Origin of the sequence: Micromonospora sp. NPDC050980 (genome assembly GCF_040653835.1) — a bacterium.
GTDB lineage: Bacteria > Actinomycetota > Actinomycetes > Mycobacteriales > Micromonosporaceae > Micromonospora.
Window position 1 is genome coordinate 259,305 of sequence record NZ_JBFAGS010000004.1, and the last position, 52,524, is coordinate 311,828.

Below are 52,524 nucleotides of genomic sequence, written 5' to 3' on the forward strand. Positions count from 1 at the left end.
TTCATGGTGGCCAGTGCCGCGTCCGCGTCCCGCCGCCGCACCCCGCCCGGGGTGCCGAGGAAGTTCGGCACCGGGCCGTCGCCCGCCCGCAGCCACGACCACACCGGGTCGGTGAACCCGACGTAGTTCATGGTGCCGTGCCAGCCGTCGCGGTCCAGGTCGCCGGTGTGGTCGTGGCCGTGCTCGGCAAGCAGCAGCCCGTCCGGCCGGGTCTCGGCGACCACCCGGCGCAACAGCCGCGCCACCTCATGGGTGTAGGCGTCGGCGCCCCGCCGGCCGGTCATGTTCGCCACGTCCACCCGCCAGCCGTCCAGCCCGTACGGCGGGCGCAGCCAGCGCCGCAGCAGCGAGTCCTCGGCGGTGGCGAAGCGGCGACGAAGCTCCGCGCTGCCCCAGTTGAGCTTCGGTAGCGACTTCACCCCGTTCCACGACTCGTAGTCGCCACCGGCCAGGTCGAAGTAGTACAGCTCGCGCTCCGGCGCGTGGACGTCGGAGACCGCGTCGGTGAACCACCGGTGCGCGTCGCCGGTGTGGTTGCTGGTGATGTCGCCGAGCAGCCGCCAGCCCCGGGCGTGCACCGCGTCGGCGAGCCGGACCAGCGCCGCGTCGCCGCCGAGCAGCGGATCGACGGTGTCGAAGCTGGCCGCGTCGAAGCGGTGGTTCGAGCGCGCCGGGAAGATCGGGGTGAGGTAGACCGTGTTGACGCCGAGCCGCTCCAGGTGGTCCAGGCGTTCGGTGATCCCGTCCAGGTCGCCGCCGTAGAACTGGCGGGGAGTCTCCGGGCCACGGCCGATCACCGGGGTGTCCCAGTCGCACGGGATCGCCCAGTCCGGGGCGGTGCGCCCGTCCGCGGCGGCGGAGCGGGCGAACCGGTCCGGGAAGATCTGGTAGATCACCGCGTCCCGGGCCCAGGCCGGCGGCGGGGCGTAGCTGACCAGCTTGAAGTCGCCGTCATCCGGCACGTCGTGGGCGGCCGTGCCGGCCGCGTTCAGCCAGCGGGCGCCGGCGTCGCCGTCGAGCAGGAAACGGTAGTTGCTGACCGGGTTGCGGACCTCGACGTCGGCCCGCCACCACACCGCACCGCCGGCGGTGCGGTCGACGACCGCCTCGGCGAAGTGCGGCTCGCCGTCGCCGGTGGTGCGCACGTGCACCCGGTCGACGCCGGCGCCGGCCGGCACCCGGACGAAGACCTCGACGGTCTGCCCGAGCGCGGGCTCCTGCTCCGGCACATAGGTGGCGGATCCGTCGTGGTGGGGTTGCAGGGACATGATGCGGCCCTTCGCGTCGTACCGACAGGAAGTGGGGCGACCGCCGCGATCGGTCACCCGACCGCGGCGGTCGCCCTCCAAACCGCTCCGGTGTACGCCGACACGACGCCCTTGCCGCAGCGTGAGCCGAGGAGGCTCAGCCCTTTACCGCTCCGGAGGTGAGACCGGAGACGATGTAGCGCTGGAGCAGTTGGAACACCAGCACCGTGGGGATCGCGGTGAGCAGCGTGCCCGCCGCGAAGATCCCGAAGTTGTTGTTGCGCTCGCCCGCCACCAGGCCGTACATGCCGACCGCGAGGGTCTTCGAGTCGGTGTCGGTGAGGAACACGTTGGCGATGATGAACTCGTTGATCGACCCGATGAAGGCGAGCAGGCCGGTCACCGCCAGGATCGGCGCCACCAGCGGCAGCATGATCCGGAAGAACACCTGCACGTGCGAGGCGCCGTCCATGGTCGCCGACTCGTCCAACTCCTTCGGCAGTGTGTCGAAGAAGCCCTTCATCAGCCAGGTGTTGGCCCCCAGCGCGCCACCCATGTAGAGCAGGAACAGGCCCCACGGGGTGTTGAAGCCGATCCCGGGGTAGAGGTCGGTGATCGTGGTGAAGATCAGGAAGATCGCCACGATCGCCAGGAACTGCGGGAACATCTGGATCAGCAGGAGCGCGAGCAGGCCGACCCGGCGGCCGGCGAACCGCATCCGGGAGAACGCGTACGCGGCCAGCGCCGACAGGAAGATCGACGCGAAGCTGGCCACGCCCGCGAGCAGCAGCGAGTTGAGGAACCAGTGGGCGAACGCGGTGCGCTCGAACAGGTTGGTGAAGTTCTCCAGCGACGCCCCGGTGGGCAGCAGTTGCGTCGAGGAGAGCGTGCCGAGCGGGTTGAGCGCCGCCGAGATCACGAACAGGATCGGGAAGAGGCTGAACACCACTGCCAGCACCCCGACCAGGTGCCGCCAACCCACCTGCGCGAACCACCGGCCGCGGGACCGGTGGGCCACCGGCGTCTGCGCGATGCTGGTCACGAGTACACCTCCTCCTGCTTGCGGGTGCGCCGGAAGCTGATCGCCGACACGGTCGCCACGATCGCGAAGATGAAGATCGACACCGTGGCGGCGAGGCCGAACTCGGCGCCCTGGGCGCCGAACGCCAGCCGGTAGGTGTAGGTGATCAGCAGGTCGGTGGCGCCGTTGCGCGGGTTGTCCGGCGCGAACGGCCCGCCCTCGGTGGTGAACAGGATCGCGTTGACGTTGTTGAAGTTGTACGCGAACGACGCGATCAGCAGCGGCGAGAGCGCCACCAGCAGCAGCGGCAGGGTGACCGACCGGAACGACTGCCAGGGCGACGCCCCGTCGACCGAGGTGGCCTCGGTCAGCTCCCGCGGGATGGCCTGGAGCGCGCCGGTGGCGACCAGGAACATGTACGGGTAGCCGAGCCAGAGCTGCACCAGCAGCACCGCGATCCGGGCCGACCAGTTGCCGCCGAACCAGTCGACGTTCAGCCCGAACAGGTTGTTGAGCAGGCCGAAGTCGGTGTTGAACATGTCCCGCCAGACCAGCAGCATCGCGAACGACGGCATGGCGTACGGCAGGATCAGCAGCACCCGGTAGAAGTTGGTGCCCCGCATCCGGGGCGAGTGCAGCGCGAGCGCGATGGCCATGCCGAGCAGGAAGGTGAACCCGGTGGAGCCGATCGCGAACGCGAAGTTCCAGGCCAGCGTGCCGAAGAACGGCTTGGCGATGTTCGGGTCGGTGAGCACCGCGCCGAAGTTCTTCAGCCCGACGTTCACCTTCCAGCCCTGGGTGAGTCGTTCCCCGTCGGCGGCGACGAAGGAGCCGATCTTCTCGTCGGCGGTCCAGGTCTTGCCGGTCTCGCTGTCGGAGATGCAGTCGCAGCCGGCGTCGTACGCCCGGGCCGCCTTGCCCTCGTAGGCCCGGGTGAGGCCGTTGGAGCGGATGGCGCCGTCGTCCGTGGGCACGATCAGCGCGGTGACGTCGTCGCTGCGGGTGCTGGCCTGCCCGATGTTCAGCACGGTGTAGCCGTCGGCGGCGGTGACCTTGCCGCTGAGACTGCTGACGGTGACGTCGGCGGCGTCGAGCCGGCGCAGCCCGCCCGCGTCGCCCGCGAAGACCTCCTTGGTCTTCGGATCACTGAGCAGGAAGACCAGCGCGCCGGTCGTGGGGTCGCCCTTGGTCGCGATGGTGAGCGCGTACTCGGTGGAGCCGGGGACCTGTTTCACCGAGGAGGTCTGGATGGCGACGACCGCGTCGTCCTTGCTGCCGCGGTGCCCGTCGCCGAAGTTCGTGAACGCGGTGCTCGCGGTGTAGAGCACCGGGAAGATCTGGAAGGCGATCAGGAAGAGCGTGCCGGGGACCAGGTATTTGGCCGGGATGTGCCGGCGGCTCAGGTAGAGGTAGAACAGGCCGGCGGTGGTGACCGCGAGGACGCCCAGCCCGAGCCAGTGTCCGGCCTCGATGAGCGGGAACGCCGCCCAGATCGCGATCCCGGCCACCAGGCCGAGCAGGACCACCTTGACGACGAGGCCGGTCGCGGTGATCGGCGCGTGGTTGCGCGCGGTGCGGGGCGAGCGCGGGAGCCCGGATCGGGCGGGCTCCCGGCCCGGGGTCCGCGTGGCGGACCCCGGGCCGGACAGCGGCGCGCTCATTACTTGATCTGGCCCTGGATGGTCTTGCCGGCGGCCGTGATCGTCTTGGCCGGGTCGGCGCCACCGATGACGGCGGCCTCCGCCTTGCCGAACGGGTCCCAGATCGCGGCCATGGCCGGGATCGCCGGGAGCACCTGGCCGTTCTTGCCGGCCTCGGAGAACTTGGCCAGGTCCGGGTCCTCGCCCTTCACCTGGTCGAAGGCGGCGGTCAGCGCCGGCGGGCGCGGCTCGGCCTGGTACAGCGCGACGGCCAGCTCGGGCTTGGTCACGTAGTTGGTGACGAACTCCTGGGCCAGTGCCTTGTTCTTGCCCTTGGCGGCGACGTAGAACGCCTGGACGCCCACGAACGGCTGGGCTTCCTTGCCACCGGCGAAGCCGGGGACCGGGGAGATGTCGTAGGAGATGCCGGCCTTCTTGGCGTCCGCGATGGCCCACGGGCCGGAGACCAGGTAGGCGCACTTCTTGCCGGTGAAGGTGGCGATCGAGTTCTCGCCGGTGATGGAGCGCTTCAGCGCGCCGTCGCCCTTCTCACCGAGCTTCGCGATCTTCTGGAAGGCCGCGATCGAGCCCGGCTTGCCCACGCCCAGGTCGGTCGGGTCGTAGTCGCCGTTGGCAGTGGTGCCGAACAGGTAGCCGCCACCCGAGGTGTAGAGCGGGTAGATGTGGTAGGCGTCGCCGTTCTGGCCGGACTGGAGGCAGAGGATCTCGCTGGCCTTCTTGTCGGCCTTGAGCTTCTTGCCGGTGGCGACCAGTTCCTCGATGGTCTTCGGCGCCTCGGGGGCCAGCTCGGTGTTGCGGATCAGCGCGATGTTCTCGGTGGCGTAGGGCACGCCGTAGAGCTGGCCGTTGAACGTGACCGCCTTGATGGCGGTCTCGTTGAAGCCGCTCTTCTGCTCGGCGGTGAGCTGCACCGGGTCGATGGCGCCGTTCTGGACCAGATTGCCGATCCAGTCGTGCGCACCGACCACGACGTCCGGGCCGCTGCCCTGCTGGGAGGCGGTGACGAAGTTGGTCTGCAGGTCCTTGGAGACGGCCTGGACCTCGACGGTCACGCCGTTCTCCTTGCCGAACTCGTCGGCGAAGGGCTTGAGGGCGGCGGTGCGCTTGTCGTCGGCCCAGATGACCAGCTTGCCGCCGGTCGCCTTGCTGGCGGACTGCTCGGCGGCCGGCTTGTCGCTGCCGCTGTCACCACAGCCGGACGCGGCGAGCGCCAGGCCGAGGACGGCGACCACACCCGCGGTACGGATGCGCATCGGTACTCCTGTCGTCATGGCGGTCCGCCGGGGGAAGGGCGACCGCCAGTGGAAACCTCTGAAAGTTCTTGCTGACCGGCGCGGGGGTGCTGCGCCGCTGCTCTCGCATGTTGCGGGGACGTTAGCAAGAGGTTGCAGAGAATGGAAGGGCTTGCAGAAGTGTACGCAAGACTTTGCCGTTGAGCTAAAGTGCCGCCATGCGCGCTCGACTGTCCGACATCGCCCAACAGGCCGAAGTCAGCGAGGCCACGGTGTCGCGGGTGCTCAACGACCGCCCCGGAGTGGCCCCGGAGACCCGGCAGGCCGTCCTCACCGCCCTCGACGTGCTCGGCTACGAGCGTCCGGCCCGGCTGCGCAAGCGCAGCGCCGGGCTGGTCGGCCTGGTCGTGCCCGAGCTGGAGAACCCGATCTTCCCGGCGTTCGCCCAGGTCATCGAGTCGACCCTGGCGCAGAGCGGGTTCACGCCGGTGCTGTGCACCCAGACCCCGGGCGGGGTCACCGAGGACGAGTACGTGGAGATGCTGCTGGACCGTCAGGTCTCCGGCATCGTCTTCGTCTCCGGCCTGCACGCCGACACCGCGGCCGACCACGACCGGTACCGTGCGCTGATCGGCCGGCCGCTGCCGATCGTCATGATCAACGGATTCGCTCCCAACATCGCCGCGCCGTTCGTCTCCTGCGACGACCGGGAGGCGACCGAGCTGGCCGTCGCCCATCTGGTCGCGCTCGGTCACCGCCGGATCGGCCTGATCACCGGCCCGGACCGGTTCGTGCCGGTGCAGCGCCGGGTGGCCGGCTTCCGGGCCGCGATGTCCCGGCTCGCCGGGTTGACCGAGCACGAGTTGGACGAGCTGGCCGAGCTGTCCCTGTTCGGCGTGGAGGGTGGCGAGGCTGCCGCCGGCCGGCTCATCGAGCGCGACGTGACCGGCATCGTCTGCGGTTCGGACCTGATGGCGCTGGGCGCGATCCGGGCCGCCCGGCAGCGCGGCCGGTCCGTGCCCGGCGAGCTGTCCGTGGTCGGCTACGACGACTCGCCGCTGATGGCCTTCACCGACCCGCCGCTGACCACCATGCGCCAGCCGGTGGCCGCGATGGCGGTCGCCGCGGTGCGGGCTCTGGTCGACGAGATCAACGGGCACGCGGCGCCGCACTCGGAATACCTGTTCCGCCCCGAGCTGGTGGTGCGCGGCTCCACCGCAGTCGCGCGCCCCGGCTCCGCCGTCAAGCGCCAGCGCTCCCTCGCCGTCCCCGCCTGAATCCCAGACCGCGTCTCGGGATCCGGGACGCGCGGGCGGGCGTGATCGGGCCGGCGACGGCGTGACTACCGTCATTTCTTGCGCAAGGAATGCTTGACTCTTGCAGAGTCGGCGCGGCATCCTGCTCAGACACCCTGCGCCGCCACAGAACGGGAATCGACACCGATGACCTCCGCCCGCACCCCCGCGCCGCTGACCACCGACGACGACTGGTGGCGGTCCGCGGTCGTCTACCAGGTCTACGTCCGCAGCTTCGCCGATGCGAACTCCGACGGGGTCGGCGACCTCCAGGGCATCCGGGGGCGCCTGCCCTACCTGCGCGACCTCGGCGTGGACGCGCTCTGGCTGACCCCCTTCTACACCTCCCCGCAGGTCGACGCCGGCTACGACGTGGCCGACTACCGCGACGTCGACCCGCTCTTCGGCAACCTGGCCGACTTCGACGAAATGATCACCGACGCGCACGCCCTGGGCCTGCGGATCATCATCGACCTGGTGCCCAACCACACCTCCAGCGCGCACCCGTGGTTCACCGCCGCGCTCGCCGCCGGCCCCGGCTCACCCGAACGCGAGCGCTACCTGTTCGCCGACGGCAAGGGCGAGCAGGGCGAACTGCCCCCCAACGACTGGGAGAGCATCTTCGGCGGCCCCGCCTGGACCCGGGTCGTCGACGGCCAGTGGTACCTGCACCTGTTCGACCCCGCCCAGCCCGACCTGAACTGGCGTCACCGGGAGGTGCGCGCCGAGTTCGAGGACATCCTGCGGTTCTGGCTCGACCGCGGGGTGGACGGCTTCCGGATCGACGTGGCACACGGGATGATCAAGGCCGAGGGCCTGCCCGACGTGGGCTTCAACTCGATGACCACCGGCCAGCGCCAGTCGGAACTGCTGGGCAAGGGCCGGCTGCCCTACTTCGACCAGGACGAGGTGCACGACATCTACCGCGCCTGGCGGCCGATCCTGGACAGCTACCCCGGCGGCCGGATGGCGGTCGCCGAGGCGTGGGCCGAGACGCCGCAGCGGCTGGCCCGCTACATCGGCCCGGACGAGCTGCACCAGGCGTTCAGCTTCGACTTCCTCGACGCCACCTGGTCGGCCGACTCGTTCCGCAAGGTGATCGACACGGCGCTGGCCGAGTCGACGATCGTCGGCGCGCCGACCACCTGGGTGCTCTCCAACCACGACCGGCAACGCCACGTCACCCGCTACGGCGACGGCGAGGTCGGCCTGCGTCGCGCCCGGGCCGCCGCGCTGCTGATGTTCGCGCTGCCCGGCTGCGCGTACGTCTACCAGGGTGAGGAACTGGGGCTGCCGGAGGTGCTGGACCTCCCCGACGAGCTGCGCCAGGACCCGGCGTTCCGGCGCACCGGCGAGAGCCGGGACGGCTGCCGGGTGCCGATCCCGTGGAGCGGCGAACTGGCCCCGTACGGTTTCGGGCCGGACGGCAGCGAGCTGAGCTGGCTGCCCGCGCCGGCCACCTGGCAGGCCCTCTCGGTGGCCGCCCAGACCCACACGCCGGGCTCGACGCTGGAGCTGTACCGGGCCGCGCTGCGGATCCGGGGCGAGCATCCCGCGCTGGCCGACCTCGGCGGCATCACCTGGCTGGAGACCGAGCCCGGCGTGCTGGCGTTCCGCCGCGCCGCCGCGGACGCCGAGCTGACCTGCGTGGTAAACCTCAGTGGCGCCGACGTGACGGTCACCGGTCACGGCCGGCCGCTCGTCGCCAGCGCCGACCTCACCGAGCGGGGCGACGGACACCTCCTGCCGGTGGACGCCGCCGCATGGTTCGAACCGCGCTGAGCCGGGTAACCGGCCAACGACCTGGCCGTCCGTCGTGCCCCGCGCCGACGGGCGGCTGGGCTGCCGACCCCTTGTGGTGGGGGGTGAGGTGGCCCCGGCCCCTCGGGAGTCCGCTCCCGAGGGGCCGGCGTCCATCGACGACCGCGCCGGCGCTCAACCGCCCTTGGCGGTGAGCAGCGCGGCGATCCGGGCGAACCCGGCCCGGACCTCGTCGGAGTCCGGCGGACTCGCCGGCTGCGGTTCCGGCCGGCGCTCGGCGGCCAACTCCAGCTCGTCGTCGATGACGTCCTCGAAGTCGCCGTAGAGATCCGCCTGATCGGTCTCGTCCGCGGCGGCGATCTGCGCGGCGGCGATCTCACCGCGGATCTCCTCCGGGGTGAGCGCCGGCAACAGCGGCTCCACCACCGCCATCAGCTGTTCCTCCGCCACCACCGCCTCGGCCAGCGCCAACGCGTGCGGTCGCTCGTACGGGCCGCAGACCACCGGCTCCCACTCGTCCTCCGCGGCCAGCGGGCCGAACGTGATGATCCAGGGCAGGCCCAGCATCGGCGAGTCGTCCGGCAGGTCCAGTGTCACGAGTGCGCCCACCGGCTCATCATTGTCGCTGCGCGCCCGCGCGGGGACGGCAATCGGCCGACTCGCCCCGCTCAGGCGACCGCCCTCAGCCACCCGTACCGGCGTCCAGCGCCGCACGGACCAGGGCGACCGCCCGCTCCGGCGGCACGCCCAGGCGGCGCGCCTCGGCCGCGTACCCGACGGCGGCCCGGTGCAGCCGGTCGACGGCGTCGTCACGGCCCGGGGCCACCACGGTGCCGTGCCGGCCGCGGGTCTGCACCAGACCGGCGGACTCCAGCTCCCGGTATGCCCGGGCCACCGTGTTCGCCGCCAGCCCCAGGTCGGCGGCGAGCTGCCGGACCGCGGGCAGCCGGGTGCCCACCGCCAGCCGCCCGTCGGAGATCGCGCCGGCGAGCTGCGCGCGCACCTGCTCGTACGGGGGCACTGCCGACCCGGCGTCGACCCGGACGCGGGGACTCACCCACCACCCCCCGGCGTGCCCGGGTCGGTCTCCTCGTCGAGCACGTCCGCCTCCACGTCCACCTCCCGCGCCCCCGCCCCGCCCTCGGCCAGGTCGACCACCCGGCCGTAGCGGCTGGTGGCGGCGAGCGCGGCGCCGAAGAGCACCATCTGGTTGAGCAGGTAGAGATAGAGCAGCAGACCCACGGCGGTCGCCACCACCGTGTACGCCGGGTTCCGCTCGGTGCGCACCACGTAGTAGCGCCCCACGGTGTTGAGCAGGGTGATCCCGATCGCGACGCTCAGCACCGCCGGCCGTAGCCGGCGGCGGCTCATCCGCAGCCGGGGCACGGCCAGCAGCAGCGCGGCGGCCAGCACGGCGTTGACCAGCACGCTGAGCACCGCGCTGACCGTGGTCAGACCGACCGAGCCGGTGCTGCGCAGCAGGAACCGCAGCAGCGACTCCAGCGCGTCGACGGCGGCGATCGAGACGAAGAGCAGCACGAAGACCGCGACCAGCACGCCGAGGTCGACCAGGCGGCGCATCACCAGGTTGCCGGGCTGCTGGTTGAACCCGTACATCAGCCGCTGGGAGGAGCGGATCGCCTCCACCCACCCGATCCCGGTGAAGACCAGGATGACCAGGCCGACCACGCCGACGGTGCTGCTGCTCTCGGCGATCTGCGCGGGGTCGAGGAAGGGCAGGTTCTCCCGGAGGAACTCGGCCGCCGCCCGGCTGACGTCCTCGTTGTCCCGCAGCACCGCGCCGAAGATCCAGTATGCGACCAGGGCCAGCGCGAACACGGCGAAGAAGCCGTAGTAGGCGATGGCGGCGGCGAGCCGACCGGCCAGCAGGTCGGCGTAGAGCGCTCCGGCCTGCCAGAGATGGTCGAAGACCGGCGAGCGACCACGGGCCGCGTCGATCCGGCGTCCCGCCGCCGCCTCGATCCGGCCGAAGACGTTCACCCCGCCATCCTCGCCGATCGCCGCCCCCGGCGGGGTGGTCCGGCCGGCCGGGCGTTCAGCGCCGGCCGCCGAGCCGGAAGTCGCGACGGGGCTGCCAGCGGGCCGCACCGCTGTGCGAGAAGAGGGTGAACGCCTCCACCTCGAACAGTGCGGAGAAGTCGGCCAGGTCCTCGTATGCCTTGTCGAGCACCTCGGGCGGCACGTCCTGGGCCACCGTCACGTGCGGGTGGTAGGGGAAGCGCGCCTCGCGACGCAGTTCGGGGGCCGCGTTGATGGCGGAGGCGAGCAGCTCGCACTCGCTGATCCCGGCCGCGACCGTCACGAAGACCACCTGGGTGACCGGGCGGAACGTGCCGGTGCCGCGCAGGTGCAGGGTGAACGGCAGGTGCGCGGCGGCCACCCGGGTCAGGTGCGCCTCGACGGCGGGCAGCGCGCGGACCGGGATCTCGGTGGGCCCGAGCAGGGTGACGTGGGCCGGCACGGCCTGCGGGTCGCCGGCGGAGACCCGACGGCGGGTGAGCATCCCGCCCCAGGGCTCCGGGATGTCCACCGCGATCCCGATCTGGATCGTGTCCCCGCCGTCCGTCACGTTGTCCGCCATCTCCGCGCCGGCCGTTACTCGGCTCGCACCGGGGGGAAGAAGCCGACCCGTTCGTACGCGGCGCGCAGGGTGCCGGCCGCCACCGCCCGGGCCTTCTCCGCCCCCTGCGCGAGCAGCTTGTCGAGTTGGGCCGGGTCGTCGAGGTAGCCGTTGGTGCGCTCCTGGACCGGGGTGACGAACTCCCGCACCACCTCGGCGAGGTCCTTCTTGAGGTCGCCGTAGCCCCGGCCGTCGTACGCGGCGACCAGGTCGTCGATGCCGCGACCGGAGAGCGCGGAGTAGATGGTGAGCAGGTTGGAGATGCCCGGCTTCCCCGCCGCGTCGAAGACGATCTCGCGGCCGGTGTCGGTGACCGCCGAGCGGATCTTCTTGGCCGAGCGGGCCGGGTCCTCCAGCAGGTCGATGATGCCGGCCGGCGAGGACGACGACTTCGACATCTTGGCCGTCGGGTCCTGAAGGTCGGTGATCTTGGCAGTGTCCTTCACGATGTGCGGCGCCGGCACCGTGAAGGTCGGGCCGAACAACGAGTTGAACCGCTGGGCCAGGTCACGGGAGAGTTCCAGGTGCTGCCGCTGGTCCTCGCCGACCGGGACCGCGTGCGCCTGGTAGAGCAGAATGTCGGCCGCCTGCAGGATCGGGTAGGTGAACAGGCCGACGCTGGCCCGCTCGCTGCCCCGCTTCTGCGACTTGTCCTTGAACTGGGTCATCCGGCCGGCCTCGCCGAAGCCGGTGATGCAGCCGAGCACCCAGGCCAGTTGCGGGTGCTCGGGCACCTGCGACTGGACGAAGAGGGTGCTGCGCTCCGGGTCGATGCCCAGCGCGAAGAGCTGCGCGGCGGCCACCCGGCTGCGCCGCTTGAGCACCTGAGGGTCGTGCCCCGCCGTGATCGCGTGCAGGTCCACCACGCAGTAGAACGCGTCGTGGCTGTCCTGCAGCGCCACCCAGTGCCGCAACGCGCCCAGATAGTTGCCGAGATGGAACGAGTCGGCGGTCGGCTGGATGCCGGAGAAGACGCGCGGGCGGACGGGTACGTCGGACATGGCGGTGATTCTGTCAGCAAGCACCGGGATCCGTCATGACGGGCCGGCGGGTCGGGCCGGTACGGGTGGCGGCGGGCCGCTGACCTCGCGCCGGGGCTCGGGCAGGCGCCGGGTGGAGACCGCCAGGCGGGACACCCGCCGGCCGTCGAGCGACAGCACCCGCAGCAGCCAGCCCTCCGGATCGGCGCCGTCCGACCCGTCGATCGCCTCGACCGCCACCGGCACCTCGTCGCCGGCCACCGGCAGGCGGCCCAGCGCGGCCATCACGTACCCACCGACCGTCTCGTAGGGGCCGGCGGGCAGCGGCACGCCGGTGCGCTCGGCGAAGTCGGCCAGGTTGAGCCGGCCGTCGACCACTGCGGGCAGGCCGGCGGGGGCGGCGTCGACGGCGTCGTCACCCTCGTCGTGGATCTCCCCGACCAGCTCCTCGACCAGGTCCTCGCAGGTGACGATGCCGGCGGTGCCGCCGTACTCGTCGACCACCACGGCCAGGTGGTGCCCCTCCCGGCGCATCTCGGTGAGCGCCGCCAGCACGCGCTTGCTGCCCGGCAGCCGCTTCACCTCGCGGGTCAGCTCGCCGACGGCGGCCGGGCCGGCCCGCTCCGGGCGCAGCAGCACGTCCCGCAGGTGCACCAGGCCGATCACGTCGTCGTGCGTGCCGTCCACCACCGGGTAGCGGGTGTGCGGGTCGGCCCGGACCAGCCGCTGCGCCTCCGCCACCGGCAGGCTGGCGGAGAGGAAGACCACCTCGGTGCGGGGCACCATCACCTCGCGGACCAGCCGCGCGCCGGCCACCAGCACCTCGTCGATGATCCGCCGCTCGTCCGCGTCGAGCAGCGTGTTCGCGGCCACCAGGTCGCGCAGCTCGGCCTCGCTGATCCGTTCCCGCCCGGCGGTGGGGCTGGCCCCGAGCAGGCCGGTGACGAGGCGGGTGGCGCCGTCGGCGGCCCGCACCACGACCCGGGCCACGGTCCGCGCCAGCGGGCCGGATTCGCGCCGGGGCCGCCCCGACGGTCGTCGCCGGGGCCCGGGACCACCCGCTTCCCGCATGACAAGCATGGTAGACAGCGGCCGCACGGTGCCCGAGCAGATGTGCGTATCTGTTCAATCCTGATGGATCGTGGTGGAATGGAGTGCCGCTCACTCGACAGCGGCGGCACCGCCGGCGGCCGTAGGGTGATCACGAACGGCCGCGAGGCACGGCCAGGCAGGAGGACCCGACGTGAAACTGCTCGTCACCGGCGGCGCCGGCTACATCGGCAGCGTGGTGACCCGGATGCTGCTCGACCACGGCCACCGGGTGACCGTGCTGGACGACCTGCGCACCGGCCACCGCGAGGCGCTCGCCCCCGACGCCACCCACGTCGACCTGCCGGTGCACGAGGCGGCCCGGGTGCTCACCCCCGACGCCGGGTTCGACGGCGTGTTGCACTTCGCCGCCCTGATCGCCGCCGGCGAGTCGATGGTCCGCCCCGAGCTCTACTGGCACACCAACACCGTCGGCTCACTCGCCCTGATCGACGCGGTTCGCGCCGCCCGGGTCCCGCGCATGGTGTTCTCCTCCACCGCCGCCGTCTACGGCAACCCCACCGAGCTGCCCATCCCGGAAACCGCAGTCAAGGCCCCCACCAGCACCTACGGGGCGACCAAGCTGGCCGTCGACATGGCGCTCACCTCCGAGGCGATCGCGCACGAACTGGGTGCCGTCTCGCTGCGCTACTTCAACGTCGCCGGGGCCTACCGGCACGACGGCGCGACCATCGGCGAGCGGCACGACCCGGAGACGCACCTCATCCCGATCGCCCTCGACGTGGCCGCCGGCCGGCGCGAGAAGCTCCAACTCTTCGGCGACGACTACCCCACCGTCGACGGCACCTGCGTCCGCGACTACATCCACGTCGAGGATCTGGCCCGCGCCCACCTGCTCGCCCTCGACGCGGCCACGCCGGGCCGGCACCGGATCTACAACCTGGGCAACGGCAACGGCTTCACCAACCGCCAGGTGGTCGACGTGGTCCGCGAGGTCACCGGCCACCCGGTCCCGGTCGAGGTGGCGCCCCGCCGCGAGGGCGACCCCGCCGAGCTGGTCGCGTCGTCCGCGCTGGCCCGCGACGAGTTGGGCTGGGCGCCGGCCAAGCCGACCCTGCACGACATGGTCGGCGACGCCTGGGCGTTCTACCGCGAACACCTCCGGCGTGGTCGCTCATGAGCGGCGACGTCGCCGACCGGGCCGGCGCCGGCTTCCGCCGGTGGTACGACGCCGAGCCGGCCGTCCGCTGGGCGGCTCCCGGGCGGGTCAACCTGATCGGCGAGCACACCGACTACAACGACGGCTTCGTGCTGCCCTTCGCGCTCCCCCTGCGTACCGTGGTCGCCGCGGCGCCCGGCCCGGACGGACGCTGGACGGTCTGCTCGGAGCTGGCCGACGAGCCTGTCGAGTTCGACGCCGCGGCGGCCGACGAACCCGGCCGGGTCGACGGCTGGGCCGCCTACGTGGCCGGTGTGGTGTGGGCGCTGCGCGCCGCCGGCCACCACGTGCCCGGCGCGCGGCTCGCCGTCGCCTCCGACGTCCCGGTCGGCTCCGGGCTCTCCTCGTCGGCCGCCATCGAGTCGGCGGTGCTGGCCGCGCTCGTCGACCTCGGCGGGCTGGACCTGCCCACCGACCGGTGGCCCCGGCTGGCCCAGCGCGCCGAGAACGACTACGTCGGTGCGCCGACCGGGATCATGGACCAGTCCGTGGTGGTCCGCGGCCGGGAGGGGCACGCGCTCTTCCTCGACTGCCGCAGCGAGGAGGTCGAGCAGATCCCGTTCGACCTGGACGCCGCCGGGTTGGCCGTGCTGGTCGTCGACTCGCGCGCGCCGCACCGGCACGCCGACGGCGAGTACGCCGCCCGGCGCGCCAGCTGCGAACGGGCCGCCGCGACGCTCGGCGTGACCGCCCTGCGCGACGTGCCCGCCGCCGACCTCGACGCGGCGCTGGCCCGCCTCGACGACGACGAGACCCGCCGCCGGGTCCGGCACGTGGTCACCGAGAACCAGCGGGTGCTCGACACGGTCGCGTTGCTGCGCGCCGGCCGGGTCCGCGACGCCGGCCCGCTGCTGACCGCCTCGCACGCCTCGATGCGCGACGACTTCGAGATCACCGTGCCGGAGGTCGACACCGCGGTCGAGGCGGCGCTGGCCGCCGGGGCGTACGGCGCCCGGATGACCGGCGGCGGCTTCGGCGGCTGCGTGCTCGCCCTGGTCGACGCGGACGCCACCGACCCGGTCGCCGAGGCGGTGACGGCCGCCTACGCCGAACGCGCCTTCGCCCGCCCCCACACCCGCACCGTTCTCCCCGCCCCCGGCGCCCACCGCCTCCCCTAGCCCTTACGCCCTGATTCACGGAAAGAGTGGCCATCCGGGCTCGGACAGCCACTCTTTCCGTGAATCTGCGCGACGAGGGCCGAGGGCTAGGCGCCTTCGACGATCATGCCGGCGCCCACCGTGCGGTTGGTGGCCTCGTCGATGATGACGAAACCCCCGGTGGTGCGGTTGCGGCGGTATTCGTCGGCGAGCAGCGGGACGGTGGTCCGCAGCCGGATCCGGCCGATCTCGTTCAGCTTCAACTCGCCGGCCGCCTCGTCCCGGTGCAGCGAGTTGATGTCCAGCCGATAGTGCAGCTCGCGCACGATCGCCCGTGCCGAACGGGTGGTGTGCTTGATCGCGTACCGGCCGCCGACCTGGAGCGGCCGGCTCTCGTCCATCCAGCAGACCATCGCCTCGATGTCCTGCGCGACCATCGGCGCGTTGTTCGGCCGGCAGATCAGGTCGCCGCGCGAGATGTCGATCTCGTCGGTCAGCCGGACCGTCACCGACATCGGCGGGAACGCCTCGTCCACCGGGCCGTCGGCCGTCTCCACCGAGGCGATCCGGCTGGTGAAGCCCGACGGCAGCACCATCACCTCGTCACCCGGCTTCAGCACGCCCGAGGCGACCTGGCCCGCGTAGCCCCGGTAGTCGGTGACGGTGGTGGACTGCGGCCGGATCACGTACTGCACCGGGAAGCGGACGTCGACCAGGTTGCGGTCGGAGGCGATGTGCACCCGTTCCAGGTGGTGCAGCAGCGACGGGCCCTCGTACCACGGCATGTTGTCCGAGCGGGAGACGATGTTGTCGCCCCGCAGCGCGGAGACCGGCACCACGGTCAGGTCCGGCACGTCGAGCTTCGCGGCGAACGCGGTGAACTCGTCGGCGATCCGCTCGAAGACCTCCTGCGACCAGTCGACCAGGTCCATCTTGTTGACGCACAGGACCAGGTGCGGCACCCGCAGCAGCGAACAGAGGAACGCGTGCCGGCGGGACTGCTCCACCAGGCCCTTGCGCGCGTCCACCAGGATCAGCGCCAGGTCGGCCGTGGACGCGCCGGTGACCATGTTCCGGGTGTACTGGATGTGCCCCGGGGTGTCGGCGATGATGAACTTGCGCCGCGGCGTGGCGAAGTAGCGGTAGGCGACGTCGATGGTGATGCCCTGCTCCCGCTCGGCCCGCAGGCCGTCGGTGAGCAACGCCAGGTTGGTGTATTCGTCGCCCCGCGCCGCGCTGACCGCCTCGACCGCGGCGAGCTGATCGCTGAAGAGCGACTTCGTGTCGTAGAGCAGCCGGCCGATGAGCGTCGACTTGCCGTCGTCGACGCTGCCGGCGGTGGCGAACCGCAGCAGGTCCATCGGCCGTGCGGTGGTCTCGCCGTCGGCCGGGGCCAAGGTGTCGACACTCATCAGAAGTAGCCCTCCCGCTTGCGGTCCTCCATGGCGGCCTCGCTGACCCGGTCGTCGCCGCGGGTCGCGCCGCGTTCGGTGATCCGGGTGGCGGCCACCTCGTCGATCACCTTCTCCACCGTGTCGGCGTCCGAGCGGACCGCCGCGGTGCAGGAGGCGTCGCCCACGGTCCGGTACCGCACCTGGGCCTTGAACGGCTGCTCACCGGCGCGGGCCCGGAAGAACTCGTTCACCGCGTAGAACATGCCGTCGCGCTCGATCACCTCGCGCTCGTGCGCGAAGTAGATCGACGGCAGCGGGATCCGCTCCCGGGCGATGTAGTGCCAGACGTCCAGCTCGGTCCAGTTGGACAGCGGGAACACCCGGATCGACTCACCGGGGTGGTGCCGGCCGTTGTAGAGCGACCACAGCTCCGGACGCTGGTTCTTCGGATCCCACTGGCCGAACTCGTCGCGGAAGCTGAACACCCGCTCCTTGGCCCGGGCCTTCTCCTCGTCCCGCCGGGCGCCGCCGAAGAGCGCGTCGAAGCGGTGCTTCTCCACCGCGTCGAGCAGCACCGGCGTCTGGATCCGGTTACGCATGCCGTCCGCCGACTCGCGGACCATGCCCTTGGTCAGCGCCTCGGGCACGCTCGCCACGATCAGTTGCAGGCCCAGCTCGGCCACCCGCTGGTCGCGGTAGTCGAGCACCTCGGGGAAGTTGTGCCCGGTGTCCACGTGCATCACCGGGAACGGGATGTTGGCCGGTGCGAACGCCTTCTGCGCCAGCCGGAGCATCACGATCGAGTCCTTGCCGCCGGAGAAGAGCAGCACCGGGCGCTCCATCTCGGCGACGACCTCGCGCATCACGAAGATGCTCTCCGCCTCGAGCGCGTCGAGGTGCGACACCTGGTACGCGGCGGGGGACGTCATGACACGAACTCGATTTGCTCGGATCCGTACATCGGATTCCAGACCTTTCCGGTCGGACTCGTGAAGAAGAACGCTCAGGTTACCCGGACTGCCGCTGCAACGCTGCAAGCAACCGACTCGCGAGATCCTTGCGGCAGACCAGCAGATCGGGTAGGCGCGGGTCGGCCTCGTTGTATTTCAGCGCAGAACCGTCGATCCGGGAAGCGTGCAGTCCGGTGGTCGTCGCCACAGCGACCGGAGCGGCCGAATCCCACTCGTACTGGCCGCCGGCGTGGATGTACGCGTCGACCTCGCCGGTGACCACGGCGGCGATCTTCGCACCCGCCGAGCCCATCGGAACCAGATGAGCGCCGACGTCCGCCGCCAGATCGGTCAGGAAAACCGGCGGACGGCTACGACTCACGGCCAATCGGATGGCCCGCGCCCCGCTCGCCGTGGCCGCCTCCACCCGCATCGGCGGATACGCCGGCGGGTAGTCCGTGCCCAGCACCCGGTGCCGCCCCGGGAGGCCCACCGCGCCCGCGACCAGGCCGTGCGGCGTGGGCGCGTGCCGCGACCACAGCGCCACGTGCACGGCCCAGTCGGCGCGCCCCTCCTCGGCGTACTCCCGGGTGCCGTCCAGCGGATCGACGATCCACACCCGGTCCGCGGTCAGCCGGGGCATCACCCCGCTGCTCACCTCGGCCGTCCAGGCCAGGCGCGAGCCCTCGTCCTCCTCCGACAGCACCGCGTCCGCCGGGCGCCACCGCGCCAGCTCGGTCCGGATCAGGTCGTGCGAGACCTTGTCCCCCGCCGACCGCAACGCCCCGGCGTCCGCGAAACCCATCTCCGCGCGCAGGTCCGTCAACGCCTGCCCGGCCCGCGACGCCAGCCAGCGGGCGAACGCGCTGTCGATCATCGGAGGACTGCCCATGGTGTCACCGCTCCCCTCGCCCGCCTTCGCCCACGCCGAAAGGCGCAGACTACCGGCCGCCGCCGGGCCCGCCGGTCAAGCCCCGTGGTACAGGTTCTGCGTCGGCTCCACACCCTTCGTGACCACCGACTCGACCACGTCCGCCGTGCGATCGACCAGGAACTCCAACTCCTTGCGCTCCGCGGCGGAGAAATCCGAGAGTACGAAGTCAGCCGGGTCCTGCCGCCCCGGCGGGCGGCCGACGCCGAACCGCACCCGCACGTAGTCCCTGGTGCCCAGCGACTTCGACATCGACCGCAGGCCGTTGTGCCCGCCCTCCCCGCCGCCGCACTTCACCCGCACCTGCCCGTAGCCGATGTCCAGCTCGTCGTGCACCGCGATCACCCGAGCGGGCGGGATCTTGTGGAACTGGGCCAGCCCGGCCACCGGGCCGCCGGAGAGGTTCATGTAGGTGAGCGGCTTCAGCAACACCAGCTTCGGCCCGCCGAACCCCAGCCGCCCCTCGGCGGCCTCAGCCACCGCGCGCCGGTGCCGGCCGAACTTCGCGCCCACCCGCGCGGCCAGCAGGTCGGCCACCATGAACCCGACGTTGTGCCGGTTGTTCGCGTACTCCCGACCGGGGTTGCCCAGGCCGACCACCAGCCACGGCCCCGACTCATCCGTCACCCGACGCCCCTTCCCGCTCGCTTCCCCGACGACCCGCCCCGGTACGCCGACAGGCGCCCCCGAAGCTCGGGGACGCCTGTCGCACAGCCTGCGGACCGATCAGGCCTCGGTCTTCGCCTCGGCCGGGGTAGCCTCGCCCTCGGCGGCCGGAGCACCCTCCGCGGCCTCGGCGGTCTCCTCGCCGGTCTCGGCCTCGGCCTCCTCGGTGGCCTCCTCGACCTCGGGGAGGGTGGCCTCGAGCTGCTCGGCGGTCGGCGCGGCGGTCACCGAGGCGACCGGCAGCTCCGCGTCCACGGACAGCTCGACGCCGGACGGCAGCTCGACGTCACCGGCGGTGACCACGGTGCCCGCCTCGGCGCCCTCGATCGACGCCTCCAGGTGATCCGGCACCTTCGTCGCGTCGGCGGTCACCGACAGCGTGTCGTGGTCGTGCACGATCAGGGTGTCCCGCGCGGCCTCGCCGGTGAGCTGGACCGGGACCTCGACGGTGACCTTCTCGCCGCGGCGGACCAGCAGCAGGTCCACGTGCTCGAAGCTGTCCTTGATCGGGTCACGCTGGATCGCCTTCGGCAGCGCCAGCACCTGGGTGCCGTCGCTGACCTCGATCGCGAAGAGCTGGTTCGCGCCGCCCTTGCGGATCGCGGCGGCGAACTCCCGCGCCGGCAACGCGATGTGCTTGGGCTTCTCGCCGTGGCCGTACAGCACGGCGGGCACCTTGCCGGCCCGGCGGGTACGACGGGCACCACCCTTGCCGAACTCGGTACGGGGCTCGGCGCTGATCTTTACCTCGGACACGGGGAAACTCCTGATGCTTCGCTGCGGCGGCTTGTCGTCTGGCGGTGCTGGGCGAGGGGCTCGCTGGGGCTCAAGGTCATGAACGACCGCCCGGAGCACCGCGTCGATGACGGCGCCTCCGTGCGGTGCTATTCAGCAGCCCGCCGGGCACCCTCGCCGTGGCAACCGGACCAGTCTACCCGAGCGATTTCCCGCCTCTCCGGCAGTCCCCGTATCACCGCGCCCGGCCGGTCCGCGGGGCAACGGCCGGCCGCCGGACGAGCCGGCGGCCGGACCCCACGATCAGCTCAGGCCACCAAAGAGGGTGGTCACCGAACCGTCGTCGAAGACCTCCCGGATCGCCCGGGCCAGCAGCGGCGCGATCGACAGCACGGTCAGCTTGTCGAGCTGCTTCTCCGGCGGCAACGGCAGCGTGTTCGTCACCACGACCTCGCTGATCGGACTGTTCTTCAACCGCTCCGTCGCCGGATCCGACAGCAGCGCGTGGGTCGAGGCGACCACGATCTCCGCGGCCCCCGACTCCTTGAGGATGTCGGCCGCCTTGGTGATCGTGCCGCCGGTGTCGATCATGTCGTCGACGATCAGGCACACCCGGCCCTCGACCTCACCGACCACGCGGTTCGCCACCACCTGGTTCGGCTTCATCGGGTCCCGGGTCTTGTGGATGAACGCCAGCGGGCAACCACCCAGCCGGTCCGTCCAACGCTCGGCCACCCGCACCCGGCCGGAATCCGGCGCCACCACCGTCATCGGGCGGCCCGCGTACTTGTGCTCGACGTACTCGGCCAGCACGTCCATCGCGAACAGGTGATCCACCGGCCCGTCGAAGAAGCCCTGGATCTGCGCGGTGTGCAGGTCGACGGTGAGGATCCGGTTCGCGCCCGCGGTCTTCAGCAGGTCGGCCACCAGCCGCGCCGAGATCGGCTCCCGACCCCGGTGCTTCTTGTCCTGCCGCGAGTAGGGGTAGAACGGCAGCACCACGGTGATCCGCTTGGCCGAACCGCGCTTCAGCGCGTCCACCATGATCAGGGTCTCCATGACCCAGGTGTTCACCCCGTGCGTGACGGACTGCACCACGAAGGCGTCCGAACCACGCACCGAGTCCTTGAACCGTACGAAGATCTCACCGTTGGCGAACTCGTAGGCGTCGGCGGGCGTCGGCGCGATGCCGAGCACCTCACCGATCTCCTTGGCCAGTTCCGGAAAACCCCTCCCGGAGAAGAGCATCAGGCTCTTGCGGTTCTCGGCGACGATGCTGCCCATGGGCCCGTCTGCTCCCGTGTGTCGGTGGTGCCCGGCGGAGGTGGGCCGGGGACTGTTCGGTTGCAGTATCCCCCGGGTTCACCGGTCCACCCATGGCCCGGCCGCCCCGGTGGATTCAGTCACCTTCGCTTGCGGACCCGCCCGACCCCGACGCATCCTCGCCAGCCCGCCGCGCCGCCTCCGCGGCTGCCGTGCCGGCCCGCTTGCGCAGCACCCAACCCTCCACGTTGCGCTGCTGGCCGCGCGCCACCGCCATCGCGCCCGCCGGCACATCCCCGATGATCACCGAACCGGCCGCGGTGTACGCGCCGTCGCCCACCCGCACCGGCGCCACGAACATGTTGTCCGCCCCGGTGCGCGCGTGACTGCCGATCGTGGTGTGGTGCTTGCGCACCCCGTCGTAGTTGACGAAGACCGTGGCCGCGCCGATGTTGCTGTGCTCGCCGATCGTCGCGTCCCCCACGTACGACAGGTGCGGCACCTTGGAGCCCTCACCGATCGACGCCTTCTTGGTCTCCACGAACGTGCCGACCTTCGCCCTGCGGGCCAGCCGCGACTCCGGCCGCAGGTAGGCGTACGGGCCGACGCTCGCCTGCGGGCCCACCTCGGCGCCCACCGCGTGGCTGCGCACCACGCTGGCGCCCTCGCCGACCACGGTGTCGACGAGCGTGGCGTCCGGCCCGACCAGCGCGCCCGCCCCGACCGTGGTGGCACCCTGCAACTGGGTGTTCTGGTCGATCACCGCGTCCCGCTCCACGGTCACCGTCACGTCGATCCAGGTGGTGTGCGGGTCGAGGATGCTCACGCCGGTGCGCATCCAGCCCTCGTTGACCCGGTCGCGCAGCAGCCGGCGCAGCCCGGCCAACTCCACCCGGTCGTTGCAGCCCAGCGTCTCCACGTGGTCGGCCGCGCGGTGCACCGCCACCGGCTCGCCCGCGTCGCGGAGCAGGGCGAAGACGTCGGTCAGGTATTCCTCGCCCTGGTCGTTGTCGGTGGAGAGCTTGCCCAGCGCCTCCCGCAGCCGGGCCAGGTCGAACGCGTAGATGCCGGCGTTGATCTCCCGCAGCGCGCGCTGCTGCGCCGTGGCGTCGCGCTCCTCGACGATCTGCTCCAACTGCCCCTGCACGTCCCGCACGATCCGGCCCAGGCCGGTCGGGTCCGGCACCTCGGCGGCCAGCACGGTCGCCGCCGCGGCGGCGCCCTCGTGCGCCTCGACCAAGGTCGCGACCGTCTCCGGCCGCAGCAGCGGCACGTCCCCGTTGATCACCACGACCGTGCCGGTGGCGTCCGGCACCGCGTCCAGTGCGATCCGGACCGCGTGCCCGGTGCCGAGCTGGCGCTCCTGGAGGACCGGGGTGGCCGCCGGCGCGACCTCGGTCAGGTGCGCCCGCACCTGGTCGGCGCCGTGGCCGACCACCACCACCGTGCGGTCCGCGCCCAGCGGCTCGGCGGCGGCCAGGACGTGACCGAGCAGGGTGCGGCCGAGCAGCGGGTGCAGCACCTTGGGCAGGGACGACCTCATCCGCTTGCCCTCACCGGCGGCGAGCACGACAACGGTGCGGAGGTGGGGCTCGGGCACGACGTGGCTCCCGTCGGGACGGCGACAGTCTCGCGGTCATGCTAACCACGCGGCTCGTCACATTTTGCATCCGGCCACACAAACGCCGCCCGCCCGAGGGTGGTCCAGCGAATGAGCTGGGGTGCCTGGATTCGAACCAGGAGCTCAAGGCTCCAAAGGCCTGCGGGTTGCCGTTACCCCACACCCCATTGCCATGTCAAGACCTACGGGTCGCCCCTCTTGGGCTTGATGCTCGTCCGCGATCCGAAACAGCTCGGCGATCATACCTTCGATCCGCCAGTAGAGCGCACGGCTGCGCGGCACGGTGATCACCAGACAGCCATGATAGGTGTCCCCGGTGTTCCGCCGCACCGTCGTCGGGTTGTGCCGCTTGAGCACGGTCCGACGGAACCGATCCGCTGGCAGGCGCAGCCGCCGCACCCACCAGCGGACGGCAGCCTCGGCGTCGGCGGACTCGTGAATGCTCACCCGGCAGGTCGGCACCGCCCGGTCCACGCCGCAGACCTCGAGGAAACTCAGGAACAGCGCCAGCAGACCGGGATCGGTGTTGACGAACTGCACCGTAACGGGCAGCCGCCATGGCTTGGACTTGGCTCCCTCGCACCAGTAGATGGCCGCGCCCAGCAGCAGCAGGTCCCGCTCGCCGAGGCCGCCGACCGCGGCCCGCCTCGTCCGGATTCAGCGGCAGGTGCCGCACCCACTGGTAGGCCGTCGACTTCGCCACGCCGAGCTGCGCCGCGATCTGGTTGATCGACCGGCCGGCCGCGCGCAGCCGCACGGCCTCGGCGCGGTCGTCGTCCCGGGCTCGAGGTCGACGGGTCCGTTCGGGTGGGGGAACACCGCGCAGCAGCGCGTAGGCGCGGTCACGGCCGATGCCGAGCCGGGCCCGGATCTCGGCGACGGAGAGCTGTTCCTCGACGCGCAGACGACGCGCCTCGGCGGCGAGCGGCTCGGTCACCTGCGCAATTTGGAACGGACGTACGACAGGGACCGACCGGTCGGTCTTGTTGAGCAGCGCCTGGCAGGATGGGGCGGGTGACCGACCTACCCGGCAGCGACCGCGCCCGACGGCGGGCCGTCCCGGCGACCAAGCCCTCCCGGGTCCGGATGTCCGCGACGCAGCGGCGCGAGCAGTTGATCTCGATCGCCCGGCAGATCTTCGCCGAGCGCGGTTTCGACGCCACCTCGATCGAGGAGGTCGCGGCGCGGGCGAAGGTCTCCAAGCCGGTGGTCTACGAGCACTTCGGCGGCAAGGAAGGGCTCTACGCGGTGGTGGTGGACCGGGAGGTCCGCTCCCTGCTGGACCGGGTCACCACGGCGTTGACCGCCGGTCATCCGCGGGAGCTGTTGGAGCAGGCCGCGTTGACGTTGCTGACCTACATCGAGGAGGAGACCAGCGGGTTCCGGGTGCTGGTCCGCGAATCGCCGTTGATGTCGGCGACGGGCAACTTCAGCAGCGTGATGAACGACGTCGCGCACCAGGTGGAGCACATCCTCGGCGCGGAGTTCTCCAGCCGGGGATACGACCCGAAGCTTGCCGAACTCTATTCGCAGGCGCTGGTGGGCATGGTGGCGTTGACCGGGCGCTGGTGGCTGGAGGTCCGCAAGCCGCGCAAGGAGACGGTGGCGGCGCACCTGGTGAATCTGGCCTGGAACGGCCTGTCGCACCTGGAGTCGAAGCCGGGGCCGATCAGCGGTTAGGTCCATCGGCGGCCGGGTGGTAACGGCGGCGGCGCTCCTCGTCGGCGTGCTCCGGCGGCCCGACCTTGTCGTAGAGACCGGTGGCGAGCAGGATCAGCCCGAACAGCATCGACACGATGACGGTGGACATCGAGAAGTTCAGAATGTTCGCCGAGGTCTGCAGCACGGACATCATCAGGATGCTGGTGACCAGGAAAACCACGCCGGCGGTGAGGTTCATGTAGTGCCCGAGGTTGTCGCGCCGGGACGCGCCGACAATCAGGACCACACCGAAGACCACCGAGGCCAGCGAGAAGGCCAGGTTGGTGCGCAGCCCGAGGGCGTGGTTGGCGCCCCGGCCGAACAGGCCGTCGCCCCAGGTCTCGAACACGCCCCAGACGCCGAAGACCAGGATGTAGAGACCGATGAGCCCGGACAGCACCCGGTAGAGCGGTCGTGCGGGGTGGTTCACCGGGAAGTGCGCCATGGTGCCCTCCAGTCGCCTGACTGATTCGGGGCAATTGTCGCCTGGCCGGTCGGCTCGCGTCCCGGAAACGCCGACGGCCCGACGCATCGCGCCGGGCCGTCGGAACGGATCGGGTTCAGAGCACCAGGCGGGCCTTCTGCCAGGCCTCGTGCTCGTCCGCGCTGCCCACCTTGCCGTACATGCCGACCACCAGCAGCACCAGGGACAGGGTGAGGAGCACGACCACGGTCATGACCGAGAAGTTGAGGACGTTGGCGTCGGTCCGGAGGAACGCCAGCTCGGCCAGACCGATGACCATCAGGGTGTAGGCCAGCCACTGGTTGATCGCCACGTCGAGGTTGCGCCCGATCGCGACGCCGGCCAGGATCACCACGCCGATCAGCACCGACAGGAGCGAGAAGCCCATGTTGGTGCCCTGGCCGAGGGCCTTGGTGTCGTCCCGGGCGAAGAAGTCGTTGCCGGCGCTGGCGATGATGCCGAGCCCACCGAAGACGACGAAGTAAAGACCAACGAGCCCGCCGATCGCCCGGAAGATCGGCCGCGCGGGGTGGTTGACGGGGGTGTGGGCCATCTCTGCGTCTCCAAAAGACCGAACGGACGAGGGTTCCGCCGCTGATTGTCCCGTACGCCGGTCAGTGACGCCGCACACCCCCCACGCCTCAACCCCCGGGCAGCTCCTCGGCCAGCGCCAGCCACGTCTCCTCGGTGCGGTCCCGCTCGGCCCGCACCTCCTTGAGCTGGGCGTCCAGCTCGGCGACGCGGGCGTAGTCGGTGGCGTTGGCGGCGAGCTGCTCGTGCAGGCCCGCCTCCTTCTGCTCCAGCTTGGCGATCTGCCGTTCCAGCCGGTTGAGCTCCTTCTTCGCGGTGCGTACCTCGGCGGCGGACATGCCGTCGCGGGCCGGGGCGACCGTGCCCGGGGTGAGGTCGGCGGGCGCCGGGCCGCCGGCCGCGGCGGCGCGCGCCAGGTATTCGTCGACGCCGCCGGGCAGGTGCACCAGCCGGCCGTCGCCGAACATCCCGTACGCCACGTCGGTGACCCGCTCGATCAGGTAGCGGTCGTGGCTGGCCACCACGATCGTGCCGGGCCACGAGTCGAGCAGGTCCTCCAGCGCGGCGAGGGTGTCGGTGTCGAGGTCGTTGGTGGGTTCGTCGAGCAGCAGCACGTTGGGCTCGCCGGCCAGCAGCCGCAGCATCTGCAGGCGGCGGCGCTCGCCGCCGGAGAGGTCGCTCACCGGCGTCCAGAGCCGCCGGTCGTCGAAGCCGAAGATCTCGGCGAGCTGGGCCGCGCTGATCTCCCGGTCGCCGAACTGCACCCGGCGGGCCACCTCCTCGACGGCCTCCAGGACGCGCAGGTGACCGGGCAGCTCGGCGAGTTCCTGGGAGAGGAACGCCGGCCGGACGGTCTGCCCGGCGGCGAAGCGCCCGCCGTCGGCGCCCGTCACGCCGGCGAGCAGCCGCAGCAGGGTGGTCTTGCCGGCGCCGTTGCGGCCGAGGACGGCGACCCGGTCGCCGGGCCCGACCTGCCAGGTGGTGTCGTGCAGGATCTCCTTCGGGCCGGCGTGCAGGGTGACGTGCTCCAGGTCGTACACCTGCTTGCCGAGCCGGGCGGTGGCCAGCCGTTGCAGCGACATGGTGTCGCGCGGCTCCGGCACGTCGGCGATGAGCGCGTTTGCCGCGTCGATGCGGAACTTGGGCTTGGAGGTCCGCGCCGGCGGGCCCCGGCGCAGCCAGGCGATCTCCTTGCGGAGCAGGTTCTGCCGGCGGGCCTCGGTGGCCGCGGCGATCCGTTGCCGCTCGACGCGGGCCAGCGTCCAGGCGGCGAAGCCGCCCTCGTACGCCCGGACGGTCTGGTCGGCCACCTCCCAGGTGGTGGTGCAGACGGCGTCGAGGAACCAGCGGTCGTGGGTGACCACGACGAGCGCGCCCTTGCGGGTGACCAGGTGCCGGGCCAGCCAGTCGACGCCGCCGACGTCGAGGTGGTTGGTGGGCTCGTCGAGGACCAGCAGGTCGGCGTCGCGGACCAGCAGGGCGGCGAGCGCGACCCGGCGGCGCTCCCCGCCGGACATCGGGCCGATCGCGGTGTCCAGGCCGAGGTGGGGCATGCCGAGGCCGTCGAGGATCGCCCGGACGCCGGCGTCGCCGGCCCACTCGTGCTCCGCGCCCATGCTCTGGTCGAGCCAGGCGGTGCCGAGCACCACGTCGCGCACGGTGAGGTCGCCGGCCAGGTCCAGCCGCTGCGGCAACCAGGCCACCCGCAGGTCGCGGCGGTGGGTCACCCGGCCGTCGTCGGGCTCCTCGGTGCGGGTGAGCATCCGCAGCAGGGTCGACTTGCCGGCCCCGTTGAGGCCGACGACGCCGACCCGGTCGGCGTCGTCGAGACCGAGCGAGACGTCGGTGAGCAGCGGCCCGGCGGCGCCGTACCCCTTGGACACCCGGTCCAGGTTGACGATGTTGGCCACTGACCCACCCCTCATGACTCAGGCGCCCCGGGGGCCGGGGCGCCTGGGTCAAGGGTACGGGGCGTCAGACGATGCGGGCCCCGTGCACCGGACCGTGCGCGACCCGGGCCTCCCGGCACACCCCGGCGGCGGTCACCTCGTCGGCGATCCGCCCGGCGTCGGCCGCGTCGGCGGCGAGGAACACGCAGGTGGGCCCGGAGCCGGAGACGATGCCGGCGAGCGCGCCGGCCGCCTCGCCGGCCTTGAGCGTGTCGGCCAGCGACGGGCGCATGGTCAACGCGGCGTCCTGGAGGTCGTTGCCGAGCGTGGCCGCGAGCACCCGCGGGTCCCGCTGGCGCAGCGCGCCGAGCAGCGCGTCCGTGCTGCCCAGCGGCGTGCCGGCGGCCCCGGCGTCGCGCAGCCGGTCCAGCTCACGGTAGGCGGCCGGGGTGGACAGGCCACCGTCGGCGACGGCCACCACCCAGTGCCAGGAGGTGGGGCGGGCCAGCACCGGGCTGACCGCCTCGCCCCGGCCGGTGCCGAGCGCGGTGCCGCCGTGGATCAGGAACGGCACGTCGGAGCCGAGGTCGGCGGCGATGCCGGCCAGTTCGTCGCGGGACAGGCCGGTGCCCCAGAGCGCGTCGCAGGCCACCAGCGCGGCGGCCGCGTCGGCGCTGCCGCCGGCCAGCCCGCCGGCCAGCGGGATGTGCTTGCGCAGGTGCAGCCGGGCGTGCGGGGCGACACCGGCGTAGCCGGCGAGCGCGTGCGCGGCGCGCAGCACCAGGTTGGTGTCGTCGAGGGCCAGCTCGCCGGCGCCCTCGCCCTCCATGGTGAGGGCGAGCGTGTCGCCGCGGCGGGCGGTCAGCTCGTCGTAGATGGAGATCGCGTGGTAGACGGTGTTCAGCTCATGGTAGCCGTCGCGGCGCAGCGGCCCCACCCCGAGGTGCAGGTTGACCTTCGCGGGCACCCGCACCTTGACCGGGCCGCTGGCCCCGCGCCGCTGCCCGTCCTCGTCCTCCGGTCGCCATGCCTCGGTCACCGGGGGAACTCCCGCGGGCGCAGGCGGATGTCGAACGGCTTCTGCACGGTCAGCTCCTCGGCGGGTCGGGCAACGGCGCCAGCCTACTGGGCGGCGGCGGGGCCGTCCGGGGCCGACGCGGCGACGGCGGCGAACTGCTCGACGGTGAGCGACTCGCCGCGGGCCCCCGGGTCCACGCCGGCGGCGGTGAGCGCGGCGGCGGCCCGGTCCGCGCCGCCGGCCCAGCCGGCCAGGGCGGCGCGCAGCGTCTTGCGACGCTGGGCGAACGCGGCGTCGACCACCGCGAAGACCGCCGAGCGGGGCACGTCCGGGCGGGGCGGCTCGCGACGGGTGAACGCGACCAGGCCGGAGTCGACGTTGGGCACCGGCCAGAACACGTTCGGCGGGACCTTGCCGGCGGCCCGGGCCCGGGCATACCAGGCGAGCTTGACCGAGGGGATGCCGTACACCTTGGAGCCGGGACCGGCGACGAGCCGGTCGGCGACCTCCTTCTGCACCATCACCAGGCCGTGCCGCAGGGTGGGCAGCTCGGCGAGGAGATGCAGCACCACCGGCACGGCCACGTTGTAGGGCAGGTTCGCCACCAGCGCGGTCGGCGCCGGGTCGGCCAGGTCGGCGGCGGTGACCCGCAGCGCGTCGGCGGGGTGGACGGTGAGTCGGGCGGCGTCCGGGCCGGCGAACCGGGCGGCGGTGGCCGGCAGCGCGGCGGCGAGCGCCCTGTCGAGTTCCACGGCGTGCACGTGCGCGGCGACCGGCAGCAGCGCCAGGGTGAGTGAGCCGAGGCCGGGGCCGACCTCCAGCGCCACGTCGTCCGGGGCGAGCCCGGCGGCGGTGACGATCCGCCGCACGGTGTTCGGGTCGTGCACGAAGTTCTGGCCGAGCTTCTTGGTCGGCGTGACGCCGAGCCGCGCGGCGAGTTCCCGGATCTCCGCCGGGCCGAGGAGTCCGGTCACGCCCCGTAGCGTAAGCGTGCCCGCTTCGCGGAAAGGAGGGGCCCCTTGTTAACGCCTGGCGTCGAGAGGGGGCCCCTTCTCACCGCCACGGGCCGAAGGCGCGCTCACCGTTTGTGGAGATGGCGGCGCAGAGGGCGTCCAGGTCGGCGCCGATGGTGTCGGCGAGGAAGCGCACGGTCAGCGGGATCAGGTACGACGCGTTCGGCCGGCCCCGGTGCGGCATCGGCGTCAGGTAGGGCGCGTCGGTCTCCACCAGCATCTGCTCGGGCGGGGTGACCGCGGCGGCCCCGCGCAGCGCGGCGGCGCTGCCGAACGTGACGGTGCCGGCGAAGCTGAGCAGGTGTCCCCGGCGGACGCACTCGCGGGCGAAGTCGGCGTCGCCGGAGAAGCAGTGCATCACCACCGTGTCCGGCGCGCCCTCGTCGTCGAGGATCCGCAGCACGTCGGCGTGCGCGTCCCGGTCGTGGATGACCAGCGCCTTGCCGTGTCGCTTGGCGATGGCGACGTGCGCCCGGAAGCTCTCCTCCTGCGCGGCCCGCCCCTCGGCGCCGGTGCGGAAGAAGTCCATGCCGGTCTCGCCGACGCCGCGTACCCGGTCGCGACCGGCGAGCGCCTCGATCTCGCGCAGCGCCTCGTCCAGGTCCGCCAGGCGGGGCGCCTCGTTGGGGTGCAACGCCACGGTGGCCAGCACCGCCGGATGCCGGTCGGCGACGTCGGCGCCCCAGCGGGACGACTCGACGTCCACGCCGACCTGGACGAGCCGGTCCACACCGACCCCGGCGGCGACGGCGATCGCCGCGGCGACCGGGTCGTCGGCGGTGGCGCCGGGCGGCGTGCCGTACTCCCCGACGGTGATGTCGAGGTGGGTGTGGCTGTCCGGCACGGGCGACGGCAGCGGCTCGGGGGCGGGCGGGAACTCGCCGGCCCGGCGGGCGGCACGCTGCTTGCGGGTCTCGGTCTGCTCGGTCATCGCGGCCAGCATCACACACCCGCCACCGTCCGTTCACACGCACCACATCTGGCCGGCTTAGCGTCCCGGCGTGACCGTCACTGACCAGGCCGGCGGGGCCGCCTCGGAGCGGACCGGGTTGCGCGTGACGTACGACGGCCGGGTGCACCCGGCCGAGGAGATCGCCCGGGGCGCGGCGTACGAGTTGTTCAGCGCCGACGAGACGCCCGGCTTCGAGTGGTGTCCCCGGCCCGGCGCCGCGCACCCGTGGCGGCGGTTCGTGCACGCGACCGAGGTGGACGGGGTGCACGGGGCGGCCGAGCCGACCGACGAGGCCGACGCTCCGCTGCTGATGCCGGTGCACCGGGAGCGCGGCTGGGCGTACCTGCACCAGCTCAGCCAGCGGCCGGCGGCGGCGGGCGACCCCACGCTGGCGGCGGTGCGGGCGTCGGCGGTGATCCGGCCGGGCACCCGGATGATGAAGGTGCTCTCCGCCCGCCAGCTCGCCGGTTACGTGCGGGGGTGGCTGCCGCACGGCTTCTGCTATCGGGAGCACGACGTGGCGCACCTGCGCACCCCGGCCGGGCTGGCGGTGCTGCGGGGCGACCCGGAGGGCGGCGACGTGGCGTACGCGCTGCGCTGGCGGGCCGCCGACCCGGCCGACTACGACGTGCCGGTCGGCCCGGCGCACCGCGGGCTGACCGTGCTGCCGCCCCGGGACCGGCTCGGGCCGCCGGTGCTGGGCACCGGGTTCGTGCCGAGCAACGCCCAACTCGTCCCGGAGTTCGTCACCCGGGACTTCGCCGACCTGCCGATGCCGGCGAACGCCACCCTGCTCGCCTACCCGGCCGAGGGGGTGGAGGTGGTGCTCTACACCTATCAGGCGGAGCAGCGCGGCTGGTTGCGGCTGGCCGGCCCGCAGTGGCGGCACCTGCTGGCGGCGGTGCCGGGGCTGTCGGCCGACCAGGAGTACGTGCCGACCGGCGACGCGCCGCGCTCCACCCAGCTCGTCGGCGCGTACGCCGGGGTGGAGTACGAGGCGGTGGCCGACCAGCCCGGCGGGTTCCGGGTGCTGGCGATGACCCGGGCGGCCCGCTACCCGGTGGACGCGGCGGCCCGCCGGCTGCGGACGGCGGCCTGGCGCGGGGTGCCCTGCCTGGTGTTGCGGGAGGAGGCGGGTTGGCTGCGGCTGCGGCTGTGCCACCCGGATCCGGACGCGGTGGACCGGACCGGGGCGCAGTGTCACGAACGCGGCGTCTACGAGGTGTGGGCGCCGGGTGGTGAGCTGACCGACGACCGGGTGGTGGACCTGCCGTATCCGCGGCGTGACGACTAGACGGCGGCAGGTCGGGAAGGCGTGGGCGTCCGAGACCCACGTGTAGGGGGAATTCCGACATGCCTTTCGTCACCGTCGGTACGGAGAATTCCGCACCCATCGACCTGTACTACGAGGATCACGGTTCCGGCCAGCCGATCGTGCTGATCCACGGGTTCCCGTTCAACGGCGCCACCTGGGAGAAGATGAGCGGTCCGCTGCTCGCCGCCGGATATCGGGTGATCACGTACGACCGACGTGGTTTCGGCAATTCGGCGCAGCCGGCCTTCGGCTACGACTACGACACGTTCGCCGCCGACCTCGACGTGCTGATGACCGAGCTGGACCTGCGCGACGCGATCCTGGTCGGGCACTCGATGGGCACCGGCGAGGTGACCCGCTACCTGGGCGCGTACGGGTCGGACCGGGTGGACCGGGCGGTCATGATGGCGCCGTTGGCGCCGTACCTGCTGAAGACCTCCGACGATCCGGAGGGCGTCGACAAGAGCCTGTTCGAGGGGTTCCAGAAGGCGATCGTCGCGGACCGGTTCGCCTACCTCACCCAGTTCTGTGACGCGTTCTTCAACGCCAGTGAGAACCGGGGCAGGCTGGTCAGCGACGAGGCGTACCACGCGCACTGGCAGATCGGCGCGCAGGCGTCGGCCAAGGGCACCCACGACTCGGTGGACGCCTGGCAGACCGACTTCCGGGGCGACCTGCCGAACATCGACGTGCCGGTGCTGATCATCCAGGGTGACAAGGACAACGTGCTGCCGTACCCGGTGACGGGTCAGCGGCTGGTGAACATGCTGTCCGACGCCAAGCTGGTCACGCTCAAGGGCGCCCCGCACGGCACGCCGTGGACGCACCCCACCGAGGTCAACAAGGCGATCATGGAGTTCATCGGCAAGCCGAGCATGGCCCGGGCCTGAGCCCGGACGACGGCGGCCCCGGGGGAGACCCCGGGGCCGCCGTCGTGTCGGTGCTCAGCCGGCGAGGCGGGCCAACTCGTCGTCGACGATGGACGGGTCGAGCTTGCGGAACACCGGCTTGGGCGCCGCGAGCGGCCGACCCACCTCCAGGGGTACGGACTCCCAGCGCGCGCCGACCGTGTAGTCACCGGTGAGCACCGGGTAGGCCGGGCCGCCGTCGAGGTCGTCGACCTCCTCGATCACCGGCATCGGGGCGTGCGTGCCGGTGCCGCCGAGCAGCTCGTGGATCTGCTGGGCGGAGTGCGGCAGGAACGGGGTGAGCAGCGTGTTGGCGTCGCTGACCACCTGGAGCGCGACGTGCAGGATCGTGCCCATCCGGGGCTTGTCGTCGTCGCCCTTGAGCTTCCACGGCGCCTGCTCGGAGAGGTATTTGTTGGCTTCGGCGACGACCTTCATGGCCTCGCCGATGGCCTGCTTCTGCCGGTGCCGGGCGATCAGGTCGCCGACGACCGCGAAGCCGGCCGTCGCGGTGTCCAGCAGGGCCCGGTCGGCGTCGGTGAGCCCGGCCGAATCGACCGGCGGGATCGCGCCGAAGTTCTTCGCCGCCATCGACACGGACCGGTTGACCAGGTTGCCCCAGCCGGCGACCAGTTCGTCGTTGTTGCGGCGGAGGAACTCGGCCCAGGTGAAGTCGGTGTCGTTGCTCTCCGGGCCGGCGACCGCGATGAAGTAGCGCAGCGCGTCGGCGTCGTAGCGCTCCAGGAAGTCGCGGACGTAGATGACCACCTTGCGGGAGGAGGAGAACTTCCGCCCTTCCATGGTCAGGTATTCACTGGAGACGACCTCGGTGGGCAGGTTGAGCCGGCCCAGGTCGCCCGGCTCGCCGTCGCGGGCGCCCTCGCCGGAGTAGCCGCCGAGCAGCGCCGGCCAGATCACCGAATGGAAGACGATGTTGTCCTTGCCCATGAAGTAGTAACCGCGGGCGTCCTTCCCCTCCCCGTCCGCCGACCACCACCTGCGCCAGGCCTCCGGGTCGCCGGTGCGGCGGGCCCACTCGATCGATGCGGACAGGTAGCCGATCACCGCGTCGAACCAGACGTAGATCCGCTTGTCGGGCCGGTCCTGCCAGCCGTCGAGGGGGATCGGCACGCCCCACTCCAGGTCGCGGGTGATGGCCCGGGGCTGGAGGTCGTCGAGCAGGTTGCGGGAGAACCGGAGCACGTTGGGGCGCCAGCCGTCGCGGGTGTCCAGCCACTGGCGCAGCGCGTCGGCGAGGGCGGGCAGGTCGAGGAAGAAGTGCTCGGTCTCCACGAACTCCGGCGTCTCGCCGTTGATCTTGGATTTGGGGTCGATCAGGTCGATCGGGTCGAGCTGGTTGCCGCAGTTGTCGCACTGGTCGCCCCGCGCGCTGTCGTAGCCGCAGATCGGGCAGGTGCCTTCGATGTAGCGGTCGGGCAGGGTGCGGCCGGTGGACGGCGAGATCGCCCCGGTGGTGACCTTCGGGACGATGTAACCGTTGCGGTGCAGCCCGGTGAACAGCTCCTGCACCACCGCGTAGTGGTTGCGGGTGGTGGTGCGGGTGAACAGGTCGTACGACAGCCCGAGCGCCCGCAGATCCTCGGCTATCACCCGGTTGTAGCGGTCGGCCAGCTCGCGGGGGGTGACCCCCTCGGCGTCGGCCTGCACCTGGATCGGGGTGCCGTGCTCGTCGGTGCCGGACACCATGAGCACGTCGTGACCGGCCATCCGCATGTACCGGGCGAAGACGTCGGAGGGAACGCCGAAGCCGGACACGTGGCCGATGTGGCGCGGTCCGTTGGCGTAGGGCCAGGCGACCGCGGCGAGAACGTGACTCATGAGCGTCAAGACTAGTGATTGCCCGGACCGCACCGCGAACCAATAGGGCCCACGCCCCCGCCGTACGCCCGATTTGTCGCCGACACGCGGCCTGAGCTGCCCGGCGGGACCCGCGCACCGGTGTCCAATGAACGTCGTGACCAGCAGACCAGCGGCACCCGAGCCGCATGCGGCCGACCGGGCCGCGCGGACCGCGGCCGGCGTGCCGGTCGCTCCGCAGCCCCGGCTGGACCCGGCGGACCCGCCGGTCGAGGTGGAGCCGACCACCGGGGCGCCGCGGGATGCCGTGCCCCGCCGCGTGCCGGTGCGGCAACCGCGGTGGCATCGCCGGTCCGGCCGGGCCGGCGACGAGTCGGCCGGCTGGGCGCCGATCGAGGAGGTGCACTGGGACGGCACGCCGCTGCGCGACGAACCCTGCCACCGCGCCGGGGGCGCGCCGGCCCGACGCCGGCCGGCCCGCCCGGTCCACCCGCCGGACGCGCCCGCCGGTCTGGCCGTGCTGCTGGCGTTGAGCCTGCTCGTCGCATTCTTCGCCTGGGTGAGCGCCGGCCCGTTCTGGCTGGCGGTGGGGCACTCCACCGGCGGCACCGTCATGATCACCGAGTGCGCCGGGAGCGGGCTCGCCCAGCGCTGCCGGGGGATCTTCCAGGCCGAGCGGGGCGGTTTCCAGGCCCAGGGGGTGCGGGTCAGCGGCGTCCCGGCGGGGCGTACCGCCACCGGCAGCACGCTGGCGGCCCGGATGACCGGGCCGGACGGGAGCACCGCGTACGCGGACCCGGGCGTCGGCCGGCATCTGCGCTGGCTGATCGGGTTGACCGTGGTGGCGGGCTGTGCGGCGGGGATCGCCCGGTGGACCGGCGCGACCCGGCTGGCGGATCGGCGGCAGCGGCGCTGGGCGGTGGGGCTGGCGCTGGCCGGCCCGCTGCTGATCACGGTCGGCTTCCTCGCCACCGCCTGGTGAGAGGTGTAAGGAGGGGCCCCATGTTAACGCCTCCGGTAGAGAAGGGGCCCCCTCTCACCGCCACGTCACCGGTGCACGACGGCGTAGACCTCGCGGCGGCGCAACCCGTACGCGGTGGCGACCTCGGTGATCGCGTCCCGCCGGGACGACCCGGCCGCCTCGCGTTCGGCCACCGCGGCCCGCAGCGTCTCGTCGTCGGGGCGTACCGCCGGCGCCGCCGGCGCCCCGGCCACGACCAGCGTGATCTCACCGCGCACCTCGCGGTCGGCGGCCCACTCGGCCAACTCGCCCAGCGGCCGGCGGACGATCTCCTCGTAGGTCTTGGTCAGCTCGCGGCAGAGCGCGGCGGGCCGGTCCGGGCCGAACGCCTCGGCCAGGTCGGCCAGCGCCCCGCTGATCCGGTGCGTCGCCTCGAAGAGCACGAGCGTGCGCTCCTCGCCGGCAAGCGCGCGCAGGCGGGAGCGTCGGGCGCCGGGGGTCCGGGGCAGGAAGCCCTCGAAGCAGAACCGGTCGCAGGGCAGCCCGGACAGCGCCAGCGCGGTGGTGACCGCGCTCGGCCCGGGTGCCGCGGTGACCGGGACGCCGGCCTCCAGCGCGGCCCGGACCAGGCGGTATCCGGGGTCGGAGACGCTCGGCATGCCACCGTCGGTGACCAGGGCGACCGTGTAGCCGGCGGTGAGCACCTCGGCCAGTTCGGGGGTGCGCCGGTCCTCGTTGCCCTCGAAGTAGGAGACGATCCGGCCGCCGACGGTGACGTCGAGGTCGCGGGCGAGCCGGGTGAGCCGGCGGGTGTCCTCGGCGGCGACCACGTCGGCGGTGGCGAGCACCTCGCGGAACCGGGTGGACGCGTCGGCCGGGTTGCCCAGCGGCGCACCGACTAGCACCAACCGCCCCAGCTCGGACATTTCCCCCACGGTGCGCGCTCCCTCATCGATGGTCGTACCAATTTCGGGGACGACGGACGCCACCGGGCACCCTCGCAGCCTACGATCGCCGGGTGACGAGTGCGTCGACAGCACAGGAGCCCTCCACCACCGATCGGGCCGCCGGCTCGCCGAACGACGGCGGTGGTGGTGGTGGGATCCCGGCCGCGGTCCGGCGGCGGCTCACCACCGTCGACGACCACCTCGGCCGGGGGCAGGCGTGGCTGGCCACCGGCGTCGTGGTGGCGATCGCCGCGATCCTGCGCTTCGTCGGGCTCAGCCGACCCGCCGGCAAGATCTTCGACGAGACCTACTACGCCAAGGACGCCTACGGGCTGATCGACCGCGGCGTCGAGTGGAACTACAAGGACAACGGCCCGTCGTACGTGGTCCACCCGCCGTTGGGCAAGTGGCTGATCGGGATCGGCGAGTGGGCCTTCGGCTACCAGGACGCCGAGTCGAACGTCTCGGTGCCCGGGCACCTGATGACCACCGCGCCGGAGTTCGGCTGGCGCTTCGGCGCGGCGGTGTGCGGCACGCTGTCGGTGCTGCTGCTGGTGCGCATCGGCCGCCGGATGTTCCGCTCCACCACGCTGGGCTGCGCGGCCGGCCTGTTGCTCGCGCTGGACGGCTTCCACCTGGTGCTGTCCCGCACGGCGATCCTCGACATCTTCCTGCTGCTGTTCGTGCTGGCCGCGTTCGGCGCGCTGGTGCTCGACCGGGACGCCCGGCGGCGACGCTGGGCCCGGGCGTTGGCGGACGGGCTCGACCCGACGGTGCCGGGGCGTGCCGGCCGGCCGGCGTCGGGCTGGCGGAGCTGGCCGTGGTGGCGGCTGGCGGCCGGGGTCCTGCTCGGGTGCGCCTGTTCGGTGAAGTGGAGCGGGCTCTACTTCGTGCCGGCGTTCGCGCTGCTGGTGCTGCTTTGGGAGGTCGGCGTCCGCCGCTCGGCCGGGGTCCGCCGCCCCTGGCGCGACGCCGTGCTCGACGAGTTGCCCTGGCTGCTCCTGGCCGGCGTGCTGATGGTGGTCACCTACGTGGCGACCTGGTCGGGCTGGCTGCTCAGCGACGCGGGCTACTACCGCCTGGCCAGCCGCTACCCGAACGTGGAGGGGCTGAGCGACACCCCGTTCGTCGGCGCGCTGATCAACCTGTGGGAATACCACAAGGCCGCGTACGGCTTCCACGCCCAGCTCGACGACCCGCACAAATACCAGTCCTGGCCGTGGCAGTGGCTGCTGCTGGGCCGGCCGGTGGCGTTCGCCTGGTCCGGTGAGGGAACCTGCGGCGCGCCGAGCTGCGCCTCCGAGGTGCTGCTGCTGGGCACCCCGCTGCTGTGGTGGTCGTTCCTGCCGGCGCTGGCGGCGACCGCCTGGCTGGGCCTGGCCCGGCGCGACTGGCGCGCCGGGGCGATCCTGCTGAGCGCCGCCGCCGGCCTGCTGCCCTGGTTCTGGTTCGCCCTCGACGGCCGGACGATGTTCTCCTTCTACGCCGCGCCGGCGGTGCCGTTCCTGGTGCTCGCGGTGGTCTACGTGCTCGGCGCGATGGTCACGCCCGCGCCGGTCACTCCGCCGGCTGCGCCACCCAGCGCCGAGCAGGTGAACGACCGTCGGCTGGTCGGCGGCATCATCGCCGGCGCCTACGTGTTGCTGGTCGCGCTCTGCTTCGGCTACTTCTATCCGATCTTCGTGGGAAAGCTCCTGCCGTACGCCGACTGGTCTGCCCGGATGTGGTTGGACGGTCGCTGGATCTGAGCGCGGGCGAGCGCACGACGGCCCGGTGGGGACACCCACCGGGCCGTAATTCGGTTGCGATCAACGCGCCGATCTGCATCAGCGGGCGGCGTACGAAAAAGCGCGCCCCGATCGCCTGCCACGGGGGAAGCGGGCGATTGGGGCGCGCAAGACAGAGCTTAACCACAGTGCGCCAGCCGCACAACGGGTGCAGCCGAGTCAGATTTCCGACCGACACGCCACCCCCCGAAGGGTTTACATCGTGAATCTAACGGTGGGTCATCTCGGCGGAACGTGACGAGTTCGGCGTCCTCCGGCCGGATCGCGCCCACCCGGCCGAGCCCGCGACCCGGGCCCGGATGATCTTCCAAAGTGGATCTCACTACACTTCGCCCGGTGATCAACAAGAGACGATCGACGGCTGTCCTGTTGGGACTGCTGACGGCGACCGCGCTGATCGGTCCGAGCCCCGCCGGGGCCGATGACGAGACCACCGAACCCACCGCCGAACCACCCAAGGTCGAGCTGGTCCTCGACGTCAGCGGCTCGATGCGGGCCCGCGACATCGACGGGCGTAGCCGGATCTCGTTCGCCCAGCAGGCGTTCGACGAGGTGGTCGACGGACTGCCGGACGAGACACAGCTCGGCATCCGGGTGCTCGGCGCCACCTACCGGGGCAAGGACAAGAAACAGGGCTGCTTGGACACCCAGCAGATCGTGCCGGTCGGGCCGGTGGACCGATCCCAGGCCAAGGCCGCCGTCGCGGGACTGCGCCCGACCGGCTTCACCCCGGTCGGGCTGGCGCTGCGGTCCGCCGCGCAGGACCTGGGCACCGGCAGCACCACCCGCCGGATCGTACTGATCACCGATGGTGAGGACACGTGCGCGCCGCCCGATCCGTGCCAGGTGGCCCGGGAACTCGCCGCGCAGGGCACCCGGCTGGTGGTCGACACGCTCGGCCTCGCCCCCGACGAGAAGGTACGCCGGCAGTTGCTCTGCATCGCCGGGGCGACCGGCGGCACCTACACCGCGGCGCAGAGCGCCGACGAGCTGACCGGCCGGATCAAACAACTGGTCGACCGCGCCCGCGACACGTACACGGCCACTCCGGCGGCGGTCGGCGGCACGGCGGCCTGCGACAGCGCCCCGCTGCTCGCACCCGGCGTCTACGCCGACCGCGAAACCTTCTCCGAACACCGCTGGTACCGGGTGCCGGTGCGCCCGGGGCAGGAACTGCGGGCGTCGGTGAGCGTCGCGCTGGACCGGCCGGTCAATCCCGACTACGGCGTGCTGCTGCGCGCCACCGCTCCGGACGGGCGGGAACTGGTCCGCGGCGTCGACGCCGGCAGCGGGCGCACCGACGTGGTCTCCGCCGGGCTGCGCTGGTCGGCCGCCGAGGAGGAGGAAACGGCCGCCCCCGAACCGACCCCCGACGGTACGCGGACCGCCCGCACCGTCTGCCTGGTGGTCAGCAACTCGTTCGCGGCCCGCCCCGGCACCGGGGCCGAACCGGGCATGCCGGTGGAGCTGACCGTGGACGTGGTCACCGCCTCCCCCGCCCCGGACGGGCCGGACCTCGGCCGCGGCTGGGCCCTGCTGCTCCTGCTCACCCTGGCCGGCCTCGTCACCGGTCTGGTCGCCGGGCTGCTCACCCGCTGGTGGGTCGCCACCTGGAGGGAGAACTGAGGATGCGTACCCTGATCCGCTCCGCGGCGGCGACGGTCGCCGCCGGCCTCGCCCTCGCCCCGGGCGCGGCGCTCGCCGCGCCGAGCCCGTCGCCGGGCGCGACCGCCGTGGCCAAGGCCGGCACCTCGTTCCTCACCGCCACCGCCATCACCGCCGGCCAGCCGGTGCGGGTGGGCGCCTCGACCGGCGACCACCTCTACTGGTCGTTCCGCGCCGACGCCGGGCAGGTGCACGAGGTCGGCGTCACGGTCACCTTCGGAAAGCCGCGCTCCGGCGCGTCCACCTGGACCGTCGACGTCTTCGACGGGCTGCGTCGCCGGCAGGCCTGCACGGGCGGGGCGCAGACGCCCACCGCCGAGAGATCCGCCACCAGCGTGACGCTCGGGTGCACGCTGCGCCGGGTACGGCCGTGGGCCGAGCCGTGGTCGGGTGACCCGCTGCCCGGCGCCTACTACGTCCGGCTCTCCGTCACCGACCTGCCCGAGCCCGACCTGGGCGCGCCGATCGACGTCGACCTGGTGGTCGGTGCCGTCGACTCCGGCGGCGCGTCCGGCGACGACGGCGAGCTGGCGGCGCCGCTGGTGCCGAACACGCGGGCCGGAACGGTGCTGGCCGCCGAGCCGGCGCCCGAGCCGGTCGCGGAGGAGGAGACCAACCTGACCGGCTGGCTGCCCGAGGCCGGTTCACGCTGGGTCTGGACCGGCGTGGGCGGCGTGCTCGCCGCCGTGGCCGGTGTCGCCGGCTTCGCGCTCACCCGGCGGCCCCGCCGCCGCTGACACCCCACCGGCGGCCCCGCCACCGTCGACAACCCGACCGGCGGCCCCGCCACCGTCGACAACCCGACCGGCGGCCCCGCCACCGTCGACAACCCGACCGGCGGCCCCGCCACCGCCGACACCGCGACCGGTGGCCACCGCGAACCCGACGCGGCGGCCACCGGGAGCGCCGGGAAGTCAGACCCGGCGCGAGCCGCGCGGCACCCAGCCGATGAACCGGTCCTGCAACGCGGTGACCGGCGCGGAACGCAGGTCCTGCGTGGCGGCGGCCAGGCAGGAACCGAGATAGACGCTCAGCGACGCCCGGTCCACCTGGTACTCGATCAGCAGGTGCCGGCGCTTCGTGGCGCAGGGCCACTCGTCACCGCACGAGCCGCAGGTCCAGCCGGGCGTCACCGGGACGTGCTCGCCGGACCGTGGTTCCGACGCCTCCACACCGGGGGTCATCGGCCACTCCTTCCATGGGTGTCGACGCTGCCTCCCCCCGCAACGTGTCCTCAGCGCCACAGTGCGCTCCGCCGTTACGGTACGGTCACCGCGTGTTCCCGTCACCCACCGACGCTCGTGCGTGATCTGTTGCCGTCCGCCGTCGCCGTGGCGGTGGCCGGCCCGGCCGACTGGTCCGACGACCTGTTGCCGGCCGAGCGCGCCGCCCTGAGCGACCGCGCGGTGCCCAGCCGAAGGCGCGAATTCACCGCCGGTCGGGTGTGTGCCCGCCGGGCGCTCGCCGCGCTCGGCCTACCGGTCACGCCGGTGCCCGCCGGCGCCGACCGCGCCCCGATCTGGCCGGCCGGCGTCGTCGGAGCGATCACCCACACCCACGGCTACTGCGCGGCAGCCGTCGCCCGCGCGGCCGACCTGCGCGCGGTCGGCATCGACGCCGAGCAGCACCGCCCGCTTCCCGAGGGGGTACGCCGGAAGGTGTGCTGCCCCGACGAGGAGGCGGACCTGGCCCGGCTGCCGGCCGGTCCACAGTGGCCGACCGTGTTGTTCAGCGCCAAGGAGGCCGTCTACAAGGTGTGGCACCCACTCGTCGGCACCTGGCTGGGCTTCCCGGACGCCCGGGTCACGCTCGACCCCGACGCGGGGACGTTCCGCGCGGACATCGCGCCGGCCCGGCTCGCCGCCGCACCGGTTTCCGCTCCGCCGGCATCGGTGACGGGACGTTTCGCGGTCGACGGCGCCCTGGTGCGTACCGCCGCCGTTCTGCTCCACCGGTGAGGGCCCGGCAGCCCTGCTTGTACCGTCGTTCCGACTGAATGCCCCGAAGGTGCCCAAGGAGTACGGTGAGCCACCCTCAGCCTCCGTCCGGGTCGCAGGACCCGAACCAGCAGCCGCAGGAACCGCCGACAGAGGCGTTTCCCACCGCACCGATGCCGCCGGTGTCCGGCAGCCCCTGGGCGCCGCCCGCCCCGGACGCGCCGCCGGCGCCCACCTCGGGTGCCCCCCGGCAGCCGACCTCCGACGCGCCGCAGCCGCCCACCTCGGGTGCCCCGTATCCGCCGCCGGGTAGCACCTTCCCGCAGGCCGGTGGCGAGTATCCGCCGCCCGGCGGCGGCTATCCGCCCCCGGGCGGCGGCTATCCACCTCCGGGTGGCGGGTATCCATCCCCTGGTGGCGAATATTCGCCTTCGGGTGGCGGGTATCCGGCTCCCGGTGGCGCCTACCCGCCACCCGGCGGGACGCCGCCCTACCCGCCCACCTCGGGCGCGCCCTATCCCCCGCCGGGGCAGTACCCCCCACCGGGTGGTGGGTACCCGGCCGGGCCGTACCCGCCCCCGCCGCCGGGACAGCCGTTCGGGCCGGCCAAGAAGTCCAGCAAGAAGGTCTGGATCACGATCGGCATCGTGGCGGTGGTCCTGCTGCTGCTCTGCTGCGGGGGCGGCATCTTCGCCGTCTACAGCGGGGCGAAGAAGACCCAGGAGGCGATCGACAGCGTTCCCACCCCGGGCATCACCTACCGCAACCCGGTCGACGACCCGCCGACCGGCGGCACCTCCGCTCCGCCGCAGCCGGGCACGACCGACGACGAGACCTTCAACATGCCGGCCGGCGACAAGCTGATCGTCAACGACGACGACGGCACCGTCGAGATCACGGTCGGCAACTTCCGGACCAAGGACGCCGCCTGCCGGGAGTTCATGCCCGGCCCGAAGAACGGCATGTTCCTGATCGCCGACGTGACCGCCGAGGTCACCAAGGGCACCGGCTCGATCAACCCGTTCTTCTTCACCTGGAAGGGCGCGGACGGCACCGAGGAGAGCGGCATCGGTGGCGCCTTCTCCGGCTGCGGCAAGCTGATGACCTCGGGTAACAACCTGCCCGCCGGCTCCAAGCGCAGCGGCCAGCTCATCTTCGACGTCAAGGACCGCAACGGCGTCGTCGAGTACGAGCACCACCTGCGTACCGCCGGATCCTGGAAGCCCTGACCCCGCGCGAGGGGGGGGCCGGTCCCGGGTGGGACCGGCCCCCCGTCGGTCGTTGCGCAGGCCGACTCCCGCCGCAACCCAGCCGGCTGACTCCCGCTGGCCTCCCGAGATCTTGGTACGACATGGCCCCCAGAGGGGCCAGAATCTACCAAGATCTCTTGGGTCAGCAGCATCCGATCAGCCGGGTACGTGCCGCACGCGCGGCACTCGCGATTCCGGCGACCGGTGTTCAGCGTGGACCGAGCGGCTTCCGCGGGCACGACGGTCGGTCCGATTCCCGCGACCTCCGTCATCGCCCACGCGCGGAGCGGCGTCACGGAGCGCTCGGTTGACCGCTAGCGAGTATGCGGAACACAAGCAGACTGAAGCGCGTGACGCATCCATCAGCACCGAATCGTGCCGGATCTGCTCGCCCCACGACACAGTCGCGGTGGCAGCGGCTCTCCGGCGGCGCGAAGATCGCGGTCGTGTCTGCCGGCGTGGTCGTGCTCTGCTGCTGTGGCGGTGGGCTCGCGGCCGTCGGCGGCTCGTCGGACGGGAAGCCAGCGGCGCTCGTCTCCGCCGCGCCCGCAACGACACGGGACGCCGGCCCGGCGCTGGCCCCCTCCCCGTCCGTCTCGCCGTCCGGTTCGCCGTCCGTCGCAGCTACGACCGACCCGCCGTCGGCGCCCCCGGCCACGCGGTCCCCCCGACCGACGACCCGGACGGCCACCGCGAAGCCGACCCCCAGACCGAAGCGCACCACTGCCAAGCCCGCGCCGAAGCGGACCGCGAGCGCTCCCCGCACCACGAAGTCGTCGAGCGGCACCACGAAGGGCAGCGTCCACCCGGGTGCCTTCTGCGCCCCGGAGGGAGCGCTCGGCCGCACCGTCAAGGGCACGTTGATGCGCTGCACGCGCAAGGCCGGCGAGGACCGGGCGAGGTGGCGTGCCGCCTAGGGCCGGTGGAGTCGCACCGGACGTGGTTGTGCGTCGACGATCGGTCCGCCCCACCTCTGCCCGCCACAGCATGTCGGGAGGACGGTGGCACGGCCTCCTCACACCTATGCTGGGCCGGTGGTTCTCACGGACGTGACCGGCTCCTGGGCCGGCACCAACGGCTTCCGGATGATGCCCGCCGATCCGCTCGTCGAGTCACCGGCGACGCTGACCGTCGCGACCGCCGCCGGTGGTCACCTGACCACTGTGGCGTACTCGTGGGCGCATCCGGCCGACGGCCCGCAGGACGGCCTGCTCGTCATCGCCGCCGGCGAGTCGCCGGGCTCACTCGTCGCCTGGTGGGGTGACTCGTGGCACCAGCAGCCGACGACAATGGCACTGACCGGCGCGGCGGGCGGGTCGAGCGCTGTCGAGTTGACAGGTGAATACGGCGGCGGTTGGGCCTGGCGGATCGCGATCGAGGCGGTCGAGCCCGGGCACCTGCGGATGCGGATGGACAACGTCGTGCCAGACGACCAGGCCGGTCCCGACGTGCCCGCCGGGGCCTACCCGGTCATGGTCACCGACCTGCGCCGCACCTGACCGCTCCCCGGCAGCGGAGGCTGCCGGGGAGCCGGGCAGGTGTCAGCTCACCGTGCCGGTGACGGTGCCGCCGGACCTGGTGACGTGGTAGGTCAGTTTCGTGCCGCTCCAGAAGTGGAACGTGAGGGTGACCCGCTGACCGTCGTTGACCTCGGCGAAGAACTCCGGCTTCAGCGTGATCGTGTTGCTGCTGTAGTTCGGCGCGAACGTCACGTCGAACTCCTTGAACGAGGTCCAGTTCTGCGGGCCGGCGTTGCTGCCGTCCGCGTACTTCGCCTCCATGGTGGCCAGTTGGTCGCCACGGAACTGCGCCGGCAGATCGAACCCGCTGGTCGGGCCGGTGGCGTTGCCGAGCACCGGCGGGTCGTACGTGATGATGCTGATCCGCCATGGCACGCCGGCGGAGAAGCGGGCTTGGAGGTTGGCGTTCACGCCGTAGGCGCGGGAGCCGACCAGCCGGGTCAGCGCGGACGCGGTGAGCGTGAGCGTGTTGCCGGAGACCGTGTAGTCGGTGCCGTTGACCAGGTCGGTCGTGCCCTGCCGCAGCCCCTGGAACGTGGTGCCGTTGAGGTTCAGGGTCAGGCTCTTGGCGGTGATCGTGCCGGTGCGCGGCACGTACACCTGGTCGCTGGACGCGGTGCCGGAGCGGGTGGTCCAGCTCGACCTGATCTGCGCGAACAGCTCCGGGTCCTGCCACCCGAAGGACGTGCGGTCGAAGTGCTGGCCGTTGTCCCAGAGCTGGGTGGTGAGCTTGCGGCTACGCGCGTAGTGACCGAGGAACTCGAAGAACTTCAGCTTCTCGCCCTGCTCGATGGTGCCGGTGTGGCGGTCGAAGCCGAGCAGGCCGTACTCCCCGATGATCACCGGGATGTTGCGGGCGACGAAGGCGTGGTAGACCCGGTCGAACTGGTCGGTCAGGTCCTGCTGCACGGTGGCGTCGAATGTCGTGCCGCCGGCGATGTTCACGCTGAACGGCCAGTAGCCGTAGAAGTGGACGGTGGCGACCAGGTTCGGGTCGTTCAGCGCGTTGAACGTGGTGACCAGCTCGTCGACCCGGGCCTGCTCGGCCGAGGTGTGCAGCGTCGGCAGGACGAGCAGCCGGGTGGCGTTGTTGCCGCCGGACTGGCGGACGATCCGCCGGAACGAGGTGTTCAGCTCGTTGAGCAGGGTGGCGTTCTGCGCGTCGCCGGAGCTGCCGGTGAACTGCGGCTCGTTGACGCTCTCGAAGACCAGCTTCGACGAGGAGTCCTTGAACGCGCCGGCGATCTGCGCCCAGAGCGCGTTGTAGCGGTTCAGCACCGTGGTGCGGTCGGTGGGCATCGTGTTGATCCACTGCCACGAGTCGTGGTGGATGTTGATCACCACGTAGAAGCCGTCCGCGAGGGCCCAGCCGACCACCTCGCGCACCCGGCTGAGCCAGGCGGCGTCGATCGTGTAGTTCGGGGCAGCGCCGTGGTGGTTGCTCCAGGTCACCGGGATACGGATGCTGTTGAAGCCCTGTGCCCGCACGTTGTCCAGCAGCGCCTCGGTGACCCGCGGGTTGCCCCACGCGGTCTCGTCCGCGCCGACCGCGTCGAACGAGTTGCCGAGGTTCCAGCCGGGCTGCATGGCGGCGACCGCGGCCATGGCGTTGCCGGCCGGCGGGGGCGTGGTGGGCGGCGGGGTGGTGGTGGGTGGCGGGGTGGTGCCGCCGACGCCGCCGGTGCAGGCGACCCCGTTGAGCGTGAACGAGGTCGGTGCCGTGTTGGCACCGGACCAGGAGCCGTTGAAGCCGAACGAGACGCTGCCGTTGGTGGCGATCGCACCGTTGTAGCTGGCGTTGGTGGCAGTGACCTGCGCGCCGGAGGCGCTGATCGAGGCGTTCCACGCCTGGGTCACCTGCTGGCCGGACGGGAACGTCCAGCGCAGGCTCCAACCGTTGACCGGATCGCCGAGGTTGGTGACGTCGACGTTGGCGGTGAAGCCGCCGGCCCACTGGCTGGCGGTCTTGTAGGTCACGCGACAGCCGGCCGCCGCCTGGGCGTTGGTCGCCAGGAGGGCGGTGCCGGCCACGAGTGTCGCGGCGGTGGCCGCGACGAGGCCGACCCGCATTCGGGCCCGCTTCGCGGTACGGGAGAAGCCGAGCATCGTGGTTCCTTCGGGTGGTGGGTGTGCGCGTGGACGGAACAGGCGGGGCGCACACCCGCCCAGCCGCGAGACTAAGTTTGGAGTCCAAACTTTGTCAATCGGCGTCGATAGATGCCAGGCGCGCGGAGTCTGAGCGGCGGTAGAACCTGCTCTGCGCGCTCCGGTCGGTGATCGCTTCCCCTGCTGCGCCCTCGATCAAGATGGCCTCGGAGGCGACCGAGGCAGCTCCCACCCCCGGCTCGGCGAGCAGCTGCAGTTGTGGTGCGAGATCGAAAAAGGCCGTCTCCGACGAGCGGAAAACGGCCTTTGATCCGGGTGGAGCTGAGGAAATTTGAACCCCTGACCCCCGCGATGCAAACTGGCCCGGCACACGCCGGTTGGATCGGGTGTCATCCGAGGTCGTCCGGCCTGTCGGGGTCGCTCGGGGTCGGGTTCGGTGGGTGGGGTTGCTGTACTTCGCTGCTGTACTGCTCGTCGACGAGGAACTGTCTGAAGTGGGTGCGCATCTCCAGCCAGTGGCGGTGTTCGTCGCAGGGGTGGAGTCGGCCGCAGCGGCACAGGCTCAGGGCCGTCTCGGCGTGCTTGGTCAGCAGAATGTCCGCGTGGGCCACCTGTGCTCTGGCGTACTCGCGGAAGGCTGCTGAGGTGTAGATGGCTCCCATCGGTCACCGCCTCGCCCTGGGGGTGTGGCGGTGGTGCCAGAGGACTTCGGCGACGGCGTCCACGGGGTCGATGTCGCCGGCCGCCAGGCGTTCGCGGGTGACGGCGATCCACGGCGGCGAGGCGGGGGTGGCTTCGCCGCAGGCGGTTCTCAATCCCTCCTGAGCGAGGCGGGCCAGCCGGCAGGGGTCGCGTTGGTTCGTGTGCCAGCAGCCGGTGGCTACGCAGAAGCCGGCGTTGTCGGGCCGGTGGGCCTCCCAGAGAGCGCGGGCCAACCGCCACAGTAGGCGGTGCTGGCAGCCGGCGGGCGGCTCCACGGGCGGGTTGTCGACATCGAAGGACATGCGCCGACCATCCCGCCCGGCGGCGGGCCGTTCCATGGCCAGGGGTCATGTCACGGTGACATGGGACGGCTCGACCAGCGGGAACGGGTCGCCCTAGGCTGTCGACCTGAACACTTTGAGTAGTCGGAACGCGACGCTGGGAGCTGCCGTGCTGCTCGATCCGCTGCGGATACCGGAGGGTGCGTGGTCGCACGGCGAGGTGCTGACCGCCCTGGCCGCCCGCGACATCGGCGGGCTGTTCCGCTGGATCACCAATCTCACCGGGGCGAGTCAGAGCCGGATCGGGGCTGCGGTCGGGCTGGAGCAGGGCTACGTCAGCCGGTTAATGGCCGGACGCAAGGTCACCTCGATCGACGTGCTGGAGCGGATCGCCGACGGCTGCCGGATGCCCGACCAGGCGCGGATCACGATGGGACTGGCACCCCGACAGGCTGTTGCGCCGGCCGACCTTGAACGGCGTATTCCCAGCGAGTCGCCGGCCAATCGGACCTGGCAGGAGGACGTACGTAGTGCGGCAGAGCTTTGGCGAGGTGACGTGAACCGTCGAGACGTGCTCCGGCAGGTGGCCTTCAGCTCCGCCGGCTACACCCTGCCGGCGCTGCGCTGGTTCACCGCACCCGACCCGGCCCCGGTCACCCAACCCGGACGCAACACGGTCGGTCAACCGGAGATTGACACCATCCGGGCGATGACGGCGACCTACCGCCAGTTGGACAACCAGTACGGCGGCGGGCACGCCCGCGACACCGTCGCCCGCTACCTCCACCAGGAGGTGACCCCGCTGCTCACCGACGGCCGCTACGACCACCCCACCGGGCAACGGCTGCTCAGCGCCGCCGCCGAACTGGCCCAACTCGCCGGCTGGCAGGCGTACGACACGGCCGAGCACGGCATCGCCCAGCGGTACCTCACCCGCGCCCTGGACTTCGCCCACGCCGCCGGAGACGACGGCCTCGGCGCGGAGATCCTCGCCGCGATGAGCCACCAGGCCACCTACCTCGGCCACACCGCCACCGGCCTCGACCTCGCCCGCGCCGCCGGCCGGACCGCCCGCCGCGCCGGGGTTCCAGTCCTGACCGCCGAAGCTCACGTCATGGAAGCCCACGCCCTGGCCAAGGCCAACGACGAACGGGCCTGCGCCACCGCCCTGCATCAGGCGGAACAGGCTCTCGACCGGGCCGACCGCAGCGGTGATCCGCAATGGCTCAGCTACTTCGACGAGGCATACCTGTCGGCCAAGTTCGGCCACTGCTTCCACGCCCTCGGCCGCAACACCCACGCCGAACGCTTCGCCGCCCGATCCCTACGCATGGACAACCGCTACGTACGCGGCCGAGCGTTCAACCTCGCCCTACTCGCCAGCGTCCACGCCCAGCAGGGCGAACCCGACCGGGCTTGCGCCGTCGGCGCGGAAGCCCTGACTTTGACTAACCAGCTCCGCTCGGCCAGGGCCGTTCGCTATGTCCGCGACCTGCAAGCGCAGCTCGCCCCACACCGGCGGCTACCTGCCGTCCGGCACTTCACCGGTCGCGTCGATGCCACTCTCGGCCCTCGACGCTGACCGTCACAGCTCTCCCCGGGCCTTGCGAGCGGCCAGCTCCAGCACGGCAATCACCGTGCCGGCACCGACGATCTCATCCCGGGACACCAGCGCGTATGCCTCGTCGAGCGGAATCCAGGCGACCTGCTCGGCCTCGTTGATGTCCGTGGGTTCGCCGATGTGCTCAGCCTGGCGGGCCAGAAACAGCAGGTTCTCAGCGTCGGCAGTGCCGACCCAGGGTTGAAAGGACAGCAACGGCTCGACTGCCTGGGGTCGCCAGCCGGTCTCCTCCTCGACCTCCCGCACGGCGCACTGCGCCGGGTGCTCGTCGTCGTCGACGTAGCCGCCGGGCAGCTCCCACACCCACCGGTCGAACACGAACCGGTGCCGCCGCATCAACAGCAGGCGCTCCTGGTCGTCGAGCACGGCGACCATGGCCGACCGGGGAGCCCGGATCACGTACTGCTCGAACCGAACCCCATCCGGCAACTCCACCTCGGCGATGCTCAGCCGCGCCCGGCGCGTATCATCCACCACCCGCTCGCCGTGGATGGTCCACCGGGTCAACTCCGTCGCCTGTTCCTCCACCACCCCGCCAGTATCCGCGCTGAACCCTCACCACGCGCCGCTGGCAACGCTTCCTGGGGGCACTGCTCGGGCCGCCGCCCAGTCGACGAGCACCCCACGGCGACCCCCGTCGGGGGGATACGGACACAATCTGCCGGCTGCTGCCACCTGACATCGTCTCGTGCGGGACTGTAAAACGAACGAGACAGAGCCGCTCATCTGACAGACCCCCTACCTCGCCATCCCGATGCTCCTATGGATGTCAAGCTTCGCTGGCGGCTGTCTGGCCAGCAAAGCTTGATCCTTCGCGAGGGAACGATCACGGTGCGTCGATGAGCGCTGGTGCTGTCATCCCAGGGCAGCTCCGGATCGGTGAGAATGTCAAGCCCCGGGTTTGGTGCGCCCTCCGCTCCCGCCGGGAAGATCAGCAGCGACACCGCGACTACTCCGGGCGGGCCTGGCAGGACACCGGCCTGGTCTTCACCACCCGACTCGGCACCCCGGTCGAGCCAAGAAACTTTCACCGAGAGTTCAAGACCCCGTTGCCGCAAAGCAGGCGTCCGGGAGATCTCGGTGCACACCACCCGACGCACCTGCGCCTCCCTGCTGGTGGCCCTCGACGTCCATCCTCGGGTCACCATGCAGATCCTTCGGCACAGCCGGATCGCCGTGACCATGAACATCTACAGCTAGGCCACCTCGGCAGCGATGCAATCGGCCCTCAAGCGCCTCGGCGAGCAGTTCGACACCTGAGCGATCGCTGCTGTACAAGATCTACAAAGGCCGTCTCCGACGAGCGGAAAACGGCCTTTGATCCGGGTGGAGCTGAGGGGATTTGAACCCCTGACCCCCTCGATGCGAACGAGGTGCGCTACCGGTCTGCGCCACAGCCCCTCCGCCGGCGGACCGGCGTTGATCCCACCCGGCTCGCACCGGGCGGGTCGGCGACAAGGCTAACAGGTCGCCCGCCCGCTACGCGAACCGCCCCACCGCGGCCCGGCGACGCCCACTTCGGGGAGGTGGCGGCATCCAAGGCACCCGGATACCACCCCCTCCCCGAACTGGAGTCGATCAAGGCCGTGGAGTCGGCCAAGGGCGGTCAGGCGCCGCGGCCGGACTGGTAGGGACGCCCGCGCAAGCCGCCCGCCCGCCGGTAGGACACCGAGCCGCCGCTCGCGGCCGGCGGCAGGTCCGCCGGACGGTCCAGGCCCATCGCGGTACGCCGGACCGCTTCCCGCTGCGCCGCCAACCGGCGCTGCGCCTCCCGCCGGGCCGCCGCGCGCCGGGCCTGTTCGCGGCGCACCTCGGCCTGGCGGGCAGCCAGCCAGGCCGCCTCCCGGGCGTCCGCACGCCGCCGCCGGCGCTCGGCCAGAGCCCGCTGCCGCAGGTGTACGACGTACACGACGAGCAGCGTGCCGGTGACGGAGACGCTGATCCAGAACCCGGGGCCGACGAGCATCACACCGACCAGCTCGACGAGGTTGAGCAGGAGCAGCGCGGCGAGCACTCGGCGTCGGCGGTAGACCGCCGGGGTGTGCCGGCGTCGGGGCGGGTGCCGTCGGCGGGACTGGGCCGGAACCGCCGAAACGGGCCGGAGTCGGCCGGAGCGCCGCCGGACGGGCGGAGCGGAAACCGGCCGGGCAAGACCGCCCGTGTCGGAAACTTCACTCAAGGTGACAACAAGCGCGCGCGGCGGGTGCAGCGGTCGCCGTCCGGGCACGGTGCGCCGACGACGCTCGCGCTGGAGCACCCGCGCCGTCGACTGCGCCCGCTCCGCCACCAGCCGCTCGGTGGCGTCGTACCGGCGGACCAGCGCCGGAGCGAGGGCGAGCAGACCGGCGGCGGCGAGGACGGCGAGGAGCACCGACGTCGGCACCCTCACCCCTCCCGTCACCAAGTTCGGGGCGAGCGCCACACGGCCGCAACTTCTTCCGTCGACTCTCGTTAACGGCGCACATCATGCGGGCGGGCAGCGCTTGCCACAGCTTGCAGTTACTTGAGGTTACGGGCCGCCGACCCGGTTCACCGTGCGCCGCGCCGGGCGGTCGCCGCCCGAACGGCTCAGCGCCGGCTGTCACGTACGCGGTGCCAACGGGCCAGCAGCCCGCCCTCGGCGGCCACTTCCTCGCCGGTCATCGCGTATCCGATGTGGTCCCGCCAGGCACCGTCGATGTGCATGTAGCGCAGGTGGTAAGCCTCCTCGCGGAAGCCCAACTTCTCCACCACCCGCCGGGACGGGACGTTCTCCGGCCGGATGTTCACCTCGATCCGGTGCAGGCCGCCGGGACCGAACGCATGGTCGACGGCGAGCGCGACCGCGGTCGGGATCACCCCCCGCCCGGCCACCCGCGAGTCGACCCAGTACCCCACGTACCCGGAGCAGAACGCCCGCCGGACGATGCTGCCCACGTTGAGGTGGCCGACCAACTGCTCCTGCCCGTCGACGCGCAGGCAGACCGCGAACGGCATCCCGTCGCCGGTTCGGGCGGACCTCCGCTGGTCGGCGTGGACCAGTCGGAACGCGGCCGGCGAGTTCGTCTCATCCCAACCGCCCGGCACGTGCGACTCCCACGGGGCCAGCCAGTCCCGGTTCGCCCGCCGGATCGTCGACCAGGGCACCGCGTCGGACCGCCGGTAGGGCCGCAGCACCACCGGACCGTCCACCAGCACCGCCGGCCACCCCGGCGCCCGCCGGAACATCACCGGATCAGCCTTCCGTTCGCGACTGCGGGGCTCCGCTTCGCTGCACTCCTCGCGCTCACCGAGCCCGAACCGTTCGCGACTGCGGGGCTCCGCTTCGCTGCACTCCTCGCGCTCACCGAGCCCGAACCGTTCGCGACTGCGGGGCTCCGCTTCGCTGCACTCCTC

At 72.2% G+C, this 52,524-nt stretch carries 49 protein-coding genes, 2 tRNA genes and 1 pseudogene (1 of these 52 cut by a window edge); 16 read left to right on the top strand and 36 right to left on the bottom strand.

From position 1 onward, the window contains the following. The 4 genes from AB0H28_RS09545 to AB0H28_RS09560 all read right to left on the bottom strand — a co-directional run. A protein-coding gene (locus AB0H28_RS09545) for an alpha-amylase family glycosyl hydrolase (protein WP_358036389.1) crosses the window boundary here: on the bottom strand, positions 1-1,268 show its 5' portion. The gene continues 532 nt to the left of window position 1, outside the view; 1,268 of the gene's 1,800 nt are visible here — the first part of the coding sequence; it begins with the start codon at positions 1,266-1,268; its stop codon lies off the left edge, out of view. 136 nt (positions 1,269-1,404) lie between these two features. Next, positions 1,405-2,289 carry a sugar ABC transporter permease gene (locus AB0H28_RS09550; protein ID WP_358036391.1) on the bottom strand — a complete coding sequence of 295 codons (885 nt, stop codon included), beginning with the start codon at positions 2,287-2,289 and terminating at the stop codon, positions 1,405-1,407. Then, positions 2,286-3,929: an ABC transporter permease subunit gene (locus tag AB0H28_RS09555; RefSeq protein ID WP_358036393.1), complete on the bottom strand. Its 1,644-nt coding sequence runs from the start codon at positions 3,927-3,929 to the stop codon at positions 2,286-2,288. Before AB0H28_RS09555 ends, AB0H28_RS09550 begins: the two co-directional genes overlap by 4 nt. Further along, positions 3,929-5,182: a maltose ABC transporter substrate-binding protein gene (locus tag AB0H28_RS09560; protein ID WP_358036395.1), complete on the bottom strand. Its 1,254-nt coding sequence runs from the start codon at positions 5,180-5,182 to the stop codon at positions 3,929-3,931. Before AB0H28_RS09560 ends, AB0H28_RS09555 begins: the two co-directional genes overlap by 1 nt. Before the next feature lie 197 nt (positions 5,183-5,379). Here AB0H28_RS09560 and AB0H28_RS09565 point away from each other — a divergent pair, with 197 nt between their 5' ends. Further along, a complete protein-coding gene (locus AB0H28_RS09565; RefSeq protein ID WP_358036397.1) occupies positions 5,380-6,438 on the top strand; it encodes a LacI family DNA-binding transcriptional regulator in 1,059 nt (352 codons plus the stop codon). A 165-nt stretch (positions 6,439-6,603) separates the two neighbouring features. Continuing rightward, positions 6,604-8,238, top strand: a complete 1,635-nt coding sequence (locus AB0H28_RS09570) for a glycoside hydrolase family 13 protein (protein WP_358036399.1) — start codon at positions 6,604-6,606, stop codon at positions 8,236-8,238. Positions 8,239-8,391: 153 nt separating this feature from the next. Here AB0H28_RS09570 and AB0H28_RS09575 read toward each other — a convergent pair whose 3' ends face one another. The 6 genes from AB0H28_RS09575 to AB0H28_RS09600 form a co-directional block, all read right to left on the bottom strand. Further along, positions 8,392-8,826, bottom strand: coding sequence for a hypothetical protein (locus tag AB0H28_RS09575; protein WP_358036401.1), 435 nt, complete (start codon positions 8,824-8,826; stop codon positions 8,392-8,394). Positions 8,827-8,899: 73 nt separating this feature from the next. After that, positions 8,900-9,274 carry a GntR family transcriptional regulator gene (locus tag AB0H28_RS09580; RefSeq protein ID WP_358036403.1) on the bottom strand — a complete coding sequence of 125 codons (375 nt, stop codon included), beginning with the start codon at positions 9,272-9,274 and terminating at the stop codon, positions 8,900-8,902. Beyond that, positions 9,271-10,218: a YhjD/YihY/BrkB family envelope integrity protein gene (locus AB0H28_RS09585; protein ID WP_358036405.1), complete on the bottom strand. Its 948-nt coding sequence runs from the start codon at positions 10,216-10,218 to the stop codon at positions 9,271-9,273. Before AB0H28_RS09585 ends, AB0H28_RS09580 begins: the two co-directional genes overlap by 4 nt. Before the next feature lie 55 nt (positions 10,219-10,273). Continuing rightward, positions 10,274-10,819 carry a 2'-5' RNA ligase family protein gene (locus tag AB0H28_RS09590; protein ID WP_358036407.1) on the bottom strand — a complete coding sequence of 182 codons (546 nt, stop codon included), beginning with the start codon at positions 10,817-10,819 and terminating at the stop codon, positions 10,274-10,276. 14 nt (positions 10,820-10,833) lie between these two features. Then, entirely contained in the window at positions 10,834-11,859 is a 1,026-nt protein-coding gene (gene trpS, locus AB0H28_RS09595; protein ID WP_358036409.1) for a tryptophan--tRNA ligase, read from the bottom strand. Between the two features lie 33 nt (positions 11,860-11,892). Then, positions 11,893-12,909 (bottom strand): hemolysin family protein, encoded by a 1,017-nt coding sequence (locus AB0H28_RS09600; protein WP_358036411.1) that lies wholly within the window; start codon positions 12,907-12,909, stop codon positions 11,893-11,895. A gap of 172 nt (positions 12,910-13,081) precedes the next feature. Between AB0H28_RS09600 and galE the strand changes: the two genes are divergently transcribed. After that, the gene (gene galE, locus AB0H28_RS09605; protein ID WP_358036413.1) at positions 13,082-14,068 is read left to right on the top strand and encodes a UDP-glucose 4-epimerase GalE; all 987 of its coding nucleotides are present in this window, start codon (positions 13,082-13,084) and stop codon (positions 14,066-14,068) included. Continuing rightward, the gene (gene galK / locus AB0H28_RS09610) at positions 14,065-15,225 is read left to right on the top strand and encodes a galactokinase (RefSeq protein WP_358036415.1); all 1,161 of its coding nucleotides are present in this window, start codon (positions 14,065-14,067) and stop codon (positions 15,223-15,225) included. The genes galE and galK overlap by 4 nt, the downstream gene beginning before the upstream one ends. Positions 15,226-15,311: 86 nt before the next feature. Here galK and AB0H28_RS09615 read toward each other — a convergent pair whose 3' ends face one another. The 9 genes and pseudogenes from AB0H28_RS09615 to AB0H28_RS09655 all read right to left on the bottom strand — a co-directional run bounded on the left by AB0H28_RS09615 (position 15,312) and on the right by AB0H28_RS09655 (position 23,521). Continuing rightward, the gene (locus tag AB0H28_RS09615; protein ID WP_358036417.1) at positions 15,312-16,616 is read right to left on the bottom strand and encodes a GTP-binding protein; all 1,305 of its coding nucleotides are present in this window, start codon (positions 16,614-16,616) and stop codon (positions 15,312-15,314) included. Further along, entirely contained in the window at positions 16,616-17,527 is a 912-nt protein-coding gene (gene cysD / locus AB0H28_RS09620) for a sulfate adenylyltransferase subunit CysD (RefSeq protein WP_358036419.1), read from the bottom strand. Before cysD ends, AB0H28_RS09615 begins: the two co-directional genes overlap by 1 nt. 79 nt (positions 17,528-17,606) lie before the next feature. Continuing rightward, on the bottom strand, positions 17,607-18,440 hold the full coding sequence (locus tag AB0H28_RS09625) for a 3'(2'),5'-bisphosphate nucleotidase CysQ (RefSeq protein ID WP_358036421.1): 834 nt from the start codon (positions 18,438-18,440) through the stop codon (positions 17,607-17,609). Between the two features lie 75 nt (positions 18,441-18,515). Beyond that, complete coding sequence (gene pth, locus AB0H28_RS09630) at positions 18,516-19,106, bottom strand: aminoacyl-tRNA hydrolase (protein ID WP_358036423.1); 591 nt, start codon at positions 19,104-19,106, stop codon at positions 18,516-18,518. A gap of 99 nt (positions 19,107-19,205) precedes the next feature. After that, positions 19,206-19,901 (bottom strand): 50S ribosomal protein L25/general stress protein Ctc, encoded by a 696-nt coding sequence (locus tag AB0H28_RS09635; RefSeq protein WP_358036425.1) that lies wholly within the window; start codon positions 19,899-19,901, stop codon positions 19,206-19,208. Between the two features lie 282 nt (positions 19,902-20,183). Beyond that, entirely contained in the window at positions 20,184-21,164 is a 981-nt protein-coding gene (locus tag AB0H28_RS09640) for a ribose-phosphate diphosphokinase (RefSeq protein WP_358036427.1), read from the bottom strand. 55 nt (positions 21,165-21,219) lie between these two features. Next, a pseudogene (gene glmU, locus AB0H28_RS09645) lies at positions 21,220-22,743 on the bottom strand (bifunctional UDP-N-acetylglucosamine diphosphorylase/glucosamine-1-phosphate N-acetyltransferase GlmU); the annotation flags it as partial. 116 nt (positions 22,744-22,859) lie between these two features. Beyond that, positions 22,860-22,931 (bottom strand) — tRNA-Gln (locus tag AB0H28_RS09650). Between the two features lie 8 nt (positions 22,932-22,939). Beyond that, a complete protein-coding gene (locus tag AB0H28_RS09655; protein ID WP_358036635.1) occupies positions 22,940-23,521 on the bottom strand; it encodes a helix-turn-helix domain-containing protein in 582 nt (193 codons plus the stop codon). On the opposite strand from AB0H28_RS09655, the gene AB0H28_RS09660 reads away from it, so the two are divergent. Together AB0H28_RS09660 and AB0H28_RS09665 are read left to right on the top strand one after the other, a co-directional pair. Next, positions 23,432-23,782: a hypothetical protein gene (locus tag AB0H28_RS09660; RefSeq protein WP_358036647.1), complete on the top strand. Its 351-nt coding sequence runs from the start codon at positions 23,432-23,434 to the stop codon at positions 23,780-23,782. The two genes, AB0H28_RS09655 and AB0H28_RS09660, sit on opposite strands and share 90 nt — an antisense overlap. Next, positions 23,779-24,444, top strand: coding sequence for a TetR/AcrR family transcriptional regulator (locus AB0H28_RS09665; protein ID WP_358036429.1), 666 nt, complete (start codon positions 23,779-23,781; stop codon positions 24,442-24,444). The genes AB0H28_RS09660 and AB0H28_RS09665 overlap by 4 nt, the downstream gene beginning before the upstream one ends. Here AB0H28_RS09665 and AB0H28_RS09670 read toward each other — a convergent pair. The 6 genes from AB0H28_RS09670 to AB0H28_RS09695 all read right to left on the bottom strand — a co-directional run bounded on the left by AB0H28_RS09670 (position 24,434) and on the right by AB0H28_RS09695 (position 30,322). Next, positions 24,434-24,910 carry a DUF4383 domain-containing protein gene (locus tag AB0H28_RS09670; protein ID WP_358036431.1) on the bottom strand — a complete coding sequence of 159 codons (477 nt, stop codon included), beginning with the start codon at positions 24,908-24,910 and terminating at the stop codon, positions 24,434-24,436. The two genes, AB0H28_RS09665 and AB0H28_RS09670, sit on opposite strands and share 11 nt — an antisense overlap. A gap of 115 nt (positions 24,911-25,025) precedes the next feature. Next, on the bottom strand, positions 25,026-25,481 hold the full coding sequence (locus AB0H28_RS09675; protein ID WP_358036433.1) for a DUF4383 domain-containing protein: 456 nt from the start codon (positions 25,479-25,481) through the stop codon (positions 25,026-25,028). A gap of 88 nt (positions 25,482-25,569) precedes the next feature. After that, complete coding sequence (locus AB0H28_RS09680) at positions 25,570-27,369, bottom strand: ABC-F family ATP-binding cassette domain-containing protein (protein ID WP_358036435.1); 1,800 nt, start codon at positions 27,367-27,369, stop codon at positions 25,570-25,572. Between the two features lie 64 nt (positions 27,370-27,433). Next, positions 27,434-28,387: a 4-(cytidine 5'-diphospho)-2-C-methyl-D-erythritol kinase gene (locus AB0H28_RS09685; RefSeq protein WP_358036437.1), complete on the bottom strand. Its 954-nt coding sequence runs from the start codon at positions 28,385-28,387 to the stop codon at positions 27,434-27,436. Between the two features lie 83 nt (positions 28,388-28,470). Then, entirely contained in the window at positions 28,471-29,340 is an 870-nt protein-coding gene (gene rsmA, locus AB0H28_RS09690) for a 16S rRNA (adenine(1518)-N(6)/adenine(1519)-N(6))-dimethyltransferase RsmA (RefSeq protein WP_358036439.1), read from the bottom strand. Positions 29,341-29,419: 79 nt separating this feature from the next. Beyond that, on the bottom strand, positions 29,420-30,322 hold the full coding sequence (locus AB0H28_RS09695) for a TatD family hydrolase (RefSeq protein ID WP_358036441.1): 903 nt from the start codon (positions 30,320-30,322) through the stop codon (positions 29,420-29,422). A 58-nt stretch (positions 30,323-30,380) separates the two neighbouring features. Between AB0H28_RS09695 and AB0H28_RS09700 the strand changes: the two genes are divergently transcribed. Then, entirely contained in the window at positions 30,381-31,625 is a 1,245-nt protein-coding gene (locus tag AB0H28_RS09700) for a hypothetical protein (protein ID WP_358036443.1), read from the top strand. Positions 31,626-31,684: 59 nt separating this feature from the next. Further along, positions 31,685-32,536 (top strand): alpha/beta hydrolase, encoded by an 852-nt coding sequence (locus AB0H28_RS09705; protein ID WP_358036445.1) that lies wholly within the window; start codon positions 31,685-31,687, stop codon positions 32,534-32,536. 54 nt (positions 32,537-32,590) lie between these two features. On the opposite strand, the gene metG is transcribed toward AB0H28_RS09705, so the two are convergent. Beyond that, positions 32,591-34,393 (bottom strand): methionine--tRNA ligase, encoded by a 1,803-nt coding sequence (metG, locus tag AB0H28_RS09710; protein WP_358036447.1) that lies wholly within the window; start codon positions 34,391-34,393, stop codon positions 32,591-32,593. A gap of 127 nt (positions 34,394-34,520) precedes the next feature. Between metG and AB0H28_RS09715 the strand changes: the two genes are divergently transcribed. Further along, positions 34,521-35,354 (top strand): hypothetical protein, encoded by an 834-nt coding sequence (locus AB0H28_RS09715; protein ID WP_358036449.1) that lies wholly within the window; start codon positions 34,521-34,523, stop codon positions 35,352-35,354. A gap of 65 nt (positions 35,355-35,419) precedes the next feature. Here the strand turns inward: AB0H28_RS09715 and rsmI are convergent, their stop codons facing one another. Beyond that, positions 35,420-36,268, bottom strand: a complete 849-nt coding sequence (gene rsmI / locus AB0H28_RS09720) for a 16S rRNA (cytidine(1402)-2'-O)-methyltransferase (RefSeq protein ID WP_358036451.1) — start codon at positions 36,266-36,268, stop codon at positions 35,420-35,422. 83 nt (positions 36,269-36,351) lie between these two features. On the opposite strand from rsmI, the gene AB0H28_RS09725 reads away from it, so the two are divergent. The 3 genes from AB0H28_RS09725 to AB0H28_RS09735 all read left to right on the top strand — a co-directional run bounded on the left by AB0H28_RS09725 (position 36,352) and on the right by AB0H28_RS09735 (position 40,469). After that, on the top strand, positions 36,352-38,028 hold the full coding sequence (locus tag AB0H28_RS09725) for a phospholipid carrier-dependent glycosyltransferase (protein WP_358036453.1): 1,677 nt from the start codon (positions 36,352-36,354) through the stop codon (positions 38,026-38,028). A 375-nt stretch (positions 38,029-38,403) separates the two neighbouring features. After that, on the top strand, positions 38,404-39,693 hold the full coding sequence (locus tag AB0H28_RS09730) for a VWA domain-containing protein (RefSeq protein ID WP_358036455.1): 1,290 nt from the start codon (positions 38,404-38,406) through the stop codon (positions 39,691-39,693). Between the two features lie 2 nt (positions 39,694-39,695). After that, positions 39,696-40,469 carry a peptidase gene (locus tag AB0H28_RS09735; protein ID WP_358036457.1) on the top strand — a complete coding sequence of 258 codons (774 nt, stop codon included), beginning with the start codon at positions 39,696-39,698 and terminating at the stop codon, positions 40,467-40,469. 177 nt (positions 40,470-40,646) lie between these two features. On the opposite strand, the gene AB0H28_RS09740 is transcribed toward AB0H28_RS09735, so the two are convergent. After that, positions 40,647-40,916: a hypothetical protein gene (locus tag AB0H28_RS09740; protein ID WP_358036459.1), complete on the bottom strand. Its 270-nt coding sequence runs from the start codon at positions 40,914-40,916 to the stop codon at positions 40,647-40,649. Between the two features lie 117 nt (positions 40,917-41,033). On the opposite strand from AB0H28_RS09740, the gene AB0H28_RS09745 reads away from it, so the two are divergent. Continuing rightward, entirely contained in the window at positions 41,034-41,690 is a 657-nt protein-coding gene (locus tag AB0H28_RS09745; protein ID WP_358036461.1) for a 4'-phosphopantetheinyl transferase superfamily protein, read from the top strand. Between the two features lie 65 nt (positions 41,691-41,755). Then, the gene (locus AB0H28_RS09750) at positions 41,756-42,898 is read left to right on the top strand and encodes a hypothetical protein (protein ID WP_358036462.1); all 1,143 of its coding nucleotides are present in this window, start codon (positions 41,756-41,758) and stop codon (positions 42,896-42,898) included. 313 nt (positions 42,899-43,211) lie between these two features. Here the strand turns inward: AB0H28_RS09750 and AB0H28_RS09755 are convergent, their stop codons facing one another. Continuing rightward, on the bottom strand, positions 43,212-43,793 hold the full coding sequence (locus tag AB0H28_RS09755) for a hypothetical protein (protein ID WP_358036464.1): 582 nt from the start codon (positions 43,791-43,793) through the stop codon (positions 43,212-43,214). Positions 43,794-43,953: 160 nt separating this feature from the next. Between AB0H28_RS09755 and AB0H28_RS09760 the strand changes: the two genes are divergently transcribed. Then, positions 43,954-44,418, top strand: a complete 465-nt coding sequence (locus AB0H28_RS09760) for a hypothetical protein (RefSeq protein WP_358036466.1) — start codon at positions 43,954-43,956, stop codon at positions 44,416-44,418. Between the two features lie 42 nt (positions 44,419-44,460). Here the strand turns inward: AB0H28_RS09760 and AB0H28_RS09765 are convergent, their stop codons facing one another. The 3 genes from AB0H28_RS09765 to AB0H28_RS09775 all read right to left on the bottom strand — a co-directional run bounded on the left by AB0H28_RS09765 (position 44,461) and on the right by AB0H28_RS09775 (position 47,549). After that, positions 44,461-46,545: a cellulase family glycosylhydrolase gene (locus tag AB0H28_RS09765; RefSeq protein WP_358036468.1), complete on the bottom strand. Its 2,085-nt coding sequence runs from the start codon at positions 46,543-46,545 to the stop codon at positions 44,461-44,463. A 389-nt stretch (positions 46,546-46,934) separates the two neighbouring features. Further along, positions 46,935-47,207 carry a hypothetical protein gene (locus tag AB0H28_RS09770; protein ID WP_358036470.1) on the bottom strand — a complete coding sequence of 91 codons (273 nt, stop codon included), beginning with the start codon at positions 47,205-47,207 and terminating at the stop codon, positions 46,935-46,937. A 3-nt stretch (positions 47,208-47,210) separates the two neighbouring features. Beyond that, the gene (locus tag AB0H28_RS09775) at positions 47,211-47,549 is read right to left on the bottom strand and encodes a hypothetical protein (protein ID WP_358036472.1); all 339 of its coding nucleotides are present in this window, start codon (positions 47,547-47,549) and stop codon (positions 47,211-47,213) included. A gap of 148 nt (positions 47,550-47,697) precedes the next feature. Here AB0H28_RS09775 and AB0H28_RS09780 point away from each other — a divergent pair, with 148 nt between their 5' ends. Next, positions 47,698-49,110 (top strand): helix-turn-helix domain-containing protein, encoded by a 1,413-nt coding sequence (locus AB0H28_RS09780; RefSeq protein WP_358036474.1) that lies wholly within the window; start codon positions 47,698-47,700, stop codon positions 49,108-49,110. Positions 49,111-49,113: 3 nt separating this feature from the next. Here the strand turns inward: AB0H28_RS09780 and AB0H28_RS09785 are convergent, their stop codons facing one another. The 4 genes from AB0H28_RS09785 to AB0H28_RS09800 all read right to left on the bottom strand — a co-directional run bounded on the left by AB0H28_RS09785 (position 49,114) and on the right by AB0H28_RS09800 (position 52,356). Continuing rightward, on the bottom strand, positions 49,114-49,680 hold the full coding sequence (locus AB0H28_RS09785) for an NUDIX hydrolase (RefSeq protein WP_358036476.1): 567 nt from the start codon (positions 49,678-49,680) through the stop codon (positions 49,114-49,116). A gap of 796 nt (positions 49,681-50,476) precedes the next feature. After that, a tRNA-Ala gene (locus AB0H28_RS09790) sits at positions 50,477-50,550 on the bottom strand. Between the two features lie 205 nt (positions 50,551-50,755). After that, positions 50,756-51,538, bottom strand: coding sequence for a hypothetical protein (locus AB0H28_RS09795; protein WP_358036478.1), 783 nt, complete (start codon positions 51,536-51,538; stop codon positions 50,756-50,758). Positions 51,539-51,717: 179 nt separating this feature from the next. Beyond that, entirely contained in the window at positions 51,718-52,356 is a 639-nt protein-coding gene (locus tag AB0H28_RS09800; RefSeq protein WP_358036637.1) for a GNAT family protein, read from the bottom strand. Positions 52,357-52,524: the final 168 nt, after the last annotated feature.

Coding starts and splice junctions, on each gene's coding strand:
- AB0H28_RS09800 (WP_358036637.1), bottom strand. CDS start 52,356: ATGTTCCGGCGGGCGCCGGGGTGGCCGGCGGTGCTGGTGGACGGTCCG.
- AB0H28_RS09625 (WP_358036421.1), bottom strand. CDS start 18,440: ATGGGCAGTCCTCCGATGATCGACAGCGCGTTCGCCCGCTGGCTGGCG.
- AB0H28_RS09565 (WP_358036397.1), top strand. CDS start 5,380: ATGCGCGCTCGACTGTCCGACATCGCCCAACAGGCCGAAGTCAGCGAG.
- AB0H28_RS09735 (WP_358036457.1), top strand. CDS start 39,696: ATGCGTACCCTGATCCGCTCCGCGGCGGCGACGGTCGCCGCCGGCCTC.
- cysD (WP_358036419.1), bottom strand. CDS start 17,527: ATGACGTCCCCCGCCGCGTACCAGGTGTCGCACCTCGACGCGCTCGAG.
- AB0H28_RS09640 (WP_358036427.1), bottom strand. CDS start 21,164: ATGGGCAGCATCGTCGCCGAGAACCGCAAGAGCCTGATGCTCTTCTCC.
- AB0H28_RS09615 (WP_358036417.1), bottom strand. CDS start 16,616: ATGAGTGTCGACACCTTGGCCCCGGCCGACGGCGAGACCACCGCACGG.
- AB0H28_RS09715 (WP_358036449.1), top strand. CDS start 34,521: ATGAACGTCGTGACCAGCAGACCAGCGGCACCCGAGCCGCATGCGGCC.
- AB0H28_RS09765 (WP_358036468.1), bottom strand. CDS start 46,545: ATGCTCGGCTTCTCCCGTACCGCGAAGCGGGCCCGAATGCGGGTCGGC.
- AB0H28_RS09740 (WP_358036459.1), bottom strand. CDS start 40,916: ATGACCCCCGGTGTGGAGGCGTCGGAACCACGGTCCGGCGAGCACGTC.
- trpS (WP_358036409.1), bottom strand. CDS start 11,859: ATGTCCGACGTACCCGTCCGCCCGCGCGTCTTCTCCGGCATCCAGCCG.
- metG (WP_358036447.1), bottom strand. CDS start 34,393: ATGAGTCACGTTCTCGCCGCGGTCGCCTGGCCCTACGCCAACGGACCG.
- AB0H28_RS09570 (WP_358036399.1), top strand. CDS start 6,604: ATGACCTCCGCCCGCACCCCCGCGCCGCTGACCACCGACGACGACTGG.
- AB0H28_RS09560 (WP_358036395.1), bottom strand. CDS start 5,182: ATGCGCATCCGTACCGCGGGTGTGGTCGCCGTCCTCGGCCTGGCGCTC.
- AB0H28_RS09770 (WP_358036470.1), bottom strand. CDS start 47,207: ATGGGAGCCATCTACACCTCAGCAGCCTTCCGCGAGTACGCCAGAGCA.
- AB0H28_RS09590 (WP_358036407.1), bottom strand. CDS start 10,819: ATGGCGGACAACGTGACGGACGGCGGGGACACGATCCAGATCGGGATC.
- AB0H28_RS09705 (WP_358036445.1), top strand. CDS start 31,685: ATGCCTTTCGTCACCGTCGGTACGGAGAATTCCGCACCCATCGACCTG.
- AB0H28_RS09775 (WP_358036472.1), bottom strand. CDS start 47,549: ATGTCCTTCGATGTCGACAACCCGCCCGTGGAGCCGCCCGCCGGCTGC.
- galK (WP_358036415.1), top strand. CDS start 14,065: ATGAGCGGCGACGTCGCCGACCGGGCCGGCGCCGGCTTCCGCCGGTGG.
- AB0H28_RS09555 (WP_358036393.1), bottom strand. CDS start 3,929: ATGAGCGCGCCGCTGTCCGGCCCGGGGTCCGCCACGCGGACCCCGGGC.
- AB0H28_RS09600 (WP_358036411.1), bottom strand. CDS start 12,909: ATGCGGGAAGCGGGTGGTCCCGGGCCCCGGCGACGACCGTCGGGGCGG.
- AB0H28_RS09695 (WP_358036441.1), bottom strand. CDS start 30,322: ATGCTGGCCGCGATGACCGAGCAGACCGAGACCCGCAAGCAGCGTGCC.
- AB0H28_RS09670 (WP_358036431.1), bottom strand. CDS start 24,910: ATGGCGCACTTCCCGGTGAACCACCCCGCACGACCGCTCTACCGGGTG.
- AB0H28_RS09675 (WP_358036433.1), bottom strand. CDS start 25,481: ATGGCCCACACCCCCGTCAACCACCCCGCGCGGCCGATCTTCCGGGCG.